General features: G+C 68.6%; 53 protein-coding genes and 1 pseudogene (2 of these 54 running past the window's edge). 22 read left to right on the top strand and 32 right to left on the bottom strand.

The features are described from left to right. The 5 genes and pseudogenes from AC3EF3_RS00840 to AC3EF3_RS00820 all read left to right on the top strand — a co-directional run. Positions 1-29, top strand: partial view of a PhzF family phenazine biosynthesis protein gene (locus AC3EF3_RS00840; protein WP_488530267.1) — the final stretch only. 820 nt of this gene lie to the left of the window's left edge; only the last 29 of its 849 coding nucleotides appear in the window; its start codon lies off the left edge, out of view; its stop codon occupies positions 27-29. Next, positions 26-717 (top strand): annotated as a pseudogene (locus AC3EF3_RS00835) (VOC family protein). Before AC3EF3_RS00840 ends, AC3EF3_RS00835 begins: the two are co-directional and overlap by 4 nt. A 54-nt stretch (positions 718-771) precedes the next feature. Beyond that, complete coding sequence (locus AC3EF3_RS00830) at positions 772-1443, top strand: histidine phosphatase family protein (RefSeq protein WP_488530266.1); 672 nt, start codon at positions 772-774, stop codon at positions 1441-1443. A 44-nt stretch (positions 1444-1487) separates the two neighbouring features. Next, positions 1488-1874, top strand: coding sequence for a thioredoxin family protein (locus AC3EF3_RS00825; protein ID WP_488530265.1), 387 nt, complete (start codon positions 1488-1490; stop codon positions 1872-1874). 153 nt (positions 1875-2027) lie between these two features. Further along, on the top strand, positions 2028-2294 hold the full coding sequence (locus tag AC3EF3_RS00820) for a KGG domain-containing protein (RefSeq protein ID WP_488530264.1): 267 nt from the start codon (positions 2028-2030) through the stop codon (positions 2292-2294). A 49-nt stretch (positions 2295-2343) separates the two neighbouring features. Here the strand turns inward: AC3EF3_RS00820 and AC3EF3_RS00815 are convergent, their stop codons facing one another. From AC3EF3_RS00815 to AC3EF3_RS00785, 7 genes are all read right to left on the bottom strand, one after another. Further along, complete coding sequence (locus AC3EF3_RS00815; RefSeq protein ID WP_488530263.1) at positions 2344-2514, bottom strand: hypothetical protein; 171 nt, start codon at positions 2512-2514, stop codon at positions 2344-2346. 139 nt (positions 2515-2653) lie between these two features. Then, the gene (locus AC3EF3_RS00810) at positions 2654-3154 is read right to left on the bottom strand and encodes a CBS domain-containing protein (RefSeq protein WP_488530262.1); all 501 of its coding nucleotides are present in this window, start codon (positions 3152-3154) and stop codon (positions 2654-2656) included. 29 nt (positions 3155-3183) lie between these two features. Beyond that, positions 3184-4005, bottom strand: a complete 822-nt coding sequence (locus AC3EF3_RS00805) for a creatininase family protein (protein ID WP_488530261.1) — start codon at positions 4003-4005, stop codon at positions 3184-3186. Positions 4006-4028: 23 nt separating this feature from the next. Further along, a complete protein-coding gene (mdeB, locus tag AC3EF3_RS00800; RefSeq protein WP_488530260.1) occupies positions 4029-6620 on the bottom strand; it encodes an alpha-ketoglutarate dehydrogenase in 2592 nt (863 codons plus the stop codon). Between the two features lie 18 nt (positions 6621-6638). Next, entirely contained in the window at positions 6639-8168 is a 1530-nt protein-coding gene (locus AC3EF3_RS00795; RefSeq protein WP_488530259.1) for an amidase, read from the bottom strand. Positions 8169-8170: 2 nt separating this feature from the next. Continuing rightward, positions 8171-9154 (bottom strand): Bug family tripartite tricarboxylate transporter substrate binding protein, encoded by a 984-nt coding sequence (locus AC3EF3_RS00790; protein ID WP_488530258.1) that lies wholly within the window; start codon positions 9152-9154, stop codon positions 8171-8173. 27 nt (positions 9155-9181) lie between these two features. Further along, a complete protein-coding gene (locus AC3EF3_RS00785) occupies positions 9182-10198 on the bottom strand; it encodes a 1-aminocyclopropane-1-carboxylate deaminase (protein WP_488533710.1) in 1017 nt (338 codons plus the stop codon). 174 nt (positions 10199-10372) lie between these two features. On the opposite strand from AC3EF3_RS00785, the gene AC3EF3_RS00780 reads away from it, so the two are divergent. The 3 genes from AC3EF3_RS00780 (at position 10373) to AC3EF3_RS00770 (ending at position 13819) form a co-directional block, all read left to right on the top strand. Further along, entirely contained in the window at positions 10373-10885 is a 513-nt protein-coding gene (locus AC3EF3_RS00780) for an Lrp/AsnC family transcriptional regulator (protein ID WP_488533709.1), read from the top strand. Positions 10886-10961: 76 nt separating this feature from the next. Next, positions 10962-11705, top strand: a complete 744-nt coding sequence (locus tag AC3EF3_RS00775; protein WP_488530257.1) for an alanyl-tRNA editing protein — start codon at positions 10962-10964, stop codon at positions 11703-11705. Beyond that, positions 11702-13819: a protein-disulfide reductase DsbD family protein gene (locus AC3EF3_RS00770; RefSeq protein ID WP_488530256.1), complete on the top strand. Its 2118-nt coding sequence runs from the start codon at positions 11702-11704 to the stop codon at positions 13817-13819. Before AC3EF3_RS00775 ends, AC3EF3_RS00770 begins: the two co-directional genes overlap by 4 nt. 19 nt (positions 13820-13838) lie before the next feature. Here AC3EF3_RS00770 and AC3EF3_RS00765 read toward each other — a convergent pair whose 3' ends face one another. The 4 genes from AC3EF3_RS00765 to AC3EF3_RS00750 all read right to left on the bottom strand — a co-directional run bounded on the left by AC3EF3_RS00765 (position 13839) and on the right by AC3EF3_RS00750 (position 17572). Continuing rightward, positions 13839-14852: a Bug family tripartite tricarboxylate transporter substrate binding protein gene (locus AC3EF3_RS00765; RefSeq protein ID WP_488530255.1), complete on the bottom strand. Its 1014-nt coding sequence runs from the start codon at positions 14850-14852 to the stop codon at positions 13839-13841. Next, positions 14849-15730: a TauD/TfdA dioxygenase family protein gene (locus AC3EF3_RS00760; RefSeq protein ID WP_488530254.1), complete on the bottom strand. Its 882-nt coding sequence runs from the start codon at positions 15728-15730 to the stop codon at positions 14849-14851. Before AC3EF3_RS00760 ends, AC3EF3_RS00765 begins: the two co-directional genes overlap by 4 nt. A gap of 4 nt (positions 15731-15734) precedes the next feature. Next, complete coding sequence (locus AC3EF3_RS00755) at positions 15735-16814, bottom strand: ABC transporter substrate-binding protein (protein WP_488530253.1); 1080 nt, start codon at positions 16812-16814, stop codon at positions 15735-15737. 335 nt (positions 16815-17149) lie between these two features. Further along, positions 17150-17572, bottom strand: a complete 423-nt coding sequence (locus AC3EF3_RS00750) for a YhjD/YihY/BrkB family envelope integrity protein (RefSeq protein ID WP_488530252.1) — start codon at positions 17570-17572, stop codon at positions 17150-17152. Positions 17573-17579: 7 nt separating this feature from the next. Here AC3EF3_RS00750 and hemE point away from each other — a divergent pair, with 7 nt between their 5' ends. Together hemE and AC3EF3_RS00740 are read left to right on the top strand one after the other, a co-directional pair. Further along, positions 17580-18680 (top strand): uroporphyrinogen decarboxylase, encoded by a 1101-nt coding sequence (hemE, locus tag AC3EF3_RS00745; protein WP_488530251.1) that lies wholly within the window; start codon positions 17580-17582, stop codon positions 18678-18680. A gap of 329 nt (positions 18681-19009) precedes the next feature. After that, positions 19010-21043 carry a primosomal protein N' gene (locus tag AC3EF3_RS00740; RefSeq protein WP_488530250.1) on the top strand — a complete coding sequence of 678 codons (2034 nt, stop codon included), beginning with the start codon at positions 19010-19012 and terminating at the stop codon, positions 21041-21043. Here the strand turns inward: AC3EF3_RS00740 and rsmI are convergent. Continuing rightward, positions 21040-21933: a 16S rRNA (cytidine(1402)-2'-O)-methyltransferase gene (gene rsmI / locus AC3EF3_RS00735; protein WP_488530249.1), complete on the bottom strand. Its 894-nt coding sequence runs from the start codon at positions 21931-21933 to the stop codon at positions 21040-21042. The two genes, AC3EF3_RS00740 and rsmI, sit on opposite strands and share 4 nt — an antisense overlap. On the opposite strand from rsmI, the gene AC3EF3_RS00730 reads away from it, so the two are divergent. From AC3EF3_RS00730 to AC3EF3_RS00720, 3 genes are read left to right on the top strand one after another with little or no spacing between them, the layout of a single operon-like run. Then, positions 21932-22297, top strand: a complete 366-nt coding sequence (locus tag AC3EF3_RS00730; RefSeq protein ID WP_488530248.1) for a YraN family protein — start codon at positions 21932-21934, stop codon at positions 22295-22297. The two genes, rsmI and AC3EF3_RS00730, sit on opposite strands and share 2 nt — an antisense overlap. 29 nt (positions 22298-22326) lie before the next feature. Next, complete coding sequence (locus AC3EF3_RS00725; RefSeq protein ID WP_488530247.1) at positions 22327-22926, top strand: phosphoheptose isomerase; 600 nt, start codon at positions 22327-22329, stop codon at positions 22924-22926. Continuing rightward, positions 22923-23684, top strand: a complete 762-nt coding sequence (locus AC3EF3_RS00720) for a BON domain-containing protein (protein WP_488530246.1) — start codon at positions 22923-22925, stop codon at positions 23682-23684. Before AC3EF3_RS00725 ends, AC3EF3_RS00720 begins: the two co-directional genes overlap by 4 nt. On the opposite strand, the gene AC3EF3_RS00715 is transcribed toward AC3EF3_RS00720, so the two are convergent. Continuing rightward, a complete protein-coding gene (locus AC3EF3_RS00715; RefSeq protein ID WP_488530245.1) occupies positions 23685-24587 on the bottom strand; it encodes an NAD(P)-dependent oxidoreductase in 903 nt (300 codons plus the stop codon). Positions 24588-24700: 113 nt separating this feature from the next. Here AC3EF3_RS00715 and AC3EF3_RS00710 point away from each other — a divergent pair, with 113 nt between their 5' ends. Continuing rightward, a complete protein-coding gene (locus tag AC3EF3_RS00710; protein ID WP_488530244.1) occupies positions 24701-25819 on the top strand; it encodes an ABC transporter substrate-binding protein in 1119 nt (372 codons plus the stop codon). Between the two features lie 9 nt (positions 25820-25828). On the opposite strand, the gene AC3EF3_RS00705 is transcribed toward AC3EF3_RS00710, so the two are convergent. Continuing rightward, complete coding sequence (locus AC3EF3_RS00705) at positions 25829-26965, bottom strand: PilT/PilU family type 4a pilus ATPase (protein WP_488530243.1); 1137 nt, start codon at positions 26963-26965, stop codon at positions 25829-25831. 23 nt (positions 26966-26988) lie between these two features. Further along, positions 26989-28032, bottom strand: coding sequence for a type IV pilus twitching motility protein PilT (locus AC3EF3_RS00700; protein WP_488530242.1), 1044 nt, complete (start codon positions 28030-28032; stop codon positions 26989-26991). A gap of 45 nt (positions 28033-28077) precedes the next feature. Here AC3EF3_RS00700 and AC3EF3_RS00695 point away from each other — a divergent pair, with 45 nt between their 5' ends. Continuing rightward, complete coding sequence (locus tag AC3EF3_RS00695; RefSeq protein WP_488530241.1) at positions 28078-28770, top strand: YggS family pyridoxal phosphate-dependent enzyme; 693 nt, start codon at positions 28078-28080, stop codon at positions 28768-28770. A 4-nt stretch (positions 28771-28774) separates the two neighbouring features. Here AC3EF3_RS00695 and AC3EF3_RS00690 read toward each other — a convergent pair whose 3' ends face one another. Genes AC3EF3_RS00690 through AC3EF3_RS00680 form a run of 3 tightly spaced genes read right to left on the bottom strand, consistent with a single transcriptional unit; the run spans position 28775 to position 31351 of the window. Continuing rightward, positions 28775-29323, bottom strand: a complete 549-nt coding sequence (locus tag AC3EF3_RS00690; protein ID WP_488530240.1) for a DUF3617 domain-containing protein — start codon at positions 29321-29323, stop codon at positions 28775-28777. A 34-nt stretch (positions 29324-29357) separates the two neighbouring features. Next, on the bottom strand, positions 29358-30851 hold the full coding sequence (glpK, locus tag AC3EF3_RS00685; RefSeq protein ID WP_488530239.1) for a glycerol kinase GlpK: 1494 nt from the start codon (positions 30849-30851) through the stop codon (positions 29358-29360). 20 nt (positions 30852-30871) lie between these two features. Further along, positions 30872-31351: an Lrp/AsnC ligand binding domain-containing protein gene (locus AC3EF3_RS00680; RefSeq protein ID WP_488530238.1), complete on the bottom strand. Its 480-nt coding sequence runs from the start codon at positions 31349-31351 to the stop codon at positions 30872-30874. Positions 31352-31423: 72 nt separating this feature from the next. Here AC3EF3_RS00680 and putA point away from each other — a divergent pair, with 72 nt between their 5' ends. After that, the gene (gene putA, locus AC3EF3_RS00675) at positions 31424-34375 is read left to right on the top strand and encodes a bifunctional proline dehydrogenase/L-glutamate gamma-semialdehyde dehydrogenase PutA (RefSeq protein ID WP_488530237.1); all 2952 of its coding nucleotides are present in this window, start codon (positions 31424-31426) and stop codon (positions 34373-34375) included. A gap of 18 nt (positions 34376-34393) precedes the next feature. On the opposite strand, the gene AC3EF3_RS00670 is transcribed toward putA, so the two are convergent. The 5 genes from AC3EF3_RS00670 to AC3EF3_RS00650 form a co-directional block, all read right to left on the bottom strand. Next, a complete protein-coding gene (locus AC3EF3_RS00670) occupies positions 34394-34732 on the bottom strand; it encodes a hypothetical protein (RefSeq protein WP_488530236.1) in 339 nt (112 codons plus the stop codon). An 87-nt stretch (positions 34733-34819) separates the two neighbouring features. Further along, positions 34820-36187, bottom strand: a complete 1368-nt coding sequence (gene gorA / locus AC3EF3_RS00665) for a glutathione-disulfide reductase (RefSeq protein ID WP_488530235.1) — start codon at positions 36185-36187, stop codon at positions 34820-34822. Positions 36188-36220: 33 nt separating this feature from the next. Further along, positions 36221-37717, bottom strand: a complete 1497-nt coding sequence (locus tag AC3EF3_RS00660) for a hypothetical protein (RefSeq protein ID WP_488530234.1) — start codon at positions 37715-37717, stop codon at positions 36221-36223. 2 nt (positions 37718-37719) lie between these two features. Next, positions 37720-38856, bottom strand: a complete 1137-nt coding sequence (locus AC3EF3_RS00655; RefSeq protein ID WP_488533708.1) for a prohibitin family protein — start codon at positions 38854-38856, stop codon at positions 37720-37722. Between the two features lie 123 nt (positions 38857-38979). Then, positions 38980-39612 (bottom strand): hypothetical protein, encoded by a 633-nt coding sequence (locus AC3EF3_RS00650; RefSeq protein WP_488530233.1) that lies wholly within the window; start codon positions 39610-39612, stop codon positions 38980-38982. 146 nt (positions 39613-39758) lie between these two features. On the opposite strand from AC3EF3_RS00650, the gene AC3EF3_RS00645 reads away from it, so the two are divergent. The 3 genes from AC3EF3_RS00645 (at position 39759) to AC3EF3_RS00635 (ending at position 42920) form a co-directional block, all read left to right on the top strand. Beyond that, positions 39759-40436, top strand: a complete 678-nt coding sequence (locus tag AC3EF3_RS00645) for a response regulator transcription factor (protein ID WP_488530232.1) — start codon at positions 39759-39761, stop codon at positions 40434-40436. Next, a complete protein-coding gene (locus AC3EF3_RS00640) occupies positions 40433-42472 on the top strand; it encodes a sensor histidine kinase (RefSeq protein WP_488530231.1) in 2040 nt (679 codons plus the stop codon). Before AC3EF3_RS00645 ends, AC3EF3_RS00640 begins: the two co-directional genes overlap by 4 nt. Before the next feature lie 94 nt (positions 42473-42566). Continuing rightward, the gene (locus AC3EF3_RS00635) at positions 42567-42920 is read left to right on the top strand and encodes a hypothetical protein (protein WP_488530230.1); all 354 of its coding nucleotides are present in this window, start codon (positions 42567-42569) and stop codon (positions 42918-42920) included. Here the strand turns inward: AC3EF3_RS00635 and AC3EF3_RS00630 are convergent. Next, entirely contained in the window at positions 42917-44641 is a 1725-nt protein-coding gene (locus AC3EF3_RS00630; RefSeq protein WP_488530229.1) for an IlvD/Edd family dehydratase, read from the bottom strand. The two genes, AC3EF3_RS00635 and AC3EF3_RS00630, sit on opposite strands and share 4 nt — an antisense overlap. Positions 44642-44645: 4 nt before the next feature. After that, entirely contained in the window at positions 44646-45554 is a 909-nt protein-coding gene (gene rocF / locus AC3EF3_RS00625) for an arginase (protein ID WP_488530228.1), read from the bottom strand. Positions 45555-45670: 116 nt separating this feature from the next. Here rocF and AC3EF3_RS00620 point away from each other — a divergent pair, with 116 nt between their 5' ends. Genes AC3EF3_RS00620 through AC3EF3_RS00610 form a run of 3 tightly spaced genes read left to right on the top strand, consistent with a single transcriptional unit; the run spans position 45671 to position 46912 of the window. Next, positions 45671-46009, top strand: a complete 339-nt coding sequence (locus tag AC3EF3_RS00620; RefSeq protein WP_488530227.1) for a four-helix bundle copper-binding protein — start codon at positions 45671-45673, stop codon at positions 46007-46009. Position 46010: 1 nt separating this feature from the next. Beyond that, the gene (locus AC3EF3_RS00615) at positions 46011-46427 is read left to right on the top strand and encodes a hypothetical protein (RefSeq protein ID WP_488530226.1); all 417 of its coding nucleotides are present in this window, start codon (positions 46011-46013) and stop codon (positions 46425-46427) included. Then, positions 46427-46912 (top strand): 5' nucleotidase, NT5C type, encoded by a 486-nt coding sequence (locus AC3EF3_RS00610; RefSeq protein ID WP_488530225.1) that lies wholly within the window; start codon positions 46427-46429, stop codon positions 46910-46912. The genes AC3EF3_RS00615 and AC3EF3_RS00610 overlap by 1 nt, the downstream gene beginning before the upstream one ends. Positions 46913-46914: 2 nt before the next feature. Here AC3EF3_RS00610 and AC3EF3_RS00605 read toward each other — a convergent pair whose 3' ends face one another. From AC3EF3_RS00605 to AC3EF3_RS00575, 7 genes are all read right to left on the bottom strand, one after another. Next, positions 46915-47610, bottom strand: a complete 696-nt coding sequence (locus AC3EF3_RS00605) for an OmpW/AlkL family protein (protein WP_488530224.1) — start codon at positions 47608-47610, stop codon at positions 46915-46917. Between the two features lie 18 nt (positions 47611-47628). Continuing rightward, on the bottom strand, positions 47629-48762 hold the full coding sequence (locus AC3EF3_RS00600) for an SGNH/GDSL hydrolase family protein (protein ID WP_488530223.1): 1134 nt from the start codon (positions 48760-48762) through the stop codon (positions 47629-47631). A gap of 192 nt (positions 48763-48954) precedes the next feature. Next, positions 48955-50442 carry a DegQ family serine endoprotease gene (locus AC3EF3_RS00595; protein WP_488533707.1) on the bottom strand — a complete coding sequence of 496 codons (1488 nt, stop codon included), beginning with the start codon at positions 50440-50442 and terminating at the stop codon, positions 48955-48957. 66 nt (positions 50443-50508) lie between these two features. Further along, positions 50509-51825 carry an ATP-binding protein gene (locus AC3EF3_RS00590; RefSeq protein WP_488530222.1) on the bottom strand — a complete coding sequence of 439 codons (1317 nt, stop codon included), beginning with the start codon at positions 51823-51825 and terminating at the stop codon, positions 50509-50511. Continuing rightward, complete coding sequence (locus AC3EF3_RS00585) at positions 51822-52481, bottom strand: response regulator (RefSeq protein WP_488530221.1); 660 nt, start codon at positions 52479-52481, stop codon at positions 51822-51824. Before AC3EF3_RS00585 ends, AC3EF3_RS00590 begins: the two co-directional genes overlap by 4 nt. 77 nt (positions 52482-52558) lie before the next feature. Further along, positions 52559-53899: a family 8 glycosyl hydrolase gene (locus AC3EF3_RS00580; RefSeq protein WP_488530220.1), complete on the bottom strand. Its 1341-nt coding sequence runs from the start codon at positions 53897-53899 to the stop codon at positions 52559-52561. Positions 53900-54359: 460 nt separating this feature from the next. Further along, on the bottom strand, positions 54360-55146 hold the 3' portion of the coding sequence (locus AC3EF3_RS00575) for a Bug family tripartite tricarboxylate transporter substrate binding protein (protein WP_488530219.1). It continues 182 nt past the right edge of the window; 787 of the gene's 969 nt are visible here — the last part of the coding sequence; the start codon falls outside the window, past its right edge — the gene reads right to left on this strand; the stop codon is at positions 54360-54362.

Raw genomic sequence — 55146 nt, 5'->3', positions numbered from 1 at the left:
CCTGCATCGAGGGCAGCGTGCTGCTGTGAGCTCGAGCACGCGCGTCGACCATCTCGTCTTCGCCGCGGCGACGCTGGATGAAGGCGTCGCGTGGTGCCGCCAGACGCTGGGGATCGAACCGGCCGCCGGCGGGGAGCACGCGCTGATGGGCACGCATAACCGCGTGTTTCGAATCGACACGCCGGGTTTCGAGCGCGCCTATTTCGAGGTGATCGCGATCAATCCCGCCGCACCGGCGCCGGGCCGCGCCCGCTGGTTCGATTTCGACGATGAACGCCTGCGCGCGCAGCTCGCGCGAGGCCCGCGCCTGATCCACTTCGTCGCGCGTACTGACGATGCGGCTGCGGCCGTCGATGCACTTGCGACGCAAGGTATCGAATGCGGCGCGCGCCGGTCACAGCCGAACGTGCGACGTCCAGCGGCGTGCTGCGCTGGAAGATCACGGTGCGCCCCGACGGTCAGCGGCTGTTCGACGGCGCGCTTCCCACGCTGATCGAATGGGAGGAGGGGCATCCCTGCGATGCGCTGCCCGCGAGTGGCGTGACGCTGCAATCGTTCGAAGTGGCGCATCCGCAGGCGCTGCGGCTGCAAGCGGCTTACGACGCGATCGGCCTCGCGCAGCTGCGTGTGCACGCGGGCGATGCGAGTCTCGTCGCTACGCTGGCGACACCCGAAGGCGTCGTGCGGCTCGCGTCCGACGTCCTGTCGCGTCCGTAGCAGAGCGTCGCGGCTGCGACTTGCGCGCCCGCGCCGCGCCTCCAGAATTCGCGCATGGGAACCCTCTACATGGTGCGGCACGGGCAGGCCTCGTTCGGCGCCGACGACTACGACCAGCTGAGCGATCTCGGTCGCCGGCAGAGCGTTCGGCTGGGTGAATGGTTCGCGCACAAGGGCATCCGCTTCGACGGCCTCATCGCCGGCACGCTGCGGCGCCACAAGCAGACGCTCGAAGGCATCCTCGAAGGCATGAGCCATGCGGGCGAGCACCTGTCGTGGGAAGGCCTGAACGAGTACGACGCCGACGCGGTGATCGCCGCGATCCATCCCGAGAAGCTCGAGAGGCCGACGTCGCCCGAGATGGTCCGACATCATTTCCGCCTGCTGCGCGACGGCCTCGCCAGGTGGATGGCGGGCGACGCGCAGCCCGCAGGCATGCCGAGCTACCGGCAGTTCGTTGCCGGCGTCGCGGGCGCCCTCGATCATGTGCGGGCCAACCATTACGGCCAGAACGTCCTCATGGTGACCAGCGGCGGCCCGATCTCCACCGCCGTGGGCCACGTCCTGGGCACGCCGCCGGAGACGACGATCGAACTCAATCTGCGTATCCGCAATACCTCGGTCACGGAGTTCGCCTTCACGCCCAAGCGGCAGATGCTGGTGATGTACAACGCGATCCCGCATCTCGACGACCCGCAGTACGCCGACTGGATCACCTACGCCTGACCCCGGCGCAGCGCCAGGAATGCGCCGGACGCTAAACTGGCCGCATGGACGAGGCATCCAGCGACTCTTCATCGCCCTGGTGGGTGATCTGCCTGTGCGCCGAATGGTGCAACGTGTGCCGTGAGTGGCGCACGGCTTTCAATGAAACCGCCGCTGCGCGGCCCGACGTGAATTTCGCGTGGGTCGACGTCGAGGACGAGTCCGACGCCATGGGCGATGTGGACATCGAGACCTTCCCCACCGTGCTGGTCGGCCGGGGCGACGAAGCCTTGTTCCTCGGCCCGGTCCAGCCATCGGCGGCCCAGCTGTCGCGCCTGGTGGGCAGCCTGAAGCACACGGGCACAGATGAAGCAGTTTCGCGCCCCCCTGTATCAGCAGAGGCGAGCCCGCTGCTCGCGCGGCTGCAGGCCGGTGTGCTACCGAAACCATAGCAACCGCTGGTAACGCGGCAAGGCTCAGTCCTACACCTTGCGACTTCCTCGCCTGACGATAGGCACATCGTTTAGCAAGCTCAATCGGGCCATGGCAAGCACGCATGCGGCCATGTAGTTTCAACCGCATTTTGGATTCAGGAGATCCCGATCATGGCATCCAACAACCAGGGCAACGAAGGCGGCTCGAAGAAATCGAATCGCGGGTTCGCGTCGATGGACCCGCAGCGCCAGCGCGAGATCGCGAGCGAAGGCGGGCGCGCCGCACACGAGAAGGGCACGGCCCATGAATTCACCTCGGACGAGGCACGCGAAGCCGGGCGCAAGGGCGGCATGGCCCGCAGCGCCAGCAATCGCGCGCGCAAGGCCACCGAATCGTCCACCCAGTCCGGCAATCGCAGCTCGCTGAGCGAAGGCTGAACGCGCCGCGCGCCAGGAAAGCGAAAGGGCGCCGAAGCGCCCTTTTTCTTTACCACTCGCCGATGAGGCGCACCCGCTGGTCGAGGTCCGCAGGCGGCTCCTGCTTCTGCACCGGCGCGCCTTCCTGCTTCTGCGCACCGCTCACCAGCCGCCGCACGAACTCTGCCGCCGGCGAGCGCTGGGGCTCGGTCTTGGGCATCGTGACGGCGGCGAAGCGCATGGTGGTTCCTCGGATGCCCCGAGTGTAGAAAAGCCACGATGAACGCGCTGTGACACACAGCACAGTCCACGGGATTCGCAGGGACGTTTTGCGCGCCGGCAACGCCCTTGCGTGAACTATGCACGGCTGAGCAGGGGGATCAGTGCGGCTGGCGAGGCTTCGGACTGCCGCCCCCAGCCGCACCGCTCGCCTGCGACTGGCTCGAGCGATCCGGCTCCGCGGGCGAGGAGATGTCGCCCAGCGACAGCGCGATGTCCTGCTCGTCCTCGGGGTCCTTGGCGGCGATGTCGCCCAGCGAGACGATGCCCACCAGGTGCCCGCTGCGGTCCAGCACCGGCATGCGGCGGATCTGCGTCTGCGCCATCTGGCCCAGCACTTCGTCGATGTCGTCGTCCTCGTGGGCGCAGCGCACGTCGGTGCTCATGACGTCGGTCAGCTTCATCGCCCGGGTATCGGCTTTCTGCGCCACGCCGCGCACGACGATGTCGCGGTCCGTGACCATGCCGACCACCTTGTCGCCTTCGCACACCGGGATCACACCCACGTTCAGTTCGTCCATCGCCTGCGCGGCGAGGGTCACGGGGTCCTGCGGCGCCATGCTGCGCACGCCACGAGTCATCACTTCTGCCACGGTCGTCATCTCGAACTCCTTTGCGTTCGAGATCCAATCTACCGGCGCGCGGCGGGCGGGTTGTCGGCGAGCATCGACAGCGGCAACCGGGAGATTTCCTGCAACAAGGCAGCGAGTTGCCCAGCCGCGGCCCCGAGTACGGCCCGCCCCTTCTCGGCGGTGGCCGCCTTGGCGTTGCCGGCAGCGCCTTGCGCGTTGTAGTCCTGCATGTGCCAGCCGAGTTTGGCGCTGGTCCCGTTGCCCAGGATCGGATAGCGCGCCGCCCGGTCCTGCGCCGCCGACGCGAAGTCCTGCGCGTGCTCCATCGCGACCGATCCTTCGCGCAAGGCCAGCATCAGCGACGTTTCGATCTCGCCGCCGTGCACGCCGAAGCGATGCTCCTGCGCGCTGAAGAGGCCGTTCACCGCCTCGCCCAGCGGCAGGTTCCACCAGTTGCAGCTGTAGACGATGAGGCCGCGGGTACGCAGCTCGCGGGCCGCGATGTCCATCAGGCTCACCTGCCCGCCGTGGGCGTTGAACAGGAGCAGCTTGCGCACGCCCGCACGCGCCACGCCTTCGCCGATCGCGATCCAGGTCGCGAGCACGGCCTCGTACGGCAAGGTGAGCGTTCCGGTGAACGCCGCGTGCTCGGGGCTGTAGCCGATCGCTTGCGTCGGCAGCACCAGCACGGGCAGCTCCGGCGGGAGTTGGGGCAGCGCCGCCGCGACGATGCCGTCGACCAGCGCATGGTCCACGGCGAGCGGCAGGTGCGGGCCATGCTGTTCGGTCGCCCCGAGCGGCAACACGGCGACCGTGCGCGCGGCATCGAGGCCGGCGAAGTCGGTCGTCTTGAGGTCGGCCCAGAAGCGCGGAAGGCTCATGGGCGGATGTTACCCCGGGGCTTCTAGAGCAGCTGTTTCGCGTGGGCCGCGATGCTGGCCGCGTCCACGCCGAAGAAGGCGCGCAGGGCGGCGCGCGTGTCGCTGCGCCCGAAACCGTCGGTGCCGAGCGTGAGATAGCGTCGGCCCGCCGGCAGGAAGGCGCGGATGCTCTCGGGCAAGGCCCGAACATAATCCGTCGCCCCGACGATCGGCGCCTTCGAGGACCCGAACAGCTCGTGCAACCAGGGGGTGGTGTGGCCCTCACCGCGCAGTGCCCGCTGCTCGCAGTGCAGGCCGTCACGCGCCAGTTCGGTCCAGCTCGTGATGCTGAACACCTCGCTGGCAACGCCGCCGGCTGCGAGCTGTTCGGCCGCCTTGATCACCTCGGTCAGGATCGCGCCCGAACCGAGCAGCGTCACCTCCGGCGCCCCTTTGCCGTAGCGTCCGAACCGGTAGCCGCCGCGTACGATGCCCTCGCGCGCATCGGCCGGCACGTCGGGCTGCGCGTAGTTCTCGTTCATCAGCGTGAGGTAGTAGAAGACATCCTGCTGGTCGACGAGCATCTCCCGCATGCCGTGGTCGATGATCACCGCCATCTCGCCCGCGAACGCCGGGTCCCAGGACTTGCAATTCGGGATGGTCGCCGCGACCACCTGGCTGGAGCCGTCCTGGTGCTGAAGGCCTTCGCCACCCAGCGTGGTGCGACCCGACGTCGCGCCGAGCAGGAAGCCGCGGGCGCGCTGGTCGGCCGCGGCCCAGATCGCATCACCCACGCGCTGGAAGCCGAACATCGAGTAGTAGATGTAGAACGGCAGCATGGGAAAGCCGTGCACGCTGTAGCTGGTGGCCGCGGCCGTCCAGCTGGCGATCGCGCCGGCTTCGCTGATGCCCTCTTCCAGGATCTGGCCGTCCAGTGCCTCGCGGTACGACAGCACCGAGCCGATGTCCTCGGGCTCGTACTTCTGGCCCACGCTCGAATAGATGCCCACCTGCTTGAACAGGTTGGCCATGCCGAACGTGCGCGCCTCGTCGGCCACGATCGGCACGATGCGCGGCCCGAGCTGCCGGTCCTTGAGCAGGCCGCCGAGCAGGCGCACGAAGGCCATCGTCGTCGACATCTCCTTGCCGCCCGCGGCCGTCGCGAAAGCCGCGTACGAGTCGAGTTCCGGAATCGGCAGCTGCGGTGCTTCGCTCTTGCGCGCCGGCATGAAGCCGCCCAGCCCTTGCCGGTGCTCCAGCAGGTACTTCAGTTCCGCGCTGTCCGCCGCCGGCTTGAAGAACTCCAGGTTTTTCGCCTGCTCGTCCGACAGCGGCAGGTTGAAGCGGTTGCGGAACTCGATGAGCGCCGCCTCGTCCAGCTTCTTCTGGCTGTGCGTCGTCATGCGGCCCTGGCCGGCCGCGCCCATGCCGTAGCCCTTCTTGGTGTGCGCGAGGATCACGGTGGGCGTGCCGGTGTGCCGGCTGGCTGCCGTGTAGGCCGCGTGGATCTTCACCAGGTCGTGGCCGCCGCGCTTCAGGCGGTCGATCTGCTCGTCGGTCATGCCTTGCGCCAGGCGCGCCAGTTCCTCGTTCTGGCCGAAGAAGTTGTCGCGGTTGAAGCGCCCGTCCTTGGCCGCGAAGGTCTGCATCTGGCCGTCGACCGTGTGGGCGAAGGCCCGCGCCAAGGCCTGGGTGACGTCGCGTGCGAACAGGCCATCCCAGTCGCTGCCCCACAACAGCTTGATCACGTTCCAGCCGGCGCCGCGGAACAGCTTCTCGAGTTCGTCGACGATGCGGCCGTTGCCGCGCACGGGGCCATCGAGGCGCTGCAGGTTGCAGTTGACCACCCAGACCAGGTTGTCCAGCTTCTCGCGCGAGGCCAGCGTGAGCGCGCTCATGCTCTCGGGTTCGTCCATCTCGCCGTCGCCGAACACGCCCCAGACCTTGCGGCCTTCGCAATCGAGCAGGCCGCGGTGCGTGAGGTAGCGCATGAAGCGCGCGTGGTAGATCGAGCTGATCGGGCCGATCCCCATCGACCCGGTGGGGAACTGCCAGAAATCGGACATCAGCCACGGATGCGGATAGCTCGAGAGCCCCCGGGCATCGTGCTGCGGCGCCGTGATCTCCTGGCGGAAATGGGCCAGGTCCCTGTCGGTGAGGCGCCCTTCGAGGAAGGCCCGCGCGTACACGCCGGGCGCGCTGTGCGGCTGGAAGAACACCAGGTCGCGCGTGTGGAAGAAGTGGTTGAAGCCGACCTCGAACAGGTCCGCCGCGCTGGCGTAGCTGGCGATGTGCCCACCCAGTTCGCCGAACGCCGCATTGGCGCGCACGACCATCGCCAATGCGTTCCAGCGCATGATGGAGCCGAGCTTTTCCTCGATCGCCAGGTCGCCCGGGAACGCCGGTTGTGCATCGACCGGGATCGTGTTGACGTACGGGGTGACGAGCTCGGGCGACCAAGCGACCCGCGGGTCGCGGGCCAGCGTCGCGAGCTGGTCGAGGATGAAGCGCGCGCGGGCCGGCCCTTCGGTCGCGACGAGCGCCAGGAACGCCTCGCGCCATTCGGCGGTCTCGGCCGGGTCGAGATCGGTGCCCGCGGCGGGCGCGAGGAAGCGGGTCAGGCTCTGGTCGGTCATGGTGCCACTTTAGGCGAATCAGGCTGCCGAAACAGCGGCAACAGTAGCATCGCCCGAATGGCCTCGCTGAGGCGGGGCCCACACGATGGATGTCAGGGCCGGTTCGACCGGTCGCAGCTTGTCGAGCGCGGGGACCGGCCGACGCAATTCATCGGACCCGGCGAAGACCTCCTCCAGGGCCGCTGCCATACCGAGCAGATGACGGTCCCCGCGAAAACGACCGACAAGCTGCAGGCCGAACGGCATCCCCGCCGGATCGACGCCGCAAGGCAGGCTCAGCGCCGGCAGGGTGGTCAGCGTGACGACGTAGGTCAGCGCGAGCCACCGGTAGTAGTTGGCCTGCGGTCGGCCGGCGATCGTATCCGCGTGCAGCGTGGTCCACGGAAACGGCGACAAGGGCGTGGTCGGCGCGAGAATCACGTCGAACCCGGCCGTCGCAGTGTCGAAGCGCGCAAGGATTCGCGTCTGCTCGGCCTGGGCCCACGCGCTGTCGAGCAGGCTCATCGCCGCGCCGATCTCGTAGTTGGCGCGCGTGTTGGGGCCCAAGCTGGCGGGATCGCGCAGATACGCCTCGCGAGTCGCCGCCACGAAGGCCTCGGCGCGCAGCACGTCGAAGCACCGATGGACATCGCCGAGATCGAACTTCACCTCTTCGCAGCTGCGGAACAGGTGCCGCATGGCTCGGACCTTGCGGCGGAACGTCTCACGGATGAGGGGATCGACGTCGCAGGCGCCGAAGTCCTCCGTCCAGCCGACACGCAGTCGCCCGAGATCCACCGCGGGAGGCTCGAGAAAGCTCACCGGATCCAACGGATAGCTGAGCGGGTCGCTGGGGGAAACTCCGGCCGATGCCGCCAGTTGAAGGCAGGCATCCGCGACCGTGCGGCCCATCGGTCCGACCACCGAGATCGGCGTCCAGCCCAGCGGCTTGCGCGAACTGGGCACGGTTCCGGCCGACGGCCGGAAGCCCACCACGCCGCACAGCGCGGCCGGAATTCGCAGCGACCCGCCGGTGTCCGAGCCCGTGCAGACCGGGAGCATGTCGCACGCCAGGGCCGCCGCCGAACCGCCGGAGGACCCGCCCGCGTTGAGCCGCGGATCGAAGGGATTGCCGGTGGCGCCCCAGACGGTGTTGCGCGTGTTCGCACCCGCACCCAGCTCGGGGACGTTGGTCTTGCCGACCACGATCGCGCCGGCGGCACGCAGTCGCGCGACGAGCACGTTGTCGGCCGCCGGCACATGGTTGCGGTACTCGGGCGATCCCAACGTGGTCAGCAAGCCCTCGGTGGCCTCCAAGTCCTTGACCCCGATCGGAAGGCCGTGCAGCAGGCCCAGCTCGCGGCCATCCAGCACGGCGCGTTCGGCCGCCTTCGCCTCATCACGCGCGCGTTCGAAGCAGGTGGCCGTGACGGCGTTGACGAACGGGTTCACCGCTTCGATGCGTGCGATGCAGGCTTCGAGCAGTTCGACCGGCGAGATCTGCTTCGCCGCGATCAGGCGCCGCAGTTCGACCGCGGTGAGGGCCACGAGGCCGCTGTCGGCGGCCACGCTCAATCCGCCCGGATGTTCGCGCGCTGCGCGATCGCGCGCATGCGCGGCAGCTCGTTCTCGATCAGCGCCGCGACCCCTGCCGGCGGCTCGTAGGCGATTTCGAGACCACTTGCCACGAGCTTCTCGCGGACCTCGTTGTCCTTCATCGCTTCCGCCAGGGCTTTCTGCAGCCTGGCTTGGGCCTCGGGCGGCAGCCCCCGCGGCGCCGCGATGGCGAGCCACGAATCCGACGCGAAGCCCGGCAGGCCGCTCTCCGCCACCGTCGGCACGTCGGGAAGCAGCGTCGCGCGTTTCGCGCCGGTCACGGCAATGGCCTTGAGCTTGCCCGCCTTCAGATGCGGCAGCGCCGCCGTGACGGTGTCGATGCTGAACGGGATATGGCCCGCCATCAGGTCGGTGATCGCCGGCGCGCTGCCCTTGTAGGCCACGTGCTGAAGCTTGACGCCCGCGGCGTTCCACAGCAACTCGCCCGTGAAGTGCGCCGTGGTGCCGTTGCCGAACGATCCGTACATGTATTTGTCCGGTTCGCGCCGCGCAGCCGCAATCAGCTGCTTCAGGTCCTTGATCGGAACAGCCGGGTTCGCCAGCACGATGAGGGGCACGCGCGAGACCAGGCCGATCGGCTCGAAGCTCTTGACCGGGTCATAGGGCAGCTTGGCGTTGATTGCGGGATTCACGGTGAACGTGGAACCGGAGCTTGCCAGCAGCGTGTAGCCGTCCGCGGGCGCCTTGGCCACGTACGCGGCGCCGATCACGGTGCCCGCGCCGGGCCGGTTCTCGATCACCACCGGTTGACCCAGGCGTTCGCCCAGCTTCTGGCCGACCAGCCGGCCGACGACGTCGGTCGCCCCACCGGGCGGGAAGGGGATGATCAACTGGATGGGCTTGGACGGATAGCCCTGCGCCTGGACACCGGCCCAGGGCGCCATCAAGGCAAGCACCAGGGCGAGGAGGAAACGGTTCGTGCCGATCGGTTTCGTCATGGTGCTGCTCCTTGGATGGGGCCGTGCTTATCCGTTGCGGAAGATGAAGCTGTAGGCGTTGAGGGCCGGCACGCCGCCCAGGTGCGCGTACAGCACGCGCGAGCCCTCGGGAAACTCGCCCTTGCGAACCTTGTCGATCATCCCGTGGGCGGACTTGCCCTCGTACACCGGGTCCGTGAGCATCGCTTCCTGGCGCGCGCACAGGCGGATCGCTTCCAGCGTGCCTTCGTTCGGCAGGCCGTACTCCGGGCCGCCGTAGCGTTCGTCCAGCACGACGTCGTTCTCGGTGATCGGCCGGCCCAGGTCGACCAGTTCGGCGGTGTGCCTGGCGATGCGCAGGATCTGCGCGCGCGTTTGCGCGGGCTTGGCGGAGGCATCGATGCCGATCACGCGATCGGCCCGGCCGTCGGCCGCGAAGCCCACGACCATGCCGGCCTGCGTGCTGCCGGTCACCGAGCACACGACGATGTAGTCGAACCTGAAGCCGAGTTCCGCTTCCTGCTGGCGCACTTCTTCGGCGAAAGCGACGAAGCCCAGGCCACCCAGCGGATGCTCCGAGCACCCGGCCGGAATGGGGAAGGGCTTGCCGCCGGCGCGGCGCACGTCTTCCATCGCCTGCTCCCAGCTGGGCCGGATGCCGATGTCGAAGCCGGCGGCGTCGAGCCGCACGTCCGCGCCCATGATGCGCGACATCTCGATGTTGCCGACGCGGTCGTACACGGCGTCGGAGTAGTTGACCCAGTTCTCCTGCACCAGCACGCACTTCAGGCCCAGGTGCGCGGCGACCGCCGCCACCTGCCGCGTCTGGTTCGACTGGATGCCACCGATGGACACGAGCGTGTCGTAGCCCCCCGCGAGCGCTTCGGGGATGAGGTATTCCAGCTTGCGCGTCTTGTTGCCGCCGAAGGCCAGGGCGCTGTTGCAGTCCTCGCGCTTGGCATAGAGCTCGACCTTGCCGCCCAGGTGGGCGCTCAGGCGCTTCAGGTGCTGGATGGGCGTGGGCCCGAAAGTCAGCGGATGACGGGGGTACTTGGCGAGATTCATGGCGGTCGTGTCCTTGGTGAAAGGGATCCAGGCGTCCCAACTGGCGAAGAGGGAGGGCATGTCGGGAAATGCTATCGACCGGTCTGAGCAACAGGGTTGCAACATGGACACCAACTTTGAATCCAAGTTAGGATGATTGGATGATCGATCAACCAAAGTTGTGAGAAGACCGTTATTCGCAAAATAAAAGTGAGTCCTCCGAGGGAAACGGCCCCTACACCCTCCACCGGCCTGGACCGCATCGATCGCGCGATCCTGCGTTCGCTCCAGCGCGACGCGTCGATCTCCAACGTGGCACTGGCGGAGAAGGTCCATCTCAGCCCGGCGGCCTGCCTGCGCCGGGTCGAGCGCCTCAAGTCGCTCGGCCTCGTGCGCCGCATCGTCGCCCTGCTGGACCCCGTGCCTCTGGGCCTGGGCATGCTCGTCGTGATCGGCGTGGTACTGGACCGGTCCACGCCCGAGTCCTTCGGCGACTTCGAGAAGGCCGTGCAGAAGGTGCCGGGCTGCCTGGAGTGCGTGGTGGTCACCGGCGAGTTCGACTACTTCGTGACGATCCGCACGCAGGACAACGAGTCGTTCAACCGCCTGCATGCCGCGGAACTGCTCTACTTGCCGGGCGTGCGGCAGATCCGGACTTTCGTCGTGTTGAAGCAGGTGCTCTCGACGACCGAGCTTCCGATCGCGTAGCCGCCCCCTTGCGTCATCTCAACTGTCGAAGGCCCCGCCAGGGAACTCGGCGGGCCAAAACCGCCACAATAAAAGGATGACCGAAGAGCTGTTCCGGCAGGATTCGTACGTGAAGGAATGCCAGGCGCGGGTGGTGGCGGTGACCGACCAGGGCATCGTGCTCGATCGCACCGTCTTCTACCCGCTCGGCGGCGGCCAAGCCGGCGATGCCGGCGCCCTCGTGCTGGCCGACGGGTGCGAACTGGCGATCGCCGACACGCGCAAGTGCAAGGATTCCGAAGGCCGCCCGACCCAGGACATCGCGCATGTGCCCGCGCCGGGGCAGGAAGCGCTCGTCGCCTCGCTCTTGCTGGGCGACGGCGTGGTCGCGCGCGTGGACTGGGCCCGCCGCCACAAGCTGATGCGATTCCACACCACGACCCACCTGCTTTGCCACCTGGTGCCGCAACTCGTGAATGGTTGCTCGATCACACCGGAGTACGCGCGCCTGGACTTCAACATGACCGACCCGCTCGACAAGGATTTCCTCACGCAGGGCATCGCCCGCCTGGTCACCGCCGCGCATCCGGTGCGCGTCGGCTCGATCACCGACGAGGAGCTCGACGCCAACCCCGCGCTCGTCAAGAGCATGTCGGTGCAGCCGCCCCGCGGCACGGGACGCGTGCGCACCATCCGCATCGGCGGCGAGGAACCGGTCGATTACCAGCCTTGCGGCGGCACGCACGTCGCCAACACGTCGGAGATCGGCGCGGTGATCGTGACCAAGATCGAGAAGAAGAGCGCGACCACGCGCCGTGTCGTGCTGGGATTCGCCGCATGACGAACTTCCGCTGGTTCACGGCCCTGGTGTTCGCCGCCGTCCTCGCACCGCAGGCGGGGGCGCAAGGCTCGAAGAACGTCGTCGCCACCGAGCGCGTGCGCGCCGAGCTGCTGGCGCAAGCACCCGAAGGCATCGCGCCCGGCAAGCCGGTGTGGGTCGGCCTGCAACTGGCGCACAAGCCGGGCTGGCACACCTACTGGAAGAATTCCGGCGACTCGGGCCTGCCCACGCAATTGCAGTGGACCTTGCCGCCAGGCGTGGCGGCCGGCGACATCGCCTGGCCGATCCCGAAGAAGATCCCGGTCGGCTCGCTCGCGAACTACGGCTACGAAGGCACGGTGCTGCTGCCGGTGCCGCTCGCGATCGCGGCGGATTTCAAGCCTTCGCTGCTGGGGCATGACCTCGAGGTGAAACTGCACGCGAACTGGCTGGTGTGCCAGAAGGAATGCATCCCCGAGGAAGGTGACTTCGCGCTGAAGCTCCCGGTGAGCAGCAGCACGGCCATGAACACGGCCGCGTTCGACGCCGCGTTCAAGGCGCAACCCAAGCCGCTGGGCGGCGCAAGCCGCGTCGAGATCGCCGGTGACGCAATCAAGGTCGCGGTCGAAGGCCTGCCCGCTTCCGTGCAAGGCAAGACGCTCGCGTTTTTCCCCGAGACGCCGGAAGTGATCGAGACGGCCGCGCCCTTCACGCAATCATGGCAGGGCGCGACCTGGACGGCGCAGGTTCCGCTCTCGTTGCAACGCAGCCAGAGTCCGTCGGTGCTGCCGGTCGTGCTCGCGCTGGGCAACGAAGGCTGGCGCGCGGAGGCCAAGGTCGTCGGCACCTGGCCTGCCGTGGCTGCCGCGGCAGGCGTCTCGCCGGCGCTCGAAAGCGCCTTGCGCGCCAATACGACGGCGCCGCGCGCGGCCTCGCTGTCGCTGGCCGCGGCGCTCTTCGGCGCGCTGCTCGGCGGGTTGATCCTCAACCTGATGCCCTGCGTCTTCCCGATCCTCGCGATCAAGGTCACCGGCTTCGCGCGCCACGCACAGGACGTGCGCGCGCACCGCATCGCCGGGCTCGCTTACTCCGCGGGCGTCGTGCTGTCGTTCGCGCTGCTCGGCGCCGCGATGATCGGCCTGCGGGCCGCGGGCGAGCAGCTCGGCTGGGGCTTCCAGCTGCAGTCGCCCGCGGTCGTCGCGACGCTCGCGGCCCTCTTCACGCTGATCGGGCTGAATCTTGCGGGCGTGTTCGAGTTCGCCAGCATCGTGCCTTCGGGCGTCGCCTCGCTCGAAGCGAAGCACCCGGTGGTGAACGCGTTCCTGTCGGGCGTGCTGGCGGTCGCGATCGCCTCGCCCTGCACCGCGCCCTTCATGGGCGCGTCGATCGGCTACGCGATCGGCGTGCCGGCGACCGAAGCCTTGCTCGTCTTCGTCGCGCTGGGCGTCGGCATGGCATTGCCCTATCTGGCGATCGCCTGGGCGCCGGCGATCGGGCGCGTGCTGCCCCGGTCCGGCGCGTGGATGGACGTGTTCCGCAAGTTCATGGCGTTCCCGATGTTCGGGACCGTCGCCTGGCTGGTGTGGGTGATCGGCCAGCAAAGCAGCATCGACGGCGCCGGCGCCCTGCTCGCGCTGCTGGTCGCCATGAGCATGGTGGTCTGGGCCTTGACCCTGAAGGGCCGGGCGCGTGTGGTCACGGCGGCGATCTCGATCGCGTTCTTCGCCGCGATCGCCTGGGCGACCGGCGAGAACATCACCCGGCCGCCGGCCGCGACGGCCGCCACCGCGCAAGCCGACGGCTGGCAGCCGTGGGAGCCCGGCCGGGTGGAGCAGATCGTGGCGAGTGGCCAACCCGTGTTCGTCGATTTCACGGCGGCCTGGTGCGTGACCTGCCAGTACAACAAGAAGACCACGCTGTCGCGCGCCGACGTGATGGCCGCATTCGCCGCGAAGAACGTCGCGCTGGTGCGGGCGGACTGGACACGGCGAGATCCGGCGATCACTGCGGCCCTCGGGCAGCTCGGGCGCGAAGGCGTGCCGGTCTACGTGTTCTATGCCGCCGGCAAGCCGCCCGTGGTGCTCTCGGAAGTGCTCGAGGCCGACGAAGTCAAGGACGCGATCGCAAGGCTATAGCCCGATCGAGCCGCCGCGCTCAGGCGTCGATGTGCAGGTGGGCGTCGGCGATGACGCGCTTCCAGCGCGCGAAGTCCGACGAAATCTGCCCCGCGAAGATCTCGGGCGTGCTGCGCACCGGCGTCGAGCCCGAGTTGAGCAGACGCGCCTGCACGTCTTCGGTGGCCAGCGTCTGCCGCAAGGCCGCATCCAGCCGCGCCATGACGGGGGCGGGCGTTCGCGCGGGCGCGACCAGGCCGACCCAGGAGTTGATGTCGGTGCCCTTCAGTTCGGCGAAGCCGAGTTCGGACAGCGTCGGTACATCGGGCAGCGCCGGCGAGCGTTTTGCACTGGTGACCGCCAGGCCCTTGAGCGCGCCGCCACGGACATCGCCCGAGGTGGTCGGAACCGCCGCCAACATCATCGGAATCTGGCGCCCCAGCACCTGCGCGCGGGCTTCGCCGCCACCCCGGTAGGGAATGTGAACTGCATAGAAGCCCAGGCGCTGCTTGAGCAGTTCCATCGTGAGGTGACCCGTGCTTCCGATCCCCGATGTTCCATAGTCGTAGACCCGCGACGCGCCCGATCCGTTGCTCATGGCATGGCGCGAGAGCTTCACGAATTCGCCGAAGTCGCGGGCGGGAAAACTGGGATGCGCGGTGACGAGGACGGGGGCGTCGACCACCTTGCCCAGCGGCGCGAAATCGCGCACGGGATCGAACCCTGCCGCGGGGTTGGCCGCGGGGATGGTCACGTGCGTCCCATCGAAAGCCATCAACAGCGTGTAGCCGTCGGGCGCGCTGGCGGCCACCGTGCGGGTGGCGATGACGCCGCCGGCCCCGGTGCGGTTCTCGACGACGATGTTCTGGCCCAGGAGTTCGCCCAGGCGCGGCGCGATGATGCGGGCCGTGATGTCTGCGATGCCGCCCGGCGCCAGTCCGACCAGCAGCCGCACGGGCCTGTTCGGGTAATGGTCCTGCGCCCGCGCTATCGATGCCACCGCCAGGGACGAGGCCGCCGCCAAGCCCTGGCTGAACACGCGACGCGTGATCATGGGGCTTCCTTTGCGGGAACGGGCGCGCCGGGAACGTACCGGCCCTTGATCTGCGACCGGTGCAAGGTGCGGTACTGATCGGAGGGAAAAGCATCGCGGCGGTGCATGGTGGTCAGGTTGTTCCACAGCACGACGTCACCCGGGCGCCAGCTGTGTCGCATGGTCACGGCCGGGGCGGTGGCGTAGCCCCATATCAGGTCGAGCAGGCGATCGGATTCGGTGAGCGAAAGGCCCGGCACGTAGGCGTTGCGGCGACGGCCGAGGTAGAGCGTGCGCTCGCCCGTTTCGGGCTGGGTGATGATGATCGGATGCGGGGTTCCGACCGACCGGAGGGGATCGTCATTGGGCACCATCCCCTTGCGTACGTTGCCGCCGCTGTCGTAGGTGCCGTCGTGCTTGATCGAGAGGCCTTCGATGCGCCGCACCAGGTCGGCCGGCATCGAGCGCAGGGCGGCCGGCATGCTGGCGAACCAGGTATCGCCGCCCGTCGACGGAATCTCGATGGACCAGAGCATCGACGCGAATGGCGGCCGCTCCAGGTACGACATGTCGGTGTGCCATTGCGCCTCGCCGTCGCCGAGTGCACCGAGCGGTTCGCCCGCCGGCGACTTCCGGTTGGACACCACATACAGGTTCGGAAAGCCCGGCACGCTCTTGCGGCCGGCGCCCTGGTTGGGCGGCGGATCCAGCTCGCCAAGCATCGCGGAGAAGCGCTCGAATTGCGCGTTGTCCAGGGTCTGGCCGCGCAGCACGATCACGTGGTGGCGTTGCCAGATGCCGTACAGCTGATCGAACTCGGTCGCGTCGATGCACGCCAGGTCGATCCCTTCGATGAGGGCGCCCACGGCGGGCGTGACGGGTGAAAAAAAGACGGGCATGGCTTCAGACCAGGCCCGCCTCGCGCGAGGCGAGCGACAGGTCCACGAAGCGCGAACCGGAACGCTCACTCTTGCTGTAGCGCAGGCTGGTGTACCCCAGGTCGAGCGCGCCCACACGGCTCATCCCTTCGATGAACGCCGTTCGGCCCTCGGATTTGGCCTGGCGCAGGCCTTCGACCAACGCCAGGCCCGTGACGAAGCCCTCGAGCGACACCGGTGTGACGGCCAGCTGCATTTCCTTGGCTTGCGCGCGGAAGTCGCGCACCACCCGGTAGCGCTCGCGCGTGTATTCAGGAACGACGATGCTGAAACCCACGCCCGCCGCGTCCTTGCCGAGATCGGCGAGCAGTTTTTCGCGGTCGACGAAAGAGATCACCATCTTCGGCAGCATGAGAGTGCGGGGCGCAAACTCGCGCAGGAAGGGCGTCAGCGGCGCGTTGTTGGCCAGGATGATCAACACCTCCGGCTTGCTGCCATCGAGCATCTTGATGGCAGCGGCGTTAAGCCCGGGGCCCTTGCGATCGACACCGGCGGTGACGGTGAGTTGGCCACCCTGCTTGGCGAGAATGGACTCCAGCAGTGGCACGTTGGTCGCGCGGGCGTCCTCCAGGTGGAGGAAGCCGAAGCGCTGCACGCCCAGCAGGCGATAGTGACTCACGATGGCCTCGAGTTCGCGTTCGTAACTGGCGCGCGTGGTGAAGGTGGTGGCCGCCTTCTGTCCGTACAGCAGCGGCGTGCCCGAGAACGCGCCCACAAGCGCAATGCCCTCCTTCGCGGCCAGCACTGCACCCGCTTCCGAGCAGGGCCGGGTCGTGAAACCAGTGAGGCCCGTGATGTGCTGGTTGCCCACGAGCGCAGCCACGTTCGCTTCCGTCTTGGCCTTGTCGCCCTCGTCGTCCAGCGACAGCAGCTGTACCGAACGCCCGCCGACGCCGCCCGCGTGGTTGGCAATATGCAAGGCAGCCTGGATGCCGTCGCGCATCGCCGTGCCGAAGCCCGCCTGAGGCCCAGTCAGCGCGGCCGATTGGCCAACCAGGATGGGGGGCGCGGCACGCGCGGAAGAGAGCAGGCCGGAGCCCGCCACGGTGGCAGCGGCAGTCCAGCCCGCTGCGCGATCGAGAAACCGCCGACGATTCATTTTTATTTCCCTGTTGAAAACAGCCGTGTGACAGCTCTACCAGCCGGGGGCAGTGTGCGGAAAACCGTCCGCATTGCACAGGCAGCGGCGCAGCTTATTTGCCGTTCTTACGGATTGTTGCCATCGAGGTAGCATGCAAACGCTATCCTTTTAATAGCTGCAAGTCCCTGTCCGTCAAGGCCGTGCGGCCAGTTATTACCCTGCAACACCCTTGGCAGGCGCGCCTCCTGCAACGCGAAAAGAATCACGGCTTTATTGCAACAGACTGCGTCAGAGTCGTGTCAGGTACCGCAAGGCTGCCGGCGCCGCCGCCTTGGCGCGCCGAGCGCCTTACGGGGCGAAGGCTCCGTAGGTCGCGCGCTGGGTGGGCACGCGTTGGCAAGGGAGATCGCGAAGCCGCGCTTGCCGATCTCGAAGGCGGTGCGGGCGAGCATGACGGCCGCGATCGCGTGGCGCCACCGCACATTCGTGTTCGGGACAAAGCGGAACAGGCAAGCGAATCCCGCCGCGCCGAGGACCACCGCCCCGACGCTCAGGGCATGCGGCAGCCAGCTGTGTCGCGTCGCCATCCCACAGGAGGACATCAGAAGATGCGAGGTGGCCCACAAGCTCGCGCCGATGATCACCGGCCCCGTGAGCAACATCGCCCGGATGCGTCCGCTGCGGCGCGCCTTGCGGGGCGAGCGCGATTTGGCCTGCGACAATCGGCAGATGAATTTCGCGCCCCTGCAGAACGATTGCTTCCTGCGCGCCTGCCGTCGCCTCGCCACGCCGTACACGCCCGTGTGGCTGATGCGGCAGGCCGGTCGCTATCTCGAGGAGTACCGCGAGACGCGCGCCCGGGCGGGCAGCTTCATGGGGCTCGCCACCAACGTGGACTTCGCGACGGAAGTCACCCTGCAGCCGCTCGACCGCTATGCGCTCGATGCCGCCATCCTCTTTTCCGACATCCTCACCGTGCCCGACGCGATGGGCCTGGGCCTGAGTTTCGAGGCGGGTGAAGGCCCGCGCTTCGCGCACCCGGTGCGCGACGAGGCCGCGGTGGCCGCCTTGCAGGTGCCCGACCTCGGCAAGCTGCGCTACGTGTTCGACGCGGTCACGTCCATCCGCAAGGCGCTCCAGGGCCGCGTGCCCCTGATCGGCTTTTCCGGCAGCCCGTGGACGCTGGCGTGCTACATGGTCGAAGGCGCGGGCTCGGACGATTACCGGTTGGTCAAGAGCATGCTGTATGCGCGGCCCGACCTGATGCACCGCGTGCTGGCCGTCAACGCCGACGCCGTCGCCGCCTATCTCAATGCGCAGATCGAGGCCGGCGCGCAGGCGGTGATGATCTTCGACAGCTGGGGCGGGGTGCTGGCCGACGGCGTGTTCCAGCAATTCAGCCTGGCCTACACCGCGCGCGTGCTGGCGCAGCTCCGGCGCGAGCATGAAGGGGTGACGATTCCGCGGATCGTGTTCACCAAGGGCGGGGGCTTGTGGCTGCGCGAGATGGAGCAGCTCGACTGCGACGTGCTCGGCGTGGACTGGACCGTGAACCTGCGCCACGCGCGCGAGCTCGTCGGCCGCAGCAAGGCCCTGCAAGGCAACCTGGACCCGGCGGTGCTGTTCGCCGACCCGGCGGCCATCGAGAACCAGGCGCGCTCGGTGCTGGAAAGTTTCGGCGCGCCCCACACGGGCGAAGGCACGGCCCCGACCCACATCTTCAACCTGGGCCACGGCATCAGCCAGTTCACGCCGCCCGAGCATGTGCAGGTGCTGGTCGATGCCGTCCACGCGCACTCGAGACGCATGCGTTCCGCTTCGAACGCGTGACGCCTCGCGCGTCATCAGGGTGATCCCCTAGGGATGGACAGCTTGACTTATGCACAAAAAACCGCTGGCGGGAGCTACCCGCCCCGTTCGCTTGCTACAAATCCGCTAGCGCGCGCAAGTTATTGATTTTGAAAGAAATCCCTTTACGCAAAATTTTGGCCCAAAACGGCCAAGCCCTTGATTTTTCTGGCCTGTCGGCGCATGGCGGGTTGGCTTTCAACAAAGTTATCCACAGAACTGCAGGCGGCCGGACAAAGCGTTGCCAAATCAAAGACTTAGCTTCCATTCGTAAAGCTCATCTGAAACTTCGACGCCCATCTTTGCGTTAAATGCTGCACCGTCTTGCCGTCGTCGTCGCCACGCCCGCGCACAGCGCCCTGGGCACGCCGTTGAGCTATACGAGTGAGTCGCCACTCGTTCCAGGCACCTTGGTGCGCGTGCCCTTGGGTCGGCGCGAAACCCTGGGGGTCGTCTGGTCCGCAAAGGATGAGCACGATGAGGTTGAGCTGAAGCCGGTGCGCAGCGTCCTCGACGGCATTGCGCCGCTTGCTGCGTCATGGCAACGCCTCGTCGCGTTTTCGGCGAACTATTACCAGCGAGGCCTCGGCGAAATCGCCCTCGCCGCGCTCCCGCCGCAGCTGCGCGATCTCGATCCGGCGCAGCTGGCGCGCCGGTTGAAGCGGCCGCACGTGACGGCTGCCGCCGGGGAAAGATCTGCCCCGGCCCAGCTCACCCCGGCCCAAGGCGCAGTCCTCGAGCGGCTGCAGGCCGCCGACAAGCCCTTCTTGCTGTTCGGCGTGACCGGCAGCGGCAAGACCGAGGTTTACCTGCAGGCGGTCGCCCGGCTGCTCGCGCAGGACCCCGCCGCGCAGGCGCTGGTGCTGGTGCCCGAGATCAACCTCACGCCGCAATTGCAGTCGCGCTTCGTCGAGCGCTTCGGCGAAGACGCCGTCGTCGCGATGAACAGCGGCATGACGCCGGCGCAGCGCCTGCGCAGCTGGCTTGCCGCCCACCTGGGCACCGCGCGGATCGTGCTCGGCACGCGCATGGCGGTCTTCGCGTCGCTGCCTCGCCTGAAGCTGATCGTCGTCGACGAGGAACACGACCCGAGCTACAAGCAGCAGGAAGGCGCACGTTACTCCGCGCGCGACCTGGCGGTGTATCGCGGCCACATCGAAGGCGCGCAGGTGATCCTCGGTTCGGCCACGCCCTCGCTGGAGAGCTGGCATGCCGCGAGCGGGGGCCGGTACCGGCGGCTGGACCTGGCCACGCGCGTCGGCGAAGGCGTCCTGCCCGCGGTGCGGCTGGTCGACATGAACCTGCAGCCGAAGAGCACCGTGCTCTCGAGCGCGCTGGTCGACGCGATCCAGCAGCGGGTGACGCGGGGCGAGCAATCGCTGGTCTTCCTCAATCGCCGCGGTTATGCACCTGTGCTCGCCTGCCCGGCGTGCGACTGGAAAAGCGAATGCCCGAACTGCAGCGCGTACCGCGTGTTCCACAAGATCGACCGCACGCTGCGCTGCCACCACTGCGGCTACGCCGAGCGTGTCCCGCGCGCCTGCCCGGTCTGCGGCAACGTGGACATCGCGCCGCTCGGTCGCGGCACGGAGAAACTGGAGGAGCACCTGGCCGAACTGCTGGCCGATGTGCGGCAGCCGAACGGCGAAGCGGTGCGCATCGCGCGCATGGACGCCGACAGCACGCGGGGCAAGGGCATGCTCGAGGCGCAGCTCGCGCGCATGCACGCCGGCGAAGTCGACGTGCTGGTGGGCACGCAGATGGTCACCAAGGGCCACGACTTCCGCCGCATCACGCTGGTGGCGGCGATCAACGCCGATGCCGCCCTGTTCTCGAGCGACTTCCGTGCGCCCGAGCGACTGTTCGCGCTGTTGATGCAGGCGGCGGGCCGCGCCGGCCGCGATGCCCGGCACGCGCGCGCGAGCGAGATGTGGGTGCAGACCTGGCATCCGCAGCATGTGCTCTTCGAGGCGCTGCGCCGCCACGATTACGGCGCCTTCGCCGAACAGCAACTCAGGGAACGCGAGCAGGCCGGCATGCCGCCGTTCGGCTTCCAGGCCCTGGTGCGTGCCGAAGCGCGGACGCAGGAAGCCGCGCAGGCTTTCCTGCGCGCCGCGGCCGCAGCAGCGCCAGGCGTGCCCGAGGCAGTGGCCGTGACGCTTTACTCGCCCGTGCCCATGGGCATCCAGCGGGTCGCGAACATCGAGCGCGCGCAGATGCTCGTCGAGAGCGCCTCACGCCCGGCTTTGCAGGCGTTCCTCGCCGCCTGGCGGCCCACATTGCATGGGGTGCGCGAAAAGGGCCTGATCCGCTGGGCCGTCGATGTCGACCCGCTTGCGATCTAGCCCTTCTTGATCTTCAGGGCCGCGTCGTAGAGCCCGTTGCGCGGCGCCCCGGTGATCTCGGCCGCGAGCCTGACCGCCGTCTTCACGGGCAGTTCCGCGAGCAGAAGCTCCAGCACGCGCAGGCCCTCGTCGCAGCCGCGCGCCTGGGCCTGCGGATGCAGCACGACGACGAACTCACCGCGCGTGCGTTGCTCGTCCTCCTTCAGCCATGAAGAAAGGGAAGTGCAATCCGTGGTGGCCACCTGCTCGAATTGCTTGGTCAGTTCGCGCGCGACCGTCACCGTCCTGCGCGCGAGCGGTGCCAGCGCCTTGGCCAAAGCTTCGATACGGTGCGGCGCTTCGAGCAGCACGACGGCGCGGGGTTCCGCCGCGATCGATGTCACGGCGGCTTCGCGCTCTGCCGCCTTCGCCGGCAGGAAGCCGGCAAACACGAACGCGCCGTGTTCGTCCATGGCCCCCGCCACGCTCAGCGCCGCCGTGACGCTGCTCGCGCCCGGCAAGGGCACGACGCGCAGCCCCGCTTCCCGCACGGCTGCGACCAGCCGCGCGCCGGGATCGCTCACCGCCGGTGTGCCGGCATCGCTGCAGTACACGACGCGCTCGCCGGCCTGCAGCCGCGCGACCACCGCCTGCGCGGCTTCGGCTTCGTTGTGCTGGTGCAGGGCGATCGTCTTCTTCTCGAGGCCGTAGGCCCGCAACAGCGCCTGGGTGTGGCGCGTGTCCTCGCAGGCGACGCAGTCGGCGAGCTGCAGCACGTGCAGCGCGCGCAGCGAGATGTCCGCCAGGTTGCCGATCGGCGTGGCGGCGACATACAGCGCGCCCTGCGGATAATGCTGGGCACCTGCCGCGTCGCGCGCGGCATCGAGGACGGAAGCGAAAGAAGCGGCCATGGGGAATCCGTTGACGACCAAGCAGGCGGGCGACGCCGCCGAGGACCGTGCGCTTGCGCACCTGCTCGCGCACGGCCTGAAACTCGTCACGCGCAATTATCGGACGCCGCACCGTGGCGGCGGCGAAATCGATCTGGTGATGCGTGACGGCGCGACGCTGGTGTTCATCGAGGTGCGCAAGCGCGCTTCGCGCGATTTCGGCGGCGCGGCCGCCAGCGTGAGCCCCATGAAGCAGCGGCGCATCGTGTTCGCCGCGCGCCATTACCTCATGCGGCTGGCCGATCCGCCGCCCTGCCGCTTCGACGTGGTGGGCGTGGAAGCGGGCCGGATCGAGTGGCTGCGCGCGGCCTTCGATGCAAGTTGACGCAAGTTGACGCGCTATCATCCGGCACCATGCTCGAACAGCGCATCCAACAGCATTTCATCGACAGCGCGGACCTCAAGTACCAGGCCGCGGAGTCGCTGAGCAAGCCGATTGCTGCCGCCGTGCAGGCGGTGCTCGCGTGCGTCACCAGCGGCGGCAAGGTGCTGGCCTGCGGCAACGGCGGCTCGGCCGCCGACGCGCAACACTTCTCGGCCGAATTCGTCGGCCGCTTCGAACGCGAGCGGCCCGAGCTCGGCGCGATCGCGCTGACCACCGACACGTCGATCCTTTCGGCGATCGCCAACGACTACGCCTGGGAGCAGGTGTTCTCGAAACAGGTGCGCGCGCTCGGCCAGGCCGGCGACGTGCTGCTGGCGCTGTCGACCAGCGGCAACTCGGCGAACGTCATCGCCGCGATCGAAGCCGCGCACGAACGCGAAATGAGCGTCGTCGCGCTCACCGGCCGCGGCGGCGGCCGGATCGCCAACCTGCTGCGCGAGACCGACGTCCATATCTGCGTGCCGCACGAACGCACGGCGCGCATCCAGGAAGTGCATATCCTTGCGATCCACTGCATCTGCGACGGCGTGGACGCCCAACTGCTCGGAGAACAGGACAACCCGACATGAAGAAGCGGAATCCGCTCGTGATCGCGCTGGCTGCCGCCTCGCTGGCCGGCGCCCTCTCGGCCTGCGCACCGCTGATCCTCGGCGGCGCCGCGGTGGGGGCGATGGTCGCCGTCGACCGCCGCACCTCCGGTGCACAGGTCGAGGACGAGACCATCGAGCTGAAGGGGTCGACCCGGCTGCGCGAGGCGCTGGGCGACCGCGCCCACATCGACATCACGAGCTACAACCGCCAGGTGCTGCTGACGGGCGAGGTGTCCAGCGACCAGGCGAAGCAGCAGGCCGAGCAGATCGTCTCGCGCATCGAGAACGTGAAAGGCATCGTCAACGAGCTGGCGGTGCTGCCGCCTTCGACGCTGGGCCAGCGATCCTCGGACGCGCTGATCACCGGCAAGGTGAAGGCCTCGCTCATCGACGAGAAGGATCTCTACGTCGGCGCGTACAAGGTCGTGACGGAACGCGGCGTCGTCTACCTGATGGGCCGGGTGACGCAGCGCGAGGCCGACAAGGCGACGCAGCTGGCCCGCACCATCAGCGGCGTGCAGCGCGTGGTGCGCATCTTCGAGATCATCAGCGACGAGGAGCTGCGCCGTCTCGCCACCACCAGCCAGCCCGCGCCGGTGACGACCGTGGCCCCCGCCGCACCCGCGCCTGCCCCGGTTCCTGCACCGGTTGCCCCGCCCCCGGCCCCCGCGGCGCAGACCGCGCCGGTGACGACGTCGCCCGCACCCGCGGTGACCCCGCTGCCGGCGGCGAAGTGATCAGCGCAGCCGCTTGATGAGGCTGGACGTGTCCCAGCGCCGTCCGCCCATCTGCTGCACGTCGGCGTAGAACTGGTCCACCAGGGCCGTGACCGGCAGGCGCGCACCGTTGCGCTTGGCTTCCTCGAGCGCCAGGCCCAGGTCCTTGCGCATCCAGTCCACCGCAAAGCCGAAGTCGAACTTGTCGTCGATCATGGTCTTGCCGCGGTTGTCCATCTGCCAGCTCTGCGCCGCGCCCTTGCCGATCACCTCCAGGACCTGCTTCATGTCCAGGCCGGCCTTCTCGCCAAAGGTGATCGCCTCGGACAGGCCCTGGATCAGGCCGGCGATCGCGACCTGGTTGACCATCTTCGCGAGCTGGCCCGAGCCACTCGCGCCCAGCAGCGTGACGGCGCGCGCATAGGCCATCGCCACGGATTTCGCGGCCTCGAAGGGCTGCGCATCGCCGCCGCACATCACCGTGAGCATGCCGTTCTGCGCGCCCGCCTGCCCGCCCGAGACCGGCGCATCGACGAAGGCAAAACCGCGCTTCTTCGCCTCGGCATGGAGCTCGCGCGCGACATTGGCCGAGGCCGTCGTGTGGTCGACGAAGACGGCGCCGGGCTTGATGCCGGCGAACGCACCGTCATCGCCCAGTGCGACGGCACGCAGGTCGTCGTCGTTGCCGACGCAGCAAAAGACGAGATCGCGTCCCGCCGCCGCCTCGCGCGGCGTCGCCACCGACGAGCCCTTGAACTCCGACAGCCAGGCCTTCGCCTTCGCGCCGCTGCGGTTGTAGACCCGCACGTCATGGCCCGCGAGCGCCAGGTGGCCCGCCATCGGAAAGCCCATCACGCCAAGGCCGAGAAATGCCACCGCGCGCGCGGGGGTGGGCTCATAGGTTTTCGCATTCGTCGATGCCATCGCGGCTTCTCCTTGGGAACTGCAATCCGGGAATGTTAGGGCTTTCCATAGCTGGCGCCCTTCCTGCTTGTCGTATGGTCGGCCCGTTCGGGGGCTCTCACGAGGAGAACACAATGAGAAGTTGCGCAGCCGGCCTCGTGCTGGCGCTGGCCTTGGGTGGGGTTACGGCGAACGCGGCCCAGGTCGTGGTGGGACAGGTCGCACCGATGTCGGGCCTGGATGCAAACCAGGGACGTGCGTACGGCGCCGGCCTGCAGCTCGCGTTCAGCAACGCGAACAAGGGCGGCGGCCTCAACGGCAATACCATCGTTCTCGTCCGCAAGGACGACGCCGGCGATCCGCAGGCGACCGTCAGGCTCACGAACGAGCTGATCGAGCAGGACAAGGCCGTCGTGCTCGCGGGCTACTTCGGCATCGCCAACATCGAAACCGTGGCGCGCTCGGGCATCCTGGACAAGCAGCACATCGCGCTGGTGGGCTGGCGCGCGGCCCAGATCCGCCCCGAGACGGTCAACCTGTTCAACGTGCGGGCCAGCCTGCGCGACGAGCTGTTCAAGGTCGCGGAGCACCTGTCCACGGTGGGCATCACCCGGCTGGGCATCGTGTACGAACAAGGCCCGGGCGCGGTGCAGCTCATGACGTCCGCCGGCGAGGCCGCGCAGAAGGCCAAGGGCACGGTGGTGGGCATGGCGGGATACCCGGGGGGCACGACCAACGTGCAGGCGGCCGTGCAAGGCATGCTCAAGGTGCAGCCGCAGGCCATCATGGTGATCGCCTCGGGTGCGGCCGCGGCGGCCTTCATCGACCAGTACCGCGCGGCGGGCGGCACCGCGCAGCTGTTCGCGAACGACGGCGTGGACATGGAGCAGCTCGCCACGAAACTCAACGACGTCCAGATGCAGGGGGTGTCGATCGCGCAGGCCGTGCCCAGCCCGTACAAGATGCAAAGCCGCATCTCGAAGGAGTTCGCCGACGCGGCGGCCAGGTCCGGCCAGCTCGAGGTGCCGGTGAGCTACGCGATGATGGAGGGCTACATCGCGGGCAAGGTGATCGTCGAGGCGCTGCGCCGCCAGGGCAGGACGCCGACGCGCGAAGGCACGATCGAAGCGCTCGGCCGCATCGACTACTACGACCTGGGCGGCTACACGGTCGCCTACCGCCCCGACATCCGCGCCGGATCGAAGTTCGTGGAACTCACGATCCTGGGCGGCAAGGGCAAGATCCGGCAATAGGCCGCAGCGTCAGACGATCGCCAGGTGCTCCGTGCCGGCCGACAGGTCGGACGCCTTGGCGCGCTGCGAATTGAGCTTGATCTGCAGGCGCAGGTCGTTGAGCGAATCGGCGTTGCGCAGCGCGTCCTCGTAGGTGATCACGTTGTTCTCGTACAGGTCGAACAGCGCCTGGTCGAAGGTCTGCATGCCGAGGTTGCGGCTCTTTTTCATGATCTCCTTGATCTCGGAGACCTCGCCCTTGAAGATCAGGTCCGACACCAGCGGCGTGTTCAGCATCACCTCGACCGCGGCGGCCCGGCCCTTGCTGTCCTGCTTGGGAATCAGGCGTTGCGAGATGAAGGCCTTGAGGTTGAGCGACAGGTCCATCAGCAGCTGAGGACGGCGCTCTTCCGGGAAGAAGTTGATCACGCGGTCCAGCGCCTGGTTCGCGCTGTTGGCGTGCAGCGTCGCCATGCACAGGTGGCCGGTTTCGGCGAAGGCGATCGCATGTTCCATCGTCTCGCGATCGCGGATTTCGCCCATCAGGATCACGTCGGGCGCCTGGCGCAGCGTGTTCTTCAGCGCCGCTTCCCAGCTGTCGGTGTCCAGCCCCACCTCGCGCTGCGTGACCACGCAGTTCTTGTGCGGGTGCACGAATTCGACCGGGTCCTCGATCGTGATGATGTGGCCCTGGCTGTTCTCGTTGCGCCAGTCGATCATGGCGGCCAGCGTGGTCGACTTGCCCGAGCCCGTCGCGCCGACCAGGATGCACAGGCCGCGCTTGCTCATCGTGACGTCCTTCAGGATCTGCGGCACGCCCAGGCCGTCGATGGTCGGCAGCACCTGCGGGATCACCCGCAGCACCATGCCCACCTTGCCCTGCTGCACGAACGCGTTCACGCGGAAACGCCCGATACCCGGCGGCGAGATCGCGAAATTGCATTCCTTGGTGCGCTCGAATTCGGCGGCCTGCTTGTCGTTCATGATCGAGCGGGCCAGCGCCAGCGTGTGCCCGCCCGTCAGGGGCTGCGGCGACACCTTCGTGACCTTGCCGTCCACCTTGATCGCGGGCGGGAAGTCGCCCGTGATGAACAGGTCCGAGCCGTTGCGGCTGACCATGAGCTTGAGCAGGTCGTTGATGAATTTCGATGCCTGGTCGCGTTCCATGACGGTCCTTCCTGAAGTTCTCGTCAGCCGGGGAAGTTCTCGGGGATCTTGGCCTTGCCGCGGGCTTCCGCCGGGCTGATGACGTTGCGCTTGACCAGGTCGGTGAGGTTCTGGTCGAGCGTCTGCATGCCGAAGCTGTTGCCGGTCTGGATCGCCGAGTACATCTGCGCGACCTTCGCCTCGCGAATCAGGTTGCGGATGGCCGACGTGCCGATCATGATCTCGTGCGCGGCGACGCGCCCGTTGCCGTCCTTGGTCTTGCACAGGGTCTGCGAGATCACGGCCTGCAGCGACTCGGACAGCATCGCGCGGATCATTTCCTTTTCTTCCGCGGGGAAGACGTCGATGATCCGGTCGATGGTCTTGGCGGCGCTGGACGTGTGCAAGGTGCCGAACACCAGGTGGCCCGTTTCGGCCGCCGTCATCGCCAGGCGGATGGTCTCCAGGTCGCGCATTTCGCCCACCAGGATCGCGTCCGGGTCCTCGCGCAGGGCGGACCTCAGCGCGTTGGAGAACGACAGCGTCATCGGCCCGACCTCGCGCTGGTTGATCAGGCACTTCTTGGATTCGTGCACGAATTCGATCGGGTCCTCCACCGTCAGGATGTGGCCGTACTCGGTTTCGTTCAGGTAATTGATCATGGCGGCCAGCGTGGTCGACTTGCCCGAACCCGTGGGGCCCGTGACCAGCACCATGCCGCGCGGCTTGAGCGCGAGCTCGCCGAAAATCTTGGGCGCGTTCAACTGCTCGAGCGTCAGGATCTTGGACGGAATCGTCCGGAACACGGCGCCGGCGCCGCGGTTCTGGTTGAAGGCGTTGACCCGGAAACGCGCGAGGCCGTCGATCTCGAACGAGAAGTCGCACTCCAGGAACTCTTCGTAGTTCTTGCGCTGGGTGTCGTTCATGATGTCGTACACCATCGCATGCACCTGCTTGTGGTCCAGCGGGTCGACGTTGATGCGCCGCACGTCGCCGTGCACACGGATCATGGGCGGCAGCCCCGCCGAGAGGTGAAGGTCCGAAGCCTTGTTCTTGACGCTGAACGCCAGCAGCTGGGTAATATCCACGAGTCCCTCTTTGAATCGGCCACAGCTCGACCGTTGCGTTCAATTATGACGACGATTGCCGACAACCTCCAGCGTGTCCACGAGAGGATTGCCCGCGCCTGCGCTTCCGCGCAACGTGACGAGAACGAAGTCACGCTGCTGGCCGTCTCGAAAACCTTCGGTCCCGAGGCGGTGCGCGAGGCTTACACGGCCGGCCAGCGGGCGTTTGGAGAAAACTACATCCAGGAGGCGGCGGAGAAGATCGGGCTGCTGGCCGGCCTGCCCCTGGAGTGGCACTGCATCGGGCCGATCCAGAGCAACAAGACGCGCCTGGTGGCTGCGCATTTCGACTGGGCGCACACGGTCGACCGGCTCAAGATCGCCCAGCGTTTGTCGGAGCAGCGTCCCGAAACGCTGGCGCCGTTGAACGTTTGTGTGCAGGTGAACATCGACGGCGGGTCCACCAAGTCCGGCGTCGCGCCGGAAGAGGCGCTGCAGCTCGCGCGCGACATCGCGCAATTGCCGCGGCTGAAGCTGCGCGGCCTCATGACCATCCCCGAGCCGCTCGAAGACTTCGCTGCGCAGACGGCCGTGCACCTGAAGGCGCGCGCATTGTTCGATCAATTGCGCGGCGCGGGCCTGGCGATCGACACGCTCTCTATGGGCATGACGGCCGACCTCGAAGCCGCCGTCGCCGCCGGCAGCACGATGGTGCGCGTGGGCACCGCCATTTTCGGCGGCCGGCCGGCGAAGGCCTAGGCGCTTACTTCGCCGGCGCGCGCATCGGCTGGATGTCGCCGCAGTCGGCACCCAGCCACCTGCCGGTGCCGTCCATGTTCATGGTCTCGGGGCGGCCCTGCACCGTGGTGTTGACCACCATCTTCATGCTATAGGACTCGGGCGAGTTGAAGGTGTACTGGCCTTCGCCGCTGGACGCCGGGTTGGTGCAGGTGAAGGACATCTTCACCGTGTTGCCGCTGCGCTGGACGGTCTTCTTGCAGTCGCCGCGATCCTGCGTGGGCATCTCGTTGCGCGCGGCCATCTCCTTGGTCATGCACATCTTGATCGACATGCCGCCGGCTCCGCCGGGCCCCATCCTGACGCCGCGCTTGGCCATCATCTCTTCCATCATCTTGCGCTGCTCGGGCGGCATGGTGGCCATCTGCTGCTGCATCTGCGCCATCTGCTGCTCCATCTGGCCGCTGGCCGACTGCATCTTCTGCGTGACCTCCCACAGCCCCGGTTTCATCGGCGATTCCGCCAACGCCGCGCCTGTGGCCAGCGCCGCGACGGCGAGCACGAACTGCTTCATGATTCCCTCCGGTCGAAGAAAGCCGCATTCTGGCTCAAGCCAGCGAGGTCTGGCGTACGGCATGGTCCCAGCGCGCCATGAGTTCGGCGGCCCGCCCGGGGTCCAGCCGGGGCTCGAAGCGCCGCTGCATTTGCCACAGCTGCGCGAGCTCGTCGGTGCCGCGCCACGCGCCGCAGGCCAGGCCCGCGAGGTAGGCCGCGCCCAGCGCCGTGGTCTCGGTGATGGCCGGCCGCACGACCGGGATGCCCAGCAGGTCGGCCTGGAACTGCATCAGCAGATCGTTCACGCTGGCGCCGCCGTCGACGCGCAGCTCGCTGACCGGTGCGGCGCCGGCGGCCACCGCATCGCGGCTCATCGCCTGCAGCAGCGCCGCGCTCTGGTAGGCGATGCTTTCCAGCGCCGCGCGGGCGATGTGCGCCACGGTCGTGCCGCGCGTCAGGCCGGTGATCGTGCCACGCGCGTCGGGCTTCCAGTACGGCGCACCCAGGCCGGTGAAGGCCGGCACCATCATCACGCCTCCGGCGTCGGGCACGCTCTCGGCGAGCGTCTGCACTTCGGCGCTGCCCTTGATCGCGTGCAGGCCGTCGCGCAGCCACTGCACCACGGCACCGCCCACGAAAACGCTGCCCTCGAAAGCGAACTCGGGCCGCGCCGACCGCTGCGCGGCGCTGGTGGTCAGCAGGCCGTTGGTCGACGCGCGGAATTTCTCGCCCGTGTGCATCAGCATGAAGCAGCCGGTGCCGTAGGTGTTCTTGGCCATGCCTTCGCTGAAACACGCCTGCCCGAACAGCGCCGCCTGCTGGTCGCCGGCGACGCCGCCGATCGCGATGGGCGCGCCGAGCAGCGAGGCCACCGTCTCGCCGTAATGCGCCGACGAGGGCAGCACCTTCGGCATCAGCGACTCGGGCACGCCGACGAGGCGCAGCAGCTCGGCGTCCCAGCGGTTCTCGTGCACGTCGAACAGCATCGTGCGCGAGGCATTCGTGACGTCGGTGGCGTGCAGCGCGCCGCCGGTCAATTGCCACAGCAGCCAGGCGTCCATCGTGCCGAACGCGAGTTCGCCCCGTTCCGCCTGCGCCCGCGCGCCCGGCACGTTCTCGAGCAGCCACGCGATCTTGGTGGCAGAAAAGTACGAGTCGATCAGCAGGCCCGTGCGCGACTGGATCAGCTTCTCGTGGCCCGCATCGCGCAGGCGCGCGCACATCGGCTCGCCGCGCCGGTCCTGCCACACGATGGCGTGGTGGATCGGCTGGCCCGACTTGCGATTCCACAGCATCGTGGTCTCGCGCTGGTTGGTGATGCCGATCGCGCGGACCGCCTTCGCATCGAGCTTCGCTTTCGCGAGTGCTTCACGGGCCGTCGTGAGCTGCGTGCGCCAGATCTCCATCGGGTCGTGCTCGACCCAGCCGGGTTGCGGGTAGATCTGGGGCAGCTCCTGTTGTGCCATCGCGACGATGCGCCCCTGCAGGTCGAAGACGATGCTGCGCGAACTGGACGTGCCCTGGTCGAGTGCGAGGAGAAAGCTCATGGCGCGCGATTGTGGCCGCTTCACACGCCCAGCGCGAGCCGGGTCGTGCTCTTGACTTCTTCCATCACGGCGTAGGTGCGCGTCTCGCGCACGCCCGGCAGTTGCCACAGCACGGTGCCGGCGAAGTCGCGATAGGCCTGCATGTCGGCCATGCGCGTCTTGAGCAGGTAGTCGAAGCCGCCGGCGACCATGTGGCATTCCATGATCTCGTGGCGCACCTGCACCGCCGCCTTGAACGCCTCGAACACGTTGGGTGTCGTGCGGTCGAGCAGCACCTCGACGAACACCAGCATGCCCGCGCCGAGCTTGAGCGGGTTCAGGCGCGCCTCGTAGCCCAGGATGTAACCGTCGCGCGTGAGGCGCTGGACGCGAGCCAGCACGGCTGTCGGCGAGAGCGCCACCGCCTCGGCCAACTTCAGGTTGGAGATCCGCCCGTCCTGCTGCAGCACGTTCAGGATCTTGAGGTCGATCTTGTCGAGATCTTCCGCGAAAACCGTCATGGCTAGTGAATTATTCGCTTTGATCACAAACTTTAGCGCGAAATTCACCACCAAACCGGCAACCATCAGGCCATGTCATCGCCTCAACACCTGCCCGACCCGTACCGTCCCGAGGCGGAAGTGGTCCGCCGTCTGCTCGCTTCGCTCGAGCAGGCCCTCAGCTGGCCCGCCGCCGCCGAAGCCGCCAAGCCCTGGGTGGCGGCGGTGCGCCGTCACCCGCCTCCGTTCTGGGCGATGGAAAGCCTGCTGAAGGAGTACCCGATCTCCAGCGCCGAGGGGCTGGCGCTGATGCGGCTGGCCGAAGCGCTGCTGCGCGTGCCCGATGCGGAAACGGCGATCGCATTGACGGCGGACCAGCTGGGCCGCGCGGATTTCGAAGGCGCCTCCGACGGCGCGCTCGCACGTCTCTCGCAGGCGGCGATCGGGATGTCGAAGCGACTGCTGCCGCACGAGAACGAACCCGGCCTGCTGGGACGCCTGGGTGCGAAGACCGTCGTGGCCGCGACGCTGCGCGCCGTGCAACTGCTCGGGCGCCAGTTCGTGCTGGGCCAGGACATAGTCGAGGCGATGGGCGAAGCGCAATCCGCGCGCCGCGAGCTGCCCAACCTGCGCTTCTCCTACGACATGCTCGGCGAGGGCGCGCGCACGGAAAGCGATGCGCAGCGCTATCTCGCGAGCTACCGCCATGCGATCGAGGCGATCGCGGCGCGCGCGCGGCCGGACGGCCCCGTGGAGGCCAACGACGGCATCTCGATCAAGCTGAGCGCGCTGCACCCGCGCTACGAGGCGCTGCAGCGCGAACGCGTGCTCACCGAGCTCGTGCCGCGCGTGTGGCAGCTGTGCGAGCAGGCGGCGCGCGCGAACATCAACCTCACCATCGACGCGGAGGAAGTCGACCGGCTGGAAATCTCGCTCGAGGTGTTCGAAGCCCTGGCCGCGCAGGTGGCGCGGCACCATCCGCAATGGCAAGGTTTCGGTCTCGCATTGCAGGCGTACCAGACCCGCGCGCCTGCGCTGATCGAGTGCGTCGCGCAGATCGCACGCCGGCACAACCTGCGGTTCATGTGCCGCCTGGTCAAAGGCGCCTACTGGGACGCGGAGATCAAGCGCGCGCAGGAAATGGGCCTGCCGCATTACCCGGTGTTCACGCACAAGCACCACACCGACATCTCGTACCTGGCCTGCGCGCGCGCGCTGCTCGCCCACCAGGACCTGATCTTTCCGCAGTTCGCCACGCACAACGCCGGCACCATCGCGGCGATCCTGCAGATGGCGCGCAAGAGCGGCGCGAAGTTCGAGCTGCAGCGCCTGCACGGCATGGGAGAGGGAATCTATCGCGAGGTGCTGAAGGACCCGGCCTTGGCCTGCCGCGTATACGCGCCCGTCGGCCAGCACCGCGACCTGCTCGCCTACCTCGTGCGGCGCCTGCTCGAGAACGGCGCGAACTCCTCGTTCGTCCACCAGCTCGCCGACGAGTCGGTGGGGATGGACGACCTGCTCGTGTCGCCTTTGCACCTGGACGCGACGCCTCCGCTGCCGCTGCCGCCGCAGTTGTATGGCGACGCACGCACGAACAGCCGGGGCCTGGACCTGACGGTGCCCGAGATGCGCCAGCCGCTGCTCGATGCGTATGCGGGCACGCCGGTCCCCGCCGTCGAACCGGCGGACCCGGCGCGCATCGACGACGCGGTGCAACACTCGCTGGCCGCGTTCCCGTCGTGGGCCGCGACACCGGTCGAGCAGCGCGGGGCCATCCTGCGTTCGGCCGCCGCGGCGATGGAAGAGCGACTGCCGCAGCTGTGCGCGGTCATCGTGAAGGAAGCGTTCAAGACTTGGGGCGATGCCGTCGCCGAAGTGCGCGAGGCGGTCGACTTCCTGCGCTACTACGCCAACGAGGCCGAGCGCATCATGCAGCCGGTGCAGTTGCCCGGCCCGACCGGCGAAAGCAACGAACTGCGCCTGACGCCGCGCGGCGCCTGGGTGTGCATCAGCCCGTGGAACTTCCCGCTGGCGATCTTCACGGGCCAGGTGGCGGCGGCGCTCGCCACCGGCAACACCGTGCTGGCCAAGCCCGCGGAGCAGACGCCCGCGATCGCGCTCGAAGCGGTGAAGCTGCTGCATCAGGCCGGCGTGCCGCACGAAGCGCTGCAGCTGTTGCACGGCACCGGCGAAACAGTCGGCGCCGCGCTGGTGGCGCACCCGCGCATTGCCGGCGTCGTCTTCACCGGCTCGACGCAGGTGGCGAAGATCATCAACCGCACGCTGGCGGCGAAGGACGGCCCCATCGTGCCGCTGATCGCGGAGACCGGCGGGATCAACGCGATGGTGGTGGACTCCACGGCCCTGCCCGAGCAGGTGGTCGATGCCGTCGTGCAGAGCGCGTTCCGCTCCGCCGGCCAACGCTGTTCGGCGCTGCGCCTGCTGTGCGTGCACGAAGGCATCGCCGACGGGGTGATCGAGATGATCGAAGGCGCCGCGCGCGAACTCGTGACGGGCGATCCAGGCGACCTGGCCACCGACGTCGGCCCGGTGATCGACGGCGAAGCCTACGAGAACCTGATGCGCCAGATCAGGCGCCTGCACGCCGAAGCGCGCCCGCTGGCGCCGCCCGGCAACTTCCCGCCCGACTCGCGGCTCATCCCGCCGCAGGCGTTCGAGGTGAAGTCCGTCGCTGACGTGAAGCAGGAGATCTTCGGGCCGGTGCTGCACATCGTGCGCTGGCGAGGCGACCCGCGGCAGGTCATCGAGCAAGTGAACGCGCTCGGCTACGGCCTGACGCTGGGCATCCAGAGCCGCATCGATACGCGCGCACAGGCACTCGCCTGCCAGGCGCGCTGCGGCAACGTCTACGTGAACCGCAACATCATCGGTGCGGTCGTCGGCGTGCAACCGTTCGGCGGCGAAGGGTTGTCGGGCACCGGCCCGAAAGCCGGCGGCCCGCATTACCTGTACCGCTTCTGCGCCGAACAGACGCTCACCATCAACACCACGGCAGCGGGCGGAAACGTCGCGCTGCTGGCGTGAGGGTCGCGATCGGGGCCATCAGCCCATCTGCAACTGCTTCTTGAGGCTCGAGGCTTGCTCGTGGGCGCGCTGGATCGCGTTCTGCAATTGCGGGTCGACGTTGCCGGCCCTGCTGCAGGCCTGCATCGCACGGTCGGCGGCCTGCTCGAGCTGCATCACCGGCTGGCGCAACTGGCTCTGGTCGCCCTGCTGCCCGGAGGATTGCGAGCTGGCGGCCTGCTGCACTTGCCGGGCCTGCTGGTGAAGTGCGTCGACCGACTGCTTGAGCTCGCCCGGGACGGACGCCGACTGCATCGCCTGTTCGGCCTGGTCCGCGCATTCCTCGATGGTGTCGATGCGCTGCTTGAGGTCATTCATTTGCATAGGTGTCGCTCCTTCGGATGGATAGGAGCAAGCGTAGGCACGCGCCCACGCCCTGCGCGTAGGAAATTGGCGCTGTTGCAGTTACGGCTGGGCCGCGGGCTCGCGCATCGTGACGAACTCCTCGGCCGCCGTCGGGTGGATGCCGATCGTGCCGTCGAACACGGCCTTGGTGGCGCCCGCTTTCATCGCCACGGCGAAGCCCTGCACGATCTCGCCGGCGTCGGCGCCCACCATGTGCAGGCCGACGACACGGTCGGTCGCCTTCTCCACGACGAGCTTCACGAACGTGCGCTCGCGGCTGCCCGAGAGCGTGTGCCTGAGCGCCTTGAATTCGCTCTTGTAGACGACGACCTCGCCGAAATGCTGGCGCGCCCGCGCCTCGCTGTAGCCCACCGTGCCGATGTTCGGGTGCGTGAAGACGGCCGTCGGCACGAATTCATAGGACATGTCGCGCCGGCCCGCGCCGAACAGGTGGTCGATCAGCGTCATCGCCTCGGCCAGCGCGACGGGCGTGAGCTGCATGCGCGCGGTGACGTCGCCCAGCGCATGGATCGAGGGCACGTTCGTGGTGTAGTGCTTGTCGACGATGACCGCACCGTCCTTGCCTTGCGAGACACCGACGGTATCCAGGCCCAGGCCCGCGACGTTGGGCACGCGCCCGGTCGCGTACAGCACCGCATCCGCTTCCATCCTGCGGCCGTCCTGCAGCGAGACGGAAAGGCCGCCGGCCGTCTTCTCGATGGCGGCGATGTCGGCGTTGGTGTGCAGCTGCACCCCGTGCTTGCGCATTTCCTGCGCGATGAAGTGGCGCACGTCGTCGTCGAAGCCGCGCAGGATCTGCTCGCCGCGATAGATGTGCGTGACCTGCGCGCCGAGGCCGTTGAAGATGGACGCGAACTCGCAGGCGATGTAGCCGCCGCCCACCACCATCAGGCGCTTCGGGAACGGCTCGATGTCGAACATGCCGTCGGAGACGACGACGTGCTCGCAGCCGGGAAACCGCGGCACCGTGGGGCGCCCGCCGGTCGCGACGAGGATGTGCTTCGCCCGGTAGTGCTGCTGGTGCGAGGTCGTGCGCACCTGCACCGTATGCGATGACGTCAGCTGGGCCCAACCCTCGACGACGTGCACGCCCGCACCCGTGAGCAGGTGGCGGTAGACCCCGTTCAGGCGCGCGATCTCCTTCGCCCGGTTGGCGCGCAGCGCGTGCCAGTCGAAGCGCGGCTCGCCCACGTGCCAGCCGAAGCCGGCGGCATCACGGAAATCGTCGGCGTAATGGGCGGCGAAGCTGTAGAGCTTCTTCGGAATGCAGCCGACGTTCACGCAGGTGCCGCCCAGTTGCGCGGCTTCGGCCACCACCACGCGGGCGCCGCGCTGCGCGGCCATGCGCGCCGCCCGCACGCCGCCGCTGCCGGCACCGATCACAAAGAGGTCGCATTCGTGTTCCATGCGTTCATTGTCGGGCCGCAGGCAAAGACCTTTCTACCGCAGGGCGACGGTCATGCGCCTCCACTGCGGGTCCTGCCAGCGGCGGAAGCTCCCGAGCTGCGCCGCGTCGGCGGACTGGCGCGTGGCTGCCATCGAATCGAGGCTGACGATATCGAAGCTGTGGCTCCACTTGCCGGCGCCACGCGCTTCGCGCGCCACCAGCATCTGGCGCCCGCCCGGCACCCAGCCGGCGAACTCCGCGTAACCGAGTTGCGGATCGACGCTGGCCGGTGGCAGCACGGCGATCGTCCAGTCGCCGCCGCGCTTGCGAAAGACCCACAGCTCGCGCCAGGCGGGCAGCGGCTGTACGGCGAGCGCAAGCGCATTGCCTTCGCGGTTGATCGTCGCCGACTGCGTCCACACCAGCGCATAGGTGCAGCGGCGGGCGAGCGGGTGGCTCTCGTCGTGCCTCATGTCGACCAGCAGCACGCAGGTCTCGCCCGGCGCACCGGGCACCGTGGCGATCGAGGGCTGGCGCGCGATCTTCGCCGCCGGCTCGGCCGCCCAGCGCGACGCGCCCACGCGCATCGCCGTGTCGTTGTAGGTGGCCTGGTCGGCATCGGCGAGTTCGGCCTTGTTCACCGAGGCGAGTTCGGCCAATGCGCGCTGCGCCGCCACGCCCGCCGCGCCGCCCAGGCGCGTGCGTTCGTAGGCGAGCACGGCCCACACCTGCGCGCGACGCATGCGGACGCGGTTCGCGACATACGGCGGCAGGGCGCTGACGTCCACGCGCTCGAGCACGTCGGCGCGCCATTCGTCGGCCGCGAGGCGCTGCGCCGCCTGCAGGTTGGCGGGCACGCATTCGCTGCGCGTGAGGCCCAGTGCGGCCCGTGCCTGCTGCGGCGGCGAGGCATCCATCGCCAGCACGCGGCGGAAGGCGTCGCCGTCGTAGCAGACCTGCATGCGCCCACCCTGCTCTTCGCTGCGGAAAGCGACGCCGTAGTGCGCGGCCACGTCCAGGTGCGCGGCGAGCGCCGCCTGCGCGGCCCTGGAAAGTTCGCTGCCCGAGGAGGCGCGCTGCGCGAGCCGGTCGGACAGCGTGCCGAGCGCATCGAGGGCTTCGAGGCCCCCGGCACCGCGCACCGCCTCCGCCGGCGCCGCATGCAGGTAGGCGGCGGCGAGGCCGATGCCCAGCGCCTCCGAGCCGGGCGTATCGCGCACGAAGCGCAGGCTCGCCAGCAGCTCGGGCGCCTCGGCCGGCGACATCGCCGTGCGCCGCAGCTGGCTCGCGCGCATGAAGCCGCCGCGCTCGCGCTGGTGGTCCCACACCTGCAGGTAATCGAGCCGCTCGCCGCGCACTTCGAGCAATTCGCCCTGGCGCAATTGCGCCTGGGCTTGCGCGGCATCGTGCGGCGCGGCGCGCAGCGGCGCCTGGTCGATGACGACGATCGCCGCTTCCTGCGATTGGGCCGCACCGGCCGGGAACACGGGCTGCGCGAGAACACGGGTCGCGGCGAGCACCGCGGCGAGGAGCGAGAGGACGCGCCGCATGGTCATTGCTCCTTGGCCGCCGAGACCTGGCGGCCGAGGATCGCGTCGCCGATGAAGCCACCGTCGCGCGGCGGCGGGGCGATGATCACCTGCACCTTGTCCGAGAGCTTGTCGGCCAGCGACTTCTGCACCAGCAGCGGATGCTGCGTGATCACCGCGCCTTCGCGCGCCATCTGCTCGGCGTTCACCTTGCCGACGCGCTCCAGCCGCCACGCTTCGGCGTCGGCCAGCCGGCGGCGCGCTTCGGCTTCGCCGCTCGCCTCGATCTGGCGCGCCTGCGCGTTGCCCTCGGCCACTTTCATGCGCGACTGCTTCTCGGCCTCGGCCTCGAGCTTGCGTTGCTCGATCTGGCGCTGCTTGAACGGCAGCACGTGCTTCATCGCCTCTTCCTGCGCGCGCGCGGCGATCACCTGCTCGCGCGCCGCCGCCTCGGCCTGCACCTCGCGCCTCGCCTTGTCGGCGCTGGCCTCGAGCTCGGTCTCCTTCACGCGCTTGGCCTTGAGGTCCAGCGTGTATTGCATCTTCTGGGCTTCGAGTTCCTCGGCCAGCAGCCGCTCCATGCCGCGCCGGTAGTCCGCCGGCAGGTCCACCTTGCCCACCTGCACCGAGCGCAGCAGTACGCCGTCGGCCGCCAGCCGCGTGCGCAGCTCGTTCTCGACCGCCTGCTGGATCTCCGCGCGCTTGACCGAGAAGATCTCGCGCACCGTGTAGCGTGCGAACACCTTGTAGATCACGCCCTGCACGGCCGGCTCGACGATCTCGCCGGCGATGTCGTCGGGCAGGTTGCGCGAATTCGCGGCGACGCGGGCCGGGTCGAGCGCGTAGCGCACCGCCAGGTCAACGCCGACCGACAGCCCTTCGATCGACTGCAGCGGCGCCGGCCCGCTGGCGCTGCGGATCGCCTCGGGGCGGTACACCTGGTCGTGCAGCGGGTACACGCGCATCTCGAACAGGCCGGGCAGCACAAACACGCTGCCCTCGCGCCACAGCGTCACGGCACCGGTGAGCTGGTTCGTGCGCACGCCCACTTCGCCGCGGGCCACGTGGTCCAGGGGTGGGTGCCGGTAGATCAGCCAGCCGGCGATGGCAAGCGGCGCGACGATGAAGATCGTCTTGCGCGCCGCGCACAGGGCGGCCATCGTCGAATCGGCACTGAAGGGCGCGGGCGAGTCGCCCGACGGGCGCAACCGGCGCGCGATGTTGCGGCGGATCGCGCGCACCAGGACGTTGAGGCGATGCAGCATGGCGGATCCTTTGCTGGTTCAGCACCCCATCGCCCACAGCTGCGCGCTCGGCAAGTTGCCGCCGGGCTTCGCCTGTGTGGACAGCAGGAGATAGCTCTCGTCGCCGACGTCGAGCATGAAGTCGGGCAGCCCATCGCCATCGAGGTCGGCGATCGCTTTCACCTTGGTCGCCGCCGCGGGCAGGCCGAGCATGTAGCTGTGCACGTTGCCGGCATAGCTGATCTCGTAGCGCGTGCCGTCGCGATCGCTGCGGACGGCGAACGAGAACGGCACCTTGTCCAGCTCGAACCGGTAGTCGGTCCCGACCTGCGGCTTGAACTCGCCGGCCGCGAAGCGCACGCGGGGACGCAGGCCTTCGGCCAGGCGCGCGCCCGGCACCCGCACGTACATTGCGCCTTCCGGGTCGCCTTCTTCGGCACGGCTCGGCACCATAGGGCGCACGTCGATGCCCGTGCGCCCGGGCGAGAGGCGGTACCAGCCGTCGACCGGCCAGTCCGTCGAGGGCACACCCGCGACTTCGCTGCGCCAGTCGCTGGCGGCCAGCATGTAGCCCTCCTCGGTGAGGCCGGACGCCCATGCTGCCGCGGTGACGGCGCCGGCGGCCCAGAGGATGGTGATCTGGTGCAGGGCCTTGCGGTGGATCGTCTTCATCGTCTTCTCCTTCGTCGGTGTGTTGGCGATGAGCTCATTCTTCGAAGACGGCGCGGAGCGAACAACGGGCGCGCGGGGCCACTTCCTTCCGGGGCCGGAAGAAATCTTCCGCGCGCGCCGCGGCGATCCGCCGGGATAATCCGCGCATGACCCTTGTCGCGGTGATCGAGGACGACGCGCCCACCAGCCACCAGCTGGCCGGCTGGATCCGCGCGGCCAAACCCGGCATCGAGGTCCACCAGTGGTTCGACCGCGACAGCGCCGAGGCGGCGCTCGCGCGCGAACGCTACGACGTCGTGGTGCTCGACATCGAGCTCGGGCGCGAGCGCCACGCGGGCGTGGCCCTGATCAACGCGATCAACAAGCAGCGCCAGGGCACGCCGGTGCTGGTGGTCTCCGCGATGCCGGCAGCGATCTACCGCAGCATCATGAAGGCGCTGGACGCCTGGGACTACCTGCAGAAGACCACCTTCGAGGAAGCCGATTTCGTCGAGACCTTCCTCGAGATCCTGCGCGTCGCGAAGCAGGCGCAAGCCGCGCCGGAGGAGCTGTCGCTCGATCCGCTGTGGCAGCGCACGCCGATGTGGCGCGGCAAGCGCATCAACCTGCCGCTCACGGCGCAGCGCATCCTAGCGACGCTGTACCAGCGCGCGGGCGAGGTGGTCTCGTACGACGAGCTGTTCGAGGTCGTGAAGAGCGGCCGCAACCGCGACAACGTGCGCAAGCACGTGAGCACGATCCGCGACGCGTTCAAGGAAGTCGACCCGGAGTTCGACGGCATCGAGAACATCCCGATGCGCGGCTTCCGCTGGGTGCCGCCATGACGCTGGCCTCGTTCCGGCGGCGCATCCTCTTTCGCGGGGTGTTCCTGCTGCTCGCGATCGCCACCGTCGCCTTCGCGCTGGTGCTGCTGAAGGAGGAGAAGGCGCGCAGCTGGCGCGACTATCGCGAGGGATTTCGCAAGACCCACGCCGAGGTCGTCGCGCGCCTGCGCCATCCTGCGGGCCTGCTGGCGCTGCTCAATCCGGGCATGAGCGAGCAGGCCACGCCGCTGCACCCGGTGCTGCTGCCCTATGCGGCGCTCGATTTCGACGACCAGAACAAAGCGCAGCAGGCGGTGGAGCTCGCGGGCTGCTCGGTCCGCTATCCCGATGGCGGTTCGGTGTGCGCGGCGGTCGGCAGCAATCCGTACACCGGCGGCTTCATCTACCTCGTGGGCAGCTTCGCCACCAGCGAGATGGTGCCGCGCGACCCAGGGTCGCTGGACCTTGCCGCTTCGCATCGCGCCCTGGTCACGCTGGCGATGCGTGGCACCATGACGCAATGGGTGGCTCCGTTCGAGCTGCTCTCGGACAACGCCAACGGCTCGATCCGCGGACGCCTGGTCGCGTACACGGACACCGGCGAGACGACCCTGCCCGAAGAGGCGAAGCCCCTGCACGACTTCCGCGGCTGGCTGTGGCAGACCGGCATCTGCGCCGACGGCAGCGAGGAAACGGCGAACTGCGCGAAGCGCGCGTTCTTCTCGATCCGCCTGCCCGTCGAGGCGTTCCGCGAGGCGCTGGTCGCCAGCAGGCGCCCGGTGTGGCCACCCGCTGACCTGAACGAGATCGGCGTGCGCCTGCGCATGCTCGCCCCCAATGGCGCCACCGTGTTCGACACCGACGCGCCCGGCGGTGAGGCGCCCGCCTCGTTGAACGACGTGCGCAAGGCACTGCTGCCGGGCGAGACGCTGCTGGTGCGCCGGCTCGCCGCGGGCAAGCAGACCCCGCTGGTGTTCAAGGGCCGCGAGGACGACACGCCACGCGCCTCACCGCTGATCACGCGCCTGATCCGCCACCTGCCACTCGAGGGACCGGGCCTGCCGGCGCCGGCGCGTGACGTGATCACCACGCCCGTCGGCAACTACGAAGTCATCCTGTCGGGCGATGCACGCGGCGTGGAGCGTTCGCTGGGCGCGGTGGCGACACGCATGTCATGGTACGTGGGCGCGATGCTGGCGGCGATCCTCGTGGCGTGGCTGGTGATCGAGCTCGGGCTGATCCGCCGCATCACCGTGCTCACGCGCCGCGCCGCCGCCGTGTCGCGCAACGTGCAGGCCGACCGGCTCGACCAGAGCCTGGCGCGGCTGGATGTCTCCGACCTGCGCGGCCAGGACGAGATGGGCATCCTCGCCGCGGGCCTGGACGACCTGCTCCAGCGCGTGAAGGACGACGTGCAGCGCGAGCAGCTGCGTGCGCAGCAGGAGCGCGACATGCTGCAGGCCGTGGGCCACGAGATCCTGTCGCCGCTGCAGTCGTTGATGGTGCTGCATCCCGATCCCGACAGTGCGGCCCACCGCTACGTGCAGCGCATGCAGCAGGCGGTGCGCGTGCTGTACGGCCAGGTCTCGCCCAGCGAGGCGCTCGCCGCCGCGCAAATCGATGTGGCGACGCTGGACCTCGACGCGTTCCTCGCGCAGGTGGCCGCCAACGCGCATTTCGCCGGCATCGAGGGGGTGCAGTACCGTCCGCGGGGCACACCGGTGCCCGTGCGTGCCGAAGAGTTCGCGCTGGAAGACGTCGTCACGCACGTGCTGCGCAATGCCGACCGCCACCGGCGCGCGGGCACGCCGATCGCCATCGGCCTCGGCGCAGGCGACAGCACGGCCACGGTCACGATCCACAACGAAGGACCGGGCATCGATGCCGCGGCCCTGGACCGCATCTTCGAATACGGCTTCTCCGGCGCGGCGAACGCCGGCCATCGTGGCCAGGGGCTGTTTGTCGTGCGTACCTATCTGGCCAAGATGGGCGGCACCGTCCGCGCTCGCAACGAAGACGGCGGCGTCACGTTCGAGCTCCAGCTGCAGCGCGCCTGAGTCGGCGCCCTCCGACACGCTTGCTGTCCGGCAGACGACTGAGCTTTCGCGGCCCGCTCCCCACACTGGGGGCAACGAGAGCAAAGGACACACCATGGCCTACAGCAGCATCCTCGGGGCGGACAAGGCGCCGACGCAGCCCGGCGGTCGCGACGCCCAATCGCTCGGCCCGAGCGACAACTCCGACAGCGGCAGCGACACCATCGGCACGCCGGAAGCTCATGCGGACAGCGACGCCGTCGGCACCGGCGAGCGCGGCTCGGTCACGCCGGGTGGCGACGGCGAGGAAGGGGCCGACATCCTGCCCGACCACGTGGTGAACCTGAGCGAGGAAGAACAGGCGCTCGCTTCAGCGGAAGGCTTCCCGCAGCGCGACACCGACGCGAACGAATTGACGGATCTCGATGCGAACGATGTCGAGTCCGATACCGACAACGACAGCGCCTAGCGCGGCAGCGTGCCGCGCCGCTGCGCCGCGCGCAGGAAGTCGAAGTCGACACCCTGGTCCGCCTGCGTGACCGCCTGCTGGAACAGCTTCTCGTAGCCGCGCTCGGCCGTCGGGACCTGCACCGGTGCTTCCTTCGCGCGTCGCGCCAGTTCCTCGTCGGACACGAGCAGGGAAATCTCCCGGTTCTTCACGCTGAGGCGAATGCGGTCGCCGCTCTTCACGTGCGCGAGCGGCCCGCCGATGGCCGACTCCGGCGTGACGTGCAGCACGATGGTGCCGAACGCGGTGCCGCTCATGCGGCCGTCGGAAACGCGCACCATGTCCTTCACGCCGGCACGGGCGAGCTTCATCGGGATCGGCAGGTAGCCCGCTTCGGGCATGCCGGGCGCGCCCTTCGGGCCGATGTTCTTCAGCACGAGGACGTCGTCGGCCTTCACGTCGAGGTCGTCGGCGTCGATGCGCTCGGCCAGATGCTGCGCGTTCTCGAACACCACGGCGCGGCCCTCGTGCTCCATGAGCCGCGCATCGGCCGCCGACTGCTTGATGATCGCCCCGCCCGGCGCAAGATTGCCGCGCAGCACGGCGATGCCGCCCTGCGGGTAGACCGGGTGGGTGCGCGGGCGGATCACGTCCTGCGCGAAGCCGGCGCCGCTCGCCTCGATAACTTCGCCCAGCGTGCGGCCGGTCACCGTGAGTGCATCGAGCTTGAGCAGGGGCTTGAGCTCGCGCAACAAGGCGGGCACGCCACCGGCCTTGTGGAAGTCCTCCATGTAATGCGCGCCCGAGGGCTTGAGGTCCACCAGCACGGGCGTGTCGCGGCCCATGCGGTCGAGCGCGCCGAGATCGACGTCCCAGCCGAGCCGCCCCGCGATCGCGGCGAGGTGCACGATGCCGTTGGTCGAGCCGCCGATCGCGAGCAGCACGCGCAAGGCGTTCTCGAAGGCGTCGGGCGTGAGGATCTTGTCGATGGTGAGCTTCTCCCTGGCGAGGCCCACCGCGCGCGCGCCCGTTTCCTCGGCGACGCGGATGCGGTCGGCCGTCACCGCCGGTGGCGACGCGCCGCCCGGCACCGTCATGCCCAGCGCTTCGGCGACGCAGGCCATGGTGCTCGCGGTGCCCATCACCGAGCAGGTGCCCACGCTCGCGACCAGCTGGTTGTTCACGTCGCTGACCTGCTCTTCGTCGATCTCGCCGCCGCGGAACTTGGCCCAGTAGCGGCGGCAGTCGGTGCAGGCGCCGACGCGCTCGCCACGATGCGCGCCCGTCAGCATGGAGCCGGTGACGAGCTGGATCGCGGGGATGTTGGCCGAAGCCGCCCCCATCAGTTGCGCCGGCACGGTCTTGTCGCAGCCGCCGATCAGCACCACGGCATCCATCGGCTGCGCGCGGATCATCTCCTCGGTGTCGATCGACATCAGGTTGCGCAGGTACATCGACGTGGGCCGCGCGAAGCTCTCGTGCAGCGAGATCGTCGGGAACTCCATCGGCAGGCCGCCGGCCAGCATCACGCCGCGCTTGACGGCTTCCAGCAGTTGCGGCGCGTTGCCGTGGCACGGGTTGTAGCTGCTGCCCGTGTTGGCGATGCCGATCACCGGCCGGTCGAGCGCCTCGTCGGTGTAGCCCGCGCCCTTGATGAAGGCCTTGCGCAGGAACAGCGAGAAACCCGTGTCGCCGTAGGAGGTGAGGCCTTTGCGGAATCCGCGGTCGTCTTGCTTCGTCATCGTTTCAGCGTACCAGCGTGGACGCGCCGAACAGGCTGGAGACGAACTCCACCGCGAGCTCGGCGGTGCGGTTGCGCACGTCCAGTGCGGGATTGATCTCGACGACGTCGAGCGACGACAGCTGCCCGCTGTCCGCGATCATCTCCATGCACAGCTGCATCTCGCGATAGGTCGGGCCGCCGCGCACGCCGGTGCCCACGCCCGGCGCATCCATGGGGTCGAGGCAGTCGAGGTCGAAGCTCACGTGCAGGTGCGTGTCGTCGTCCACATCGTGCAGCACTTCGACCATGGTGTTGCGCATGCCATGCTCGTCGATGTGGCGCATGTCGAAGACCGACAGGCCCAGCTGCTTGATGGCCATCTTCTCGTCGTTGTCGACGCTGCGGATGCCCACGAAATCGATGTCGTCGGCCGTGAGCGCGGCGGGCTGGCCGCTCCAGCCGACCAGCTGCCGGGGCCCGTCGCCCAGCAGGCACGACACCGGCATGCCGTGCACGTTGCCCGAGGGGCTGATGTTCGGGTTGTTCACATCGGTGTGCGCGTCGAACCAGATCACCCGCAGCTTCTTCTTCGCATAGCGGCAGTGCCGCGCGATGGCGCTGATCGAGCCGATCGCCAGGCAATGGTCGCCGCCCATCAGTAGCGGCACCTGCCCCGCCGCGAGGACGGCCGCGACGCGGTCGAACACGCTGCGGTTCCACTGCACGACTTCTTCGAGATGGCGGATGCCGCCCTGCGGCGGCGCCCAGGGCGTGGGCGGGCCGGCCAGGTTGCCGTGGTCGATGACGTTGAGCCCGAGCGCGCGCAGCGCGTCGTACAGCCCCGCCACACGCAACGCGTCCGGCCCCATGCCGGCGCCGCGCACGCTGGCGCCCACGTCCGTCGGTGCACCGATCAGGCTTACGGTTTTCATCGTCGGCGATTGTGTCAGGTTGCAGCGCAGCGGTGGTGTCGGATGCTACCGAGTGCTTCGGTCCTGCCCGCGCACCAAGGCCGCTGCCGAGAATGGGGGCAAACAGGGAGAGTTCCATGTCCGCCGACCGCCTCAACCGCTACCTGGATTGCATCGCCGCCTGCAACGCATGCGCGGTCGCCTGCCAGCACTGCGCCGCGCTGTGCCTGCAGGAGCCCGACGTGAAGATGCTCACGCGCTGCATCGCGCTCGACTTCGACTGCGCCGAGCTGTGCTCGGTGTCGGTCGCGCTGATGGCCGGCGGCAGCGAGCTGGCCGATGCCATGTGCGGCCTGTGCGCGCGCGCCTGCCGGATGTGCGCGGAAGAGTGCGCGAAGCACGACATGGACCATTGCCAGCAGTGCGCGGAAACCTGCCGCGTCTGCGCGAACGCGTGCGAACGCATGGCGGCGTGACATGGCTACCTCCACGGCTGTCGAAGCGTACGACATCGCCAAGCCGGGCGACGCGGTGATCGGCTGGAAGGTCGACGCCCAGCAGCGCGAATCCCTGCTGAAGCGCTTCCCGCCGACCTACGCACGCACCATCGCCGACCACGTGACGCTGCGCGCGAAGGTCGCGAGCGACTCGACCTTGCCGCACCCGGTGCAGGCCCGCATCGTGGGCCGCGTCGACGACGGCGCCGGCGTGGAGGCGATGGTGGTGGAACTCGACGGGACGACCGAGCGTCCCGACGGCGGCACGTATCACATCACGTGGTCGCTCGCCGCCAACCGCACGGCGAAGGAAAGCAACGACGCGATCCGCGATGAAGGCTGGCAACGGCTGGACGCGCCGGTCGACGTGAAGCTGCAGCCCGCGTCCTTCCGCTGATGGCGCGGCAGCTGTACCTGGATTGCGACGGCGTGCTGGCCGATTTCGACGAAGGCGCGCGTCGCCTGCTCGGCATGGATCCGCCACCCTACGTCGACAGGCACGGCCCGGGCCGATTCTGGAAGCAGCTGGCGAGCGCGCCGGATTTCTATGCGCGCCTGCCGCTGATGCCCGATGCACGCGAGCTGTTCGATGCCGTCCGGCACCTCGATCCGGTGATCCTCACCGGGCTGCCGCGCGGCAACTGGGCCGCGCCGCAAAAGGTGCGGTGGGCGGCCGAGCATTTCCCGGGCACGCGCATCATCACGGTCCTGGCCGTGGACAAGCGCGACCACTGCACCGAAGGCGACGTGCTGGTGGACGACACGCTCAAGCACCGGCACCTGTGGGAAGGCGCGGGCGGCATCTTCGTCCACCATCGCAGCGCGCGCGAGACGCTGCGCGAGCTGGCGGCGTACTTCCCGTCGCTGCGCAGGGTCGCGTGAACTCAGAAGCGCATGCCGACGCCGACGCGGAAGGCGTCGGGGTCGAGCTTGGTGCGGATCGACTGCCCGCTCGAGAGATGGGCCGTCGTCTTGAGAAACGTGTGGACGTACTGCACGTCGGCGAACATCCTGTCGGTGATGGCGAAGGTGACGCCGACCCCGGGCGAAAGCGCGAACTTGGAATCGACCTTCAGGCCCGTCCCGCCCGGCGGGTTGATCGGGTTGACCGCGTTCAGGGTCGCGCTGCCGCGCGCCCCGTGGAAATAGGCGTAGGTCGCGCCCAGCATGGCGTAGGGACGGATGCGCGCTTCCGGCTCGAGGAACCGGTACTGGGCGAACACCGTGAGGGGCAGGGCCCGGACGGTGCCGATCTTTCCCACGCCCGCGATGGCGCCGGCGCCGACGATCTCATGCTTGAAACCGGCCGTGATCGGCACTTCGACCGACCAATGGTCCGTGAGCAGGCGAGTGACCCACGCGATCGGCTGGGTGTCCTTGCGCACGCCGAGCTGCGTGCCGGCCGCGGACGGGGCGGACAGCGAACCGCTCGACACGTTCGGACTGATCTGCTGCGCGCCGATGCCGACCATCCAGCGGCCATCCATCCAGTCGCCGATGACCTGCGCGTGGGCCGATGCCGCGCCCCCGCCGAGCATCGCGGCCACGGCCAGGGCGCGGAATATCCAGTGCTTCTTCATTGCTTCTTCTCCTGGTGATCAGAGCCAGCCCATGCGGGCGATGGCACGGCTCGTCGAGGCGGCGAGCAGGGCGTGGCCGTACGGTGTCGGATGGAATTCGTTCGCGAACGCATAGCGCGTCCACCAGCCCGCCGTCTTGCCGGGCGCGGCGTCCAGCTGCGCGTCGACGCAGTTAGCCGGGAAACCGGCGCCACACAACGGGTCCGTCCCATTCGTGAGGCCGTAGTCGGCCGGGTGCGTGAGTTCGTCCGTGAAGTCCTCGTAGAACGGCACCAGCGCCACGCGCGAGTCGCCGTTGATGTCGGCTTTCAGGCGGGCGTTGAATGCCTGGATCCATTGCTGGATCGCTGCCTGCAGCTGGCCCGCGGCCGTGGCGCCGGCGGTGCCGCCGCCGCTGGCCGCGGCGACCTGCGCCAGCACCGCGGCGAACTTGGGCGTCCGCGTGACATCGACCATGTTCAGGATCACCACGTGGGTCGCGCCCTTGTCCAGCGTGGTCGACTTGACCGTGGCCCAGTAGGTGTCGGCGAGCTTCTGCATGTACAGGCCCGCGGCAGTGGCGGCGCCATTCTGCGTGGGCAGCGTCGCGGCGATGGTCGCCGCGTCGAGCTGCTGCGCCAGGAAGGCCTGGTAGGCGGCCACGCCCGCGGCGCCGCTGGCCGCGCCGAGATAGGCCGAGACCAGGTCGCCGGCATCGTTGCCGCCGGCGTCGACGATGAGGAGGTCACCGGCGCCGTAGCTTCCGTTCACCTGGAGCGCGGCGCCGAGCTGCACCGCCAGCGCGAACGGCGCGGCGCCGCCGCCCTGGCTCGCCGGATTGACGATGTGCCCGCCGCCGACCGCGAAATTCGTGCAGCCGGCTTGCGTGGTGAAGGACTGCCCGCCCGTGGAGCTGCGGAAGAAGGCGCATTGCGATGCGATGCCGTAGTCGGCCGCCACGATCTGCGGATACACCGGATAGCCGTTCGCCGGGTCGGACGCTTTCTGCACCGTGAATTTCGCACCGAAGACCCCGGCATCCGCCAGGCTGTCGCCGGCAACCACGACTTTCGAGATCGCCACCTTGGGCGGCGCCGCATCGCCGCCTCCGCCGCACGCGGCGACCAGGATCGCGACGCCCAGCGCGGCCAACGTTGTTTTCATCTGCCTCATCCGATGTCTCCTTGAGAAAATAGAACGACCGTTCGATTTTTGACGGAGCATCGTAGAGGCCGCACCGCGGGACCGCGAACAGGGTTATCCCCCACGGCTTCTAGAGGGACCCCTCAAGCTCCAAATGAAAAACGCGCTGGCAACCGGAGCTTCTCGCTCCCGTTGCCAGCGCGCGTTCTGCGGTGGTGCGGGTCAGCCGATCCGGATCGGCACGAAAATCTTGTCCTCGCCGCGCTGCACCAGCAGCGCCGCCGACTTGTTCGACTTCGAGACGATGGCGCGCATCTGCTCGACGCTCGAAACCGGCTGGCCGTTGACCGACAGGATCACGTCGCCGGGCTCGACACCCGCAGCAGCAGCGGGGCCCGCCACGTCCTCGACGACCAGCCCGCCGCTCGCGATGCCGACCTGCTTGCGCTCTTCGGACTGCAGCGGCCGCACCGCGAGACCCAGCTTGCCGCCTTCGGCCTTCGAGTCGCCCTTGTCGGCCTTGGCGACCTTGTCGCTGGCATTGCCCAGCGTCGCCGAAATCTGCACCGGCTTGCCCTTGCGCCACACATCGAGCGTTGCCTTCTGGCCCGGCTGCGACGCGCTCACGATCGCCGACAGGTCGCCCGAGGCGATGATCGGCTGGCCGTTGACGCTGCGGATCACGTCGCCGGTCTGCAGTCCGGCCTTGTCCGCGGGGCTGCCCTTCTCGACGTTCGCCACCAGCGCACCGGCCGGCCGATCCAGGCCGAACGAATCGGCCAGCTGCTGGTTCACTTCCTGCACGCTCACGCCCAGCCGCGCGTGTTCGACCTTGCCCTTCGTGACGATCTGGTCCTTCACCTTCACGGCCAGGTCGATCGGGATCGAGAACGACACGCCCTGGTAGCCGCCCGACTGCGAATAGATCTGCGAGTTGATGCCCACCACCTCGCCCTTGGTGTTGAACAGCGGCCCGCCCGAGTTGCCGGGATTCACCGCGACGTCGGTCTGGATGAACGGCACGGCCGAATCGGTCGGCAGCGTGCGGCCCTTGGCGCTGACCACGCCGGCCGTCACCGTGTTCTCGAAGCCGAAGGGCGAACCGATGGCCAGCACCCATTCGCCGGCTTTCAGGCGCTCGCTGCTCCCCAGCGTCACCGCGGGCAGGTTCTTCGCGTCGATCTTGATCACGGCGATGTCGGTCTTCGGGTCGGCGCCCAGCACCTTGGCGCGGAACTCGCGCCGGTCGGTGAGCTTGACCGTGACTTCATTCGCGTCCTTCACGACGTGCGCGTTGGTCATGATCAGGCCATTCGGGTCGATGATGAACCCCGAGCCGAGGCCGTGCACCGGCAGCGCGCGCGGCACAACGTTGCGGCCGCCACCCTGGCCGAAGCGGCGGAAGAACTCGAAGGGATCGATCCCGCCGAGTTGCGGCGAATCCTCGTCATCGTCGCTGCCGGCCTTGCGCGTGCCGGTCACGCTGATGTTGACCACCGCCGGCCCGTACTTCTGCGTGATGAGCGGGAAGTCGGGCATGGCCGGGGTCGTCGCGTCGCGCGAGCTCTCGCCCGGCGCCAGCGGCGGCAGCACGGCCGCGTGGACGATCGCCGCGTCCTGGTGAAGCAGCTCGACCGCGGCGCCGCCCGCGAAGCCCGCGCCGATGAGCGCCGCCGCCAGCGGCAGCGCGCGGAAGTTCATGTTCTTCATCATGGTGAGTCCTTGCGAAAAGGTTTCCTACAGCCACCAATGTGCGGCGGCCGGCTTAGGACAAGCTTAAGGCCCGGCGCCGTCCGCAAACCGCACCGCCACGCGCAAACCGCCGAGCCGTGCGGAGCGGCCGAGCTCGACGCGCGCGTGGTGGCGGTCGGCCACGGTCTTGACGATCGCCAGGCCCAGCCCGCTGCCGGGCGCTTCGGTGCCGGGCACACGGTAGAAGCGGTCGAACACGCGCTCGCGTTCGCCGTCCGGGATGCCGGGACCGGAATCCTCCACGATCAACGTGGTGCCGGCGGCGTGCTCGTGCTCGATGCGGATGTCGACCGTGCCGCACTCCGGGCAATACTTGATCGCGTTGTCGAGCAGATTGCGCAGCAGCACGTGCAAGGCCTGGCGCTGGCCCGGGACGGTGGCCGTCGAGCCCGGCTCGAGCCCGAGGTCGATGCGGCGTGCCTGCGCCTGCGGCAGCACCTCGGCCACGACTTCGCGCGCCAGCTGCTCGAGCTCGACGTTTTCCGCGCCGGTCATGGGCTCGCCGGCTTCCTCGCGGGCGAGCGCGAGCAGCTGGCCCGACAGCTCGATCGCCCGCGCCATGCCCTCGTTGAGGCGCTCGACCGCCTGCTGCCGGGTGGCTTCGTCGAGCGGCTTGCGCAATGCCTGAGCCTGCAATTTCAGCGCCGCCAGGGGCGAGCGCAACTCGTGCGCCGCATCGGCGATGAACTGCTGCTGCGCAGCGCGCGCGTGCTGCAGGCGCTCGAACAGCAGGTTGATCTCGCCGACGAGCGGCAGCACCTCCTCCGGCAGGCCCGAGGTGGGCAGCGGCGACAGGTCGCTCGCCTCGCGCGCCGCCACCTGCCGCCGCACGCGCTGCACGGGTGCCAGCGAGCGGTCGATCAGCCACCACACGGCGAGCATCAGGATCGGCGCGAGCAGGACGATCGGCAGGATGGCTTTCCACGCCAGCGAGCGGGCACGTTCGGAGCGCGCGTCGAGGTCCTGCGCGATCTGGATCGTGTGCTCGGGCGTGCGCAGCGAATAGATCCGCAAGCGCACCCCGTCCACGAGCGCGTCCGAAAAGCCGAGCACCGCTTGCGGCGGCATGGGCCGCACGCCCGACCGGTACAGCTCCTGGCCGTCCGGCGACCAGATCCGCACCGAGAACTCTTCCTCCTCCTCGCCGGGCGAGAACGGCAGTCCGCCGTGCACCGAGCGCGCGACCTCCTGCAGGTGGATGTCGAACATGCGGTCGGCTTCGGTCAGCGCCGAGCGGTAGGCACTGGTGGCCTGCAGCAGCGAGACCAGCGCGATCATCGCGAGCACCAGCCACAACATGCGCTGTCGCAGCGATGGGGACGATGCGACAGCGCCCTTCATTCGCGCGGCACCACGTAGCCGAGGCCGCGCACGGTCTTGATGAAGTCGGCGCCGAGCTTCTTGCGCAGACCGTGCACGTAGACCTCCACGGCGTTGCTGCTGACCTCGTCCTTCCACCCGTAGAGCTTCTCCTCGAGCTGGGCCCGCGAGAACACGGCGCCGGGCCGCTGCAGCATCGGCTCCAGCACGGCCCATTCGCGGGCCGACAGCGACAGCGGCTCGCCACGCAGCGTCGCTTCGCGGGTGGCGGGGTTGAGGGTCACGCCCTTGTGCGTGATCACCGGCTCGGCGCGGCCGGCGCTGCGGCGGATCAGGGCCCGGATGCGCGCCAGCAGCTCGTCGATGTCGAAGGGCTTGACGATGTAGTCGTCCGCCCCCGCATCGAGGCCGGCGACGCGATCGCCCACCGCGTCGCGCGCGGTGGCGACCAGCACCGGGACAGGGCTGCCACGCGCCCGCAGGGCGCGCAGCACGGATAAGCCGTCGCGCTTGGGCAGGCCCAGGTCGAGCAACACGAGATCGTAGGGTTCGGAGGCGAGCGCCGTGTCGGCGGTGGCGCCGTCGCGCACCCAGTTCACGGCATAGCTTTCCCCGCGCAGTGCGTCCAGCAGCGCGCGGCCGATCATCGCGTCGTCTTCGACCAGCAGCAGTTTCAAGGGATCGCCAGTGTCAGCCGGGTGGCTTAAGGCGAGCTTAACGGCTGCAGGGTCGGGTCAGGCCCGGCAGCGTGCCATCAGACGACGGACCACCAGTTGCCCGAGGCCACCACCATCGACAGCAGCTGGATCTCGCTGTCGTAGTAGCCGGTGGTCAGGTGCTGCACGTTCCAGTTCCACAGCGCGTCGGCGAAGGCCTGGTACTGCGCGTCGATGCACGCGCCCGCGCAGATCGGCGCATGGTAGGCGGCGCTGTTGCCGCCCGTGACCTTGGTGCCGTCCAGCGAATAACCCGTGCCGATCATGGTGACGTCCCCTCCCGCGGCTTGGCCCTGGAAGAAGTTGACCAGACGGCCGTTGACGGTCTTCCAGCGCGCGTCGCCGGACAGCAGGTAGTCGGAGGAGAAGCGCCACGGGTTGCGGCACGCGTTCCACCAGTACTTGTCCTCGTTGGCATTGCCGTCGCCCATGTAGCCCGGCGAAGGGATCGGGTTGGCGGTGTCGGTGTGCACGATGAAGTCGGGCATCAGGCCGACGGCCGAGTAGGTCGTCTGCATGAGGTTGGACAAGGCATACGCACGGTCGATGGCGGTGTTCCAGAAGGCGTCGCCGGTCGCCGCCGCGAACGCGCGGAAGTGGCCGATCATGTAATCGGAGGTGCGGCTCACGTCCCCCGACTTCAGGCCCTTGGTCGTCCCGTCGCTGCGCATGCAGTTCGACTTGATGGCCGCGATGGTGTTCTTGCCTTCCTGCAGGTAGTTCCACTTGCCGGACGAGCCCCACTGGCGGTCGGCCATCAGCAGCGCCATGGCCATGTCGAGGTCGCCGTCCACCGCGTTCCAGCCGTCGCCGGCCGAGGTGCCGTTGGGATACAGGCGCCAGTCCATCAGGTACTTGCCGGTCGGGTCGAACGCCGCGTTGCCGTACGCGTAGCGCACGCGCGCCACCGACAGCAGGCCGTCGAACAGCTGCTGCGCGTTGGGATCGTGGCCGGCGAACACCACCGCCAGCAGCAGGCCGTAGCCCATGGCTTCGGACACGGTGAGGTAGTTCGGGTCGGAGAACTGCACGGCATAGCCGCCGGCAACGACCGAGTCGGCCGCGACCACGCGCTTCGCCTTCCAGGCGTCGTACTGGGCGGTGAGCACGGCGTCCATCGCCGCGTTGCTTTGCGAAGGACGGATGCCGGCCACGTAGGCGGTCTTGCGCGAGCCGAAGGGATAGCCGCTGCCCGAGCCCAGGGTCGCGGCTGCGGTCGCGCTCGGCGAGGTGGCTGCGGTGTTCGTCTGGACCGCGACCGGCAGCGTGGAGGATCCTGCGGCCGCGTCGGTGGAACCACCGCCACCACCGCCGCCGCAGCCGGTCATGGCCAGGAATGCAGCGGCGGAGCTCGAAGAAAGGAATAGGCGTCGTCGCATGTTCAACAACTCTCTTGTTCATATGGCTCTTCGGCCTGCTCGCAGAGCAGGTGTCGAGCCTGTTGGAAGATGAGCTGAGACGTGGGATACGACCGGACTGCAGTTGCTGAGCCGGTACTGCCTCAGCGAGAACGGTGAACTGTAGTAGGAGCTGTCCGACATCGCACCGGATGCGGCGCCTACATTAGTAAGGAATTGCTGAGAACCGGGCCGGCCGGCGCGCGTGAATTTTTCGCGAGCCATGCACGAGCTCGAGCCGCCGAACGGGACAGCAAGTGGCCGCAAACGCTTGCCTCATCAAGCGTGCAGCTGAGAATGGGCTATGTACTTGGCCCGGCCGTCGAGCGGCCGAGTCCTGTCTCGCGCAGACGACAGGTGTTTCTAGCTCAGCCGCAGTAGTTACATGCAGACGCGGTGAGCTACAAACCAAAAGGCTGTATATGGCTGAGGCTGAGCGCGATTATTCGGGCTTGATGTGCGCGCGCTCCACGACCACTTTCCAGCGCTTCTGCTCTTGCCCGATGAACTGCGCGAACTGCGCGGGCGTGCCGCCCACCGCACTGGCGGCGTCGTTCTTCAGCAGATCGAGCACCGCGTTCGAACGCATGGCCTTCTGCGTCTCGGCCGCCAGCTTGTCGACACTGGCCGGTGCCATGTTGGCCGGCGCGAGCATGCCGTACCACTGCGTCATCTCGAAGCCGGGGTAGCCCTGCTCGGCCACCGTGGGCACGTCGGGCAGCTGCGCCAGGCGCTGCGTCGAGCCGGTGGCGATGCAGCGCAGCTTGCCCGCCTTGATGTACTGGATGATGGCCGAGGCGCCCACCGAGGCTGCATCGAGCCGGCCGGCCAGCAGGTCGGTGAGCTGCGGGCCGGTGCCCTTGTAAGGCACGTGCAGCACGAAGATGTCCGCGGTCATCTTCAGGTATTCGAAAGCGAGGTGGCCCGCGCTGCCGTTGCCGGCGGACCCGTAGTTGAGCTGGCCGGGCTTGCTCTTGGCCAGCGCGACGAATTCCCTGAGGTTGTTGACCGGCAGCTTCGGATGCACGACGTACAGGCTCGGCACCTTGGCCAGCAGGCTCACGGGCTTGAAGTCCTTGTTCGGGTCGTAGGGCAGCTTGGCGAACATATAAGGATTCACCGCCAGCGTGCCGATGTGGCCGAGGATGATCGTGTGCTGGTCCTCGGCACGCGCGACCTCGGCCATGGCGATGTTGCCGGAGGCGCCGGGCTTGTTGTCGACGAAGACG

The organism is Ramlibacter sp. GS1-15 (assembly GCF_057785015.1).
Note: the sequence above shows the minus strand (reverse complement) of the source record. Positions and strands in the feature narration are given on the sequence as shown.

Excerpts from the sequence above, each read along its gene's own strand:
- AC3EF3_RS00830 (WP_488530266.1), top strand. The coding sequence starts at position 772 with ATGGGAACCCTCTACATGGTGCGGCACGGGCAGGCCTCGTTCGGCGCC.
- AC3EF3_RS00825 (WP_488530265.1), top strand. The coding sequence starts at position 1,488 with ATGGACGAGGCATCCAGCGACTCTTCATCGCCCTGGTGGGTGATCTGC.
- AC3EF3_RS00820 (WP_488530264.1), top strand. The coding sequence starts at position 2,028 with ATGGCATCCAACAACCAGGGCAACGAAGGCGGCTCGAAGAAATCGAAT.
- AC3EF3_RS00815 (WP_488530263.1), bottom strand. The coding sequence starts at position 2,514 with ATGCGCTTCGCCGCCGTCACGATGCCCAAGACCGAGCCCCAGCGCTCG.
- AC3EF3_RS00810 (WP_488530262.1), bottom strand. The coding sequence starts at position 3,154 with ATGACGACCGTGGCAGAAGTGATGACTCGTGGCGTGCGCAGCATGGCG.
- AC3EF3_RS00805 (WP_488530261.1), bottom strand. The coding sequence starts at position 4,005 with ATGAGCCTTCCGCGCTTCTGGGCCGACCTCAAGACGACCGACTTCGCC.
- mdeB (WP_488530260.1), bottom strand. The coding sequence starts at position 6,620 with ATGACCGACCAGAGCCTGACCCGCTTCCTCGCGCCCGCCGCGGGCACC.
- AC3EF3_RS00790 (WP_488530258.1), bottom strand. The coding sequence starts at position 9,154 with ATGACGAAACCGATCGGCACGAACCGTTTCCTCCTCGCCCTGGTGCTT.
- AC3EF3_RS00785 (WP_488533710.1), bottom strand. The coding sequence starts at position 10,198 with ATGAATCTCGCCAAGTACCCCCGTCATCCGCTGACTTTCGGGCCCACG.
- AC3EF3_RS00775 (WP_488530257.1), top strand. The coding sequence starts at position 10,962 with ATGACCGAAGAGCTGTTCCGGCAGGATTCGTACGTGAAGGAATGCCAG.
- AC3EF3_RS00770 (WP_488530256.1), top strand. The coding sequence starts at position 11,702 with ATGACGAACTTCCGCTGGTTCACGGCCCTGGTGTTCGCCGCCGTCCTC.
- AC3EF3_RS00765 (WP_488530255.1), bottom strand. The coding sequence starts at position 14,852 with ATGATCACGCGTCGCGTGTTCAGCCAGGGCTTGGCGGCGGCCTCGTCC.
- AC3EF3_RS00760 (WP_488530254.1), bottom strand. The coding sequence starts at position 15,730 with ATGCCCGTCTTTTTTTCACCCGTCACGCCCGCCGTGGGCGCCCTCATC.
- hemE (WP_488530251.1), top strand. The coding sequence starts at position 17,580 with ATGAATTTCGCGCCCCTGCAGAACGATTGCTTCCTGCGCGCCTGCCGT.
- AC3EF3_RS00740 (WP_488530250.1), top strand. The coding sequence starts at position 19,010 with ATGCTGCACCGTCTTGCCGTCGTCGTCGCCACGCCCGCGCACAGCGCC.
- AC3EF3_RS00730 (WP_488530248.1), top strand. The coding sequence starts at position 21,932 with ATGGGGAATCCGTTGACGACCAAGCAGGCGGGCGACGCCGCCGAGGAC.
- rsmI (WP_488530249.1), bottom strand. The coding sequence starts at position 21,933 with ATGGCCGCTTCTTTCGCTTCCGTCCTCGATGCCGCGCGCGACGCGGCA.
- AC3EF3_RS00725 (WP_488530247.1), top strand. The coding sequence starts at position 22,327 with ATGCTCGAACAGCGCATCCAACAGCATTTCATCGACAGCGCGGACCTC.
- AC3EF3_RS00720 (WP_488530246.1), top strand. The coding sequence starts at position 22,923 with ATGAAGAAGCGGAATCCGCTCGTGATCGCGCTGGCTGCCGCCTCGCTG.
- AC3EF3_RS00715 (WP_488530245.1), bottom strand. The coding sequence starts at position 24,587 with ATGGCATCGACGAATGCGAAAACCTATGAGCCCACCCCCGCGCGCGCG.
- AC3EF3_RS00710 (WP_488530244.1), top strand. The coding sequence starts at position 24,701 with ATGAGAAGTTGCGCAGCCGGCCTCGTGCTGGCGCTGGCCTTGGGTGGG.
- AC3EF3_RS00705 (WP_488530243.1), bottom strand. The coding sequence starts at position 26,965 with ATGGAACGCGACCAGGCATCGAAATTCATCAACGACCTGCTCAAGCTC.
- AC3EF3_RS00695 (WP_488530241.1), top strand. The coding sequence starts at position 28,078 with ATGACGACGATTGCCGACAACCTCCAGCGTGTCCACGAGAGGATTGCC.
- AC3EF3_RS00690 (WP_488530240.1), bottom strand. The coding sequence starts at position 29,323 with ATGAAGCAGTTCGTGCTCGCCGTCGCGGCGCTGGCCACAGGCGCGGCG.
- glpK (WP_488530239.1), bottom strand. The coding sequence starts at position 30,851 with ATGAGCTTTCTCCTCGCACTCGACCAGGGCACGTCCAGTTCGCGCAGC.
- AC3EF3_RS00680 (WP_488530238.1), bottom strand. The coding sequence starts at position 31,351 with ATGACGGTTTTCGCGGAAGATCTCGACAAGATCGACCTCAAGATCCTG.
- putA (WP_488530237.1), top strand. The coding sequence starts at position 31,424 with ATGTCATCGCCTCAACACCTGCCCGACCCGTACCGTCCCGAGGCGGAA.
- AC3EF3_RS00670 (WP_488530236.1), bottom strand. The coding sequence starts at position 34,732 with ATGAATGACCTCAAGCAGCGCATCGACACCATCGAGGAATGCGCGGAC.
- gorA (WP_488530235.1), bottom strand. The coding sequence starts at position 36,187 with ATGGAACACGAATGCGACCTCTTTGTGATCGGTGCCGGCAGCGGCGGC.
- AC3EF3_RS00660 (WP_488530234.1), bottom strand. The coding sequence starts at position 37,717 with ATGCGGCGCGTCCTCTCGCTCCTCGCCGCGGTGCTCGCCGCGACCCGT.
- AC3EF3_RS00655 (WP_488533708.1), bottom strand. The coding sequence starts at position 38,856 with ATGGCCGCCCTGTGCGCGGCGCGCAAGACGATCTTCATCGTCGCGCCG.
- AC3EF3_RS00650 (WP_488530233.1), bottom strand. The coding sequence starts at position 39,612 with ATGAAGACGATCCACCGCAAGGCCCTGCACCAGATCACCATCCTCTGG.
- AC3EF3_RS00645 (WP_488530232.1), top strand. The coding sequence starts at position 39,759 with ATGACCCTTGTCGCGGTGATCGAGGACGACGCGCCCACCAGCCACCAG.
- AC3EF3_RS00640 (WP_488530231.1), top strand. The coding sequence starts at position 40,433 with ATGACGCTGGCCTCGTTCCGGCGGCGCATCCTCTTTCGCGGGGTGTTC.
- AC3EF3_RS00635 (WP_488530230.1), top strand. The coding sequence starts at position 42,567 with ATGGCCTACAGCAGCATCCTCGGGGCGGACAAGGCGCCGACGCAGCCC.
- AC3EF3_RS00630 (WP_488530229.1), bottom strand. The coding sequence starts at position 44,641 with ATGACGAAGCAAGACGACCGCGGATTCCGCAAAGGCCTCACCTCCTAC.
- rocF (WP_488530228.1), bottom strand. The coding sequence starts at position 45,554 with ATGAAAACCGTAAGCCTGATCGGTGCACCGACGGACGTGGGCGCCAGC.
- AC3EF3_RS00620 (WP_488530227.1), top strand. The coding sequence starts at position 45,671 with ATGTCCGCCGACCGCCTCAACCGCTACCTGGATTGCATCGCCGCCTGC.
- AC3EF3_RS00615 (WP_488530226.1), top strand. The coding sequence starts at position 46,011 with ATGGCTACCTCCACGGCTGTCGAAGCGTACGACATCGCCAAGCCGGGC.
- AC3EF3_RS00610 (WP_488530225.1), top strand. The coding sequence starts at position 46,427 with ATGGCGCGGCAGCTGTACCTGGATTGCGACGGCGTGCTGGCCGATTTC.
- AC3EF3_RS00605 (WP_488530224.1), bottom strand. The coding sequence starts at position 47,610 with ATGAAGAAGCACTGGATATTCCGCGCCCTGGCCGTGGCCGCGATGCTC.
- AC3EF3_RS00600 (WP_488530223.1), bottom strand. The coding sequence starts at position 48,762 with ATGAGGCAGATGAAAACAACGTTGGCCGCGCTGGGCGTCGCGATCCTG.
- AC3EF3_RS00595 (WP_488533707.1), bottom strand. The coding sequence starts at position 50,442 with ATGAAGAACATGAACTTCCGCGCGCTGCCGCTGGCGGCGGCGCTCATC.
- AC3EF3_RS00590 (WP_488530222.1), bottom strand. The coding sequence starts at position 51,825 with ATGAAGGGCGCTGTCGCATCGTCCCCATCGCTGCGACAGCGCATGTTG.
- AC3EF3_RS00580 (WP_488530220.1), bottom strand. The coding sequence starts at position 53,899 with ATGCGACGACGCCTATTCCTTTCTTCGAGCTCCGCCGCTGCATTCCTG.